The sequence below is a fragment of the Paenibacillus silagei genome (assembly GCF_017874735.1).
GTDB classification, from domain to species: domain Bacteria; phylum Bacillota; class Bacilli; order Paenibacillales; family Paenibacillaceae; genus Paenibacillus_AQ; species Paenibacillus_AQ silagei.
In genome coordinates, this window is record NZ_JAGGLV010000028.1 from 1 (window position 1) to 57,671 (window position 57,671).

Below are 57,671 nucleotides of genomic sequence, written 5' to 3' on the forward strand. Positions count from 1 at the left end.
GCCTCCTTCTGCCCCATTGTGATCGGTTTTCCGATTACATTCGGTCCGCGCGCCTCCTTCTGCCCCATTGTGATCGGTTTTCCGATTACATTCGGTCCGCGCGCCTCCTTCTGCCCCATTGTGATCGGTTTTCCGATTACATTCGGCCTGCCCATGTCCTCTCCATAGCCTGAAACTATCGTCCCCTCTATAGCAAAACAAAGGCAGGCCGCCGGGAGCTTCCCGGCAGCCTGCCTGACTTTTCTTTTATAACCTCGGATCGATCTCCTTCTCCTTCGTCACCTCGAACAACAGGTTCGCGGCAATCTGCTTGTAGCTGCTGTTGTCCGCCGAGATCTCCTCCAGCTTAATCTCCAGCATCTGTTTACCCAGCCGGTGCTCAGCAAGGGAAGTGCGCAGCTTAGGTGCGATATTCTTCTGCTTCATCAGCTTGGCATACTTGTGCGGGAATCGGTAGTCGTAGCCGTAAATGATCGACAGGTAACCCGGATTGCGGACCTTCAGGTAAGGGACCACTCCTGGCTGCTCCTGCTCCGGCTTGATCACGATCCCCTCCATCTGCCGCTCAACGGTAATGGCAGCGAAATATTCCTCTGCCCGGCTGTAAGCCTCCGGCTCCTGCAGGTCCAGCACCAGGATCTCATCGTCATTCAGGAAGCGGTACTGCTCTGAGGTCACCCCTTCAGGCACCCGTTCCTCCCCGCTCTCCAGCACTTCCTTCAGGATGGCAAAAGGCTTAAATGCAAGCTCCGCATCCCCCGCATATAGCTCAAGCTGCCGCTTATATACCCGGTACGCTTCGTCCCGCTGGTCAAGGCCCACGTAAGAGTCCCTGATGCTGCGGACATGCTTATACGTCTGATATACGTGAGCACCGTAGTTGGTGCTAAGCGCTTCTTTGGTCAGGTGATGCTGGTCCTGCTCGAACCCGCTGGCTTCATACGCCTGGATCAGTTCACCAAGCGATTCCTCGAAGCCGTGCTCCCGCAGGAACGCAAGCTCATTCTCCAGCGCCTGCCCAATAGGCTGGAACTGGCGTTCAATCAGCCCTTCCCCCAGCGCCTTCCAGGGCAGAAGCTCCCCGTCCAGCAGCAGCACGCGGATATCTCGCTCCTCCATATACGTTCCGAACCGGTCCAGCAGGCCTTCATATACCAGCGTCAGATCAACGGCTTTGACCTTATAACCGTTGCGGCTAACCGCATAGCAATGCTCTACGTCCCGGTACAGATACACCGTGCAGCGTGATCCCATATACTTAGGCTGAAGGACCACGTCCGACACCCCGCGTCCGGAAAAATAATCCAATCCCTTGCGCAGCGACTCCAGCTCACCCGCTGCTTCATCCTTATCCGCCGGCGACATCGTCCCGGAGATGAAGTTGACCTTATTCTGCGAGGAATAGTGCAGTCTGCGCATGGACTCTGTATCCAGCTCCTGCAGGGAGACCTTGTGCTCCTCGCGGAAGAGGACCGGCAACTCCTCTTGTAATAGAGGCTGCTGGGATTTATGGCTTTTGTAGAACGGCTTGAAGGAGATGCGGACAGAGGTCAACCCGTTCCCCTGCACAGCTCCCGTGTCGAGATGAAGCTTGTTCTTGATGCGGAACGTCTGTTTGGCGGCAATGTGTCCGAACAGATGGAACGGATGGTTCCCCTCCGCCTCCTCCTTCAAGAAGTCCAGCTGCTGCTCGTACGCAGACTCACGGTCCAGCCGGAAGTTGCGCTGATGGCGCAGCGAATTCGTATCCAGCTTCCCGACATACTTATTGCGGCAAGGGGCATGAGTCACATAGAAGGAAGGCCCCCGATTCCCGATATAGCGGTAAAACGGCTTCGCACTCTCCACCAGCACGGAGAATTGACGGAACAGCTCCTCATCTTCCTGTAACACCTGAGTGGAGTCAAAATAGGTTCTCAGCAGCTCCGGCTCAGTCCCCTTGATCTCCCCCCGCAGGTACTTGTAGACGAAATTCTCATGGTTGCCCATTACGAACAGGAAATGCTCCTGATTGTTATACAGGAACTGGGTGATCTCCCGGGTCTGCTTGCCCTTATCGATCCAGTCGCCCGCCAGGATGATCCGCGTATTCTTCAGCTTATCCGTAGCGCTTAGCTTCCCTTCTTCAATCCGGTAGCCGTAGCTGCGCAGCAGGCCTTGCAGCTCTTGAACACATTCATGTACGTCTCCGACTACAATGTATTCCTGCTCCTGCGGAAGCACAGCAGCGGCATACGCCTCCCAGTCCTGAATGTACACCCGGTACTCCGGGTTCGGCCGCTTTTCCCCCGTACCTTCTGTACCTTCAACACCTTCCAGCAGAAAATCCTTCGCCCGCACCTTATGAATGCTATGGTAGCCCTCACGGGACAGCACTGGCAGCACTTCCCGGCGCAGCCGGTTCAGGTGACCCGATATCAGCTTCTTCGAGCGCTCCGAGGCATAATAATCCTCCCGCTTACGGTAATCGAACAGAATGACCTCCAGATTATACTGGTTCTCCTGAGCAATCGCCCGCACCTTGCTGCGGTAATCCTCGGCGAGACCTATCGTATCCATAATGACAAACTCCGCATTAATCGGCCAGGAGGTGACCCGCTTCAGCCGCTCGAACAACAGCGCGAACGTATGCGAGCTGGCCTCCAGCATGACCTGGTCGTATTTATCGTAGTCATAGCCCAAGAGCTCCTGACGGATCAGGTCTGAAGAGAGATACTGCACATTCGTGCGCAGACCTGTAGTGCTGTCTTCAAGCCTGAGCTGCGGGATCAGAACTTCTTTGGCAAAAGTAGACTTCCCGCACTCCGTCGCTCCCACCAGCATGAATATGGTGTGTACCTTCGTCTGAATGTCCATGGTCTAACCCTCCTGTCTGCGCACAATCGCGCTCTGCGTGGTACGAATGTCGCCTACCCGGTCGCCCACGAGTGAGAACTCGGCTTCTACGCCCAGCCCTTGAAGTGTGGCAGTCAGCCACTCTTCGAACGCCGCCTGACCCTTTTCCCACTTGTGATCCTCATGCCGGAAGCCCTCCAGCTGATAGTAAGGATTGAAATCCGCATTCGGCGTGGTCACAATCAGCTGCCCGAAATCCACATGGCGGATAATCTGCCGGATGAGCGCAGCCGCTTCCGTCTCGCTCATATGCTCCACAACCTCGGTCAGTATGATATCCACCTGCTCTCCGTTGTACAGCTCCAGGAAATGCTCCAGCGAGCGGAAGGTGACGATGTTATCGAGCTCCTTGGCCTTTGCCTTCCGGTTCACGACCTCCAGCAGCTCCTCGTTGATGTCCACCGCATAATAAGCGCCTTCAATCTTCCCGGCATACGGAATGGCGTAGAAGCCTTCCCCGCAGCCGATATCCAGAATGGGCTTATCGAACGGAAGCACACCTGAGATGAACGTCCGCCGCTGCATCGCCGTACTGCCATATTCCAGACCGATCGGGTACAGATCTGTTTGCTCGATTGCCGTTTTGTACCGCTTGAACTGCTCGCGGGTCTTCAGGAGATTCCGGGCGAACAGGCTGCGGATATAGAATGGGGCATCCATCACGTTCAGACTGCGGATATATTTGTCCAGAATCCGGTCCGAGATATCGATATATTCATCCCCGAAGATCGATAAGAATAAGGACAGCACACTGACCACATGCAGGAGGTGATAGAGGCTTTTGCGCGTAGTAATGGTCAGGGAATAGCTCTTATGCGCCTGGTGCTCCAGGGTGAACGTATGATCCTTCAGATGCTGCTCGAAGAACCGAATGTAATGCAACCGCTCGACATGAATCATCTGGATGGTAAAAGAGTGCTCAAACCCCTCCGCATCCCGCTCATCCCGCGCCTTGAACGGAGTGGAGAAGAACTCATTCACCGCATTCAGCGGGAATAACGGGGTGTTATAGCGGGAGACATTGAGGTACTCGAAGCTCTCGCCATCGTTCTTTTTATAGGAGACCTCATTGTCAGCGTCCTTAAAATACACATTATAGGTGGCCTCATCCGAATACCAGCCGTATGCGATACCCTGGCGGACCGGGCGAAGCTGCATGCCGCTCTGCGGATTCTTGCGGATGATGAAGCTCAGCTGCGGGTTCGTTGATCTCAGTTGTATAATAGCCATGATTGTGTTCCTCCTAACTTAAAGCTTAACTAATGATTTTATGTTTTGGGATTAACCGTGACTCCAGAGAAGTTTTGGACTTCCGGCCGCTGTTATGGTTGGATTTCCTGACTTAGACCGCCAATGGCGGTAGAAATCCGCAGACAGTTGATGCTTCCGAAGTGAGCTTTCCTGCGGAAAGCTTTCAGGCGGACGCTAACGCTCCTACAGTTCCAAAATTACCCTCCGCCACTTTTCCCTTAACTTAAATTTCCAAGTTCAATCTTAACCCCCACACTTCCTGCAAGGCGTCCCGGAACAGAGCATCAAGCTCCCGGTCCCGATTGTCCGTCTTAGCACTCAGGTATGCCGCCGCTGTCTTCTCCAGCTCTTGCAGCTGCTCCTCCAGATACTCGTTAATCACACTCAGCCGCGGCTCCAGGTCTAGCTCCTCACCCGACTTTTTCCGGGCCAGCAAATGCTGCACGACCTGCCATAGCTCCCTATCCTGCGGGATCAACCGTTCTACCAGCACATCGAATGCCATCGGCGGCATCTCCCCGTACCGGTGAATCCACTCACAGGCCAGCACCGGGCGCAGCACATAGAAGTACTTCTTGATCTTCACCTGCTCACCCTGGAGGTAATCCCGGTAGTTGCCTTTGGCCATATTCAGGTAATGGTACATACAGGATTTCGGCGAAAAGGTATACGGTGAGATCCCCCTAAGCTGCTCCGCCACACTGAACTTCTCAGCATACTGGATCGGGGATTGCAGCCACTCCAGCAGCGGCGGGCCCAATTTGTGGAACAGCTTCAGCGCTTTGCGCAGATCCCAGCCGCTTAGATCCAGCATATTGTTAATAGGACGCTCGATGACATCTCGTGCATCCCATATGGATAAATACCACTCCGGCCGATGCACATAGATGAACCGCACATCGTAATCACTGTCCTGTGAGGGAAATCCCCACGCCCGGCTGCCTGACTCACAGGCATAGAGGATCGTCACTTGCTCCTCTTGTTCAATCTGCTTCAATTGCTCATGGATGAGCGTATTGATAGGATTCATGCCATCCCTCCGTTCCAAGTCGGTTTCGCTGGCCTTATCTTCCCTCATTTTGCCAAGGAGGAACAGGGTGAAAGTATGGCGGCAGACAAAAATCTTCCATTTCATGCAACTCTGGTGCTTAATAGAGGTATTAACTATTACAACTCATGAATGCGCTACAGGCTGGAGGTATACATATGGCCAAGGAAAGCTTCGATAAAGAAATACAGTTTCTCCGTATGCTGTCACTAGCCGGGGGAGCTTACAGCAGGCAGCAATTCGCCGAGCGGCTCGGCATTTCCGTACATACCTATGACAAAACGCTGCGTAATCTCAAGGAAATGGTGACCGTCCTGCAGCAGGATCTGACTACAGAACAAGGCACCGAGCTGTCCGAATGGCTCCGCTACAATTACTATGAATCGGCCGATCCGCTGCTCCTGTTCCTGTTCCGGGCGAAATCGCTGAAGGAGACGGAGAGTATCCGGCTGACGCTGCTGTTAACCGCACTTCAGAGCGAGGAACTGACGGCCAAGGAACTGCATGACGGCTGTTGTGACCAGATGCCCGCCGATTCGCCGCTGCCGGACGAGAAGACCATCCGGGGAGACCTGAAATACCTGGAGGAGGTCGGCGTGATTGTAAGAGTGAATGAGAAGCGTCCCTACCGGTACAAGGCAGCCAACGAACTGCTGGACCAGCTTACGGATGACGAGCTGCTCGACCTGTTCGATTATGTAGATGTCATTGCCAATACGCAGATTCCGTCTGTCCAGGGTTACCTCCTGCGTGACACCTTGAAGAAGGCACTGCGGATAAGGGACATTCTCCCCGAAGCCACGGAGACCCACCGGTACAAATACCATTACCATTCACGGATTCTGGATGAGGCTCATCTCTATACGATCTTCGGGGCGATTAAGCAGCGGCGGACAATCAAATTCCTCTATCTGTCGCCCAAAAAAGGCATGAACTACACCTCCCAGAACACCAATCCCCTCTTCGAGCGGGAATCGGCAGGGATTACGGACAGTCTGCTTCCGCTGCGTGTCGTCTACGATCATCAGTATGGGCGCTGGTATCTGATCGGCTATCACAGCCGGACCGGGATTAAGAAATTACGGATGGACGGCCTGACCCAGGTTGAGGAGGGCGAGCCTGTAGAAGAAGAGGAGTTTGCGCAGAGACTTCAGCAATTGGAGGCTCAGCTGGAGTATAGCTGGGTGACGGATACCAACCGTGCGGTGAAGGTCGCCGTCAGATTCTATAACCCCAGCCGGTCCGGCGCCAACTTCATCCGGGAGCGGGTCGAGGCGCAGGGGCAGTGGGGAACCATTACGGAGGAGTCCGATACGACCTTCCTGTACGAGATTACAGTGAACGAGATCTTTGAGATCAAGCCGTGGCTGCGGAGCTTCGGCTCCAGCTGCGAGATTCTGGAGCCCCGCTGGCTGCGCAAGCAGTTCATGGAGGAATGGAAGGAGATTAAGAGCTACTATGAATCCCTTTGAGAAAATATTCAACTTCCAGATCATCTCCCGCCTGGAAGAGGCCGGCTCCCTGGCGCTAACCTCACAGGAGCGTTCCTGGCTGAAGACGATGCTGGGGCATCCGGCGGCGGCTGAAGCTTTTTCAACAGAAACCTTACGTAAACTGAATTCCCTACTGGAGCCTGAAGCTTCTATTGAAGTAGGAGAGATCATCATCGAGAAGGCCCGCAGCAAGGAGCGCCAGGTCTATCATCCGCTGCTCCGCCCCCTGCGCCGCATCATCATGCAGAATCAGGGAATTCAGCTCACGTATGCGATCAAGCATGGCGGGGAACGGATCGACCCATCCGGCTTCCCTCACAAGCTGGAGTACAATATGTATAAGCGGGAGTGGTACTTACAGTGGTACAGCACCCGGCAGCGCTCACTCATGTCCACGAAGCTGCGGAACATTGTGTCTGCCAATCCCGCTCCCATCCCCGCCCACCGTATAGAAGGCCTCAAGGCCCGGATCTCACGTCTTCTAGACGGTCTGAGAGAATCCGCCTGTATTCAGGTCATCCCTGTCTACAATGCCGAGCTGTCGCGGATCTTGTCCACGTTCTCCTGCTTCGATAAGTCCGTGGCCTTCGATGAAGCTACCGGGATCTACCGCATCACCGTCCACTACATGAGAGACGACAGCGAGTTCCTGCTCTCCCGCATCCGCTTCCTGGGCCTGCGCGTGAAGATCACTGAGGGCGAGCAGCTGAAGCAGCGTATGCTGAAGTCGGCGGAGATGGCGGTTGGGCGGTATGGGGAGGAATAGTCAGGTCTCTTACTCCATTAGCACTTCAATCATCGTCATGGCCCCGGCCTTGAACCCTGACACAAATGCAGCCGTCATATCCATTCCCTGCACTTGTGAATATAGCTCCAATAAAGACTCCAGCTCCTCGAACTCGCTCGCAGACAGCTTCTGCTTCCAAGCTTCGAGAGATTCGGTAATCTGACTGTTAAGCGGACGATAATTGGGGTCCTTGGAGATTATATCTTCATTAGGAAATAGACTTCCATGATATAGCGATTCGAGAATGTTGGGCATGGGACCTCCTTCATAAGCTACATTATAGATTTATGATATAAATCAGCGTAGCATAATTATAAAGGCAACTTGGTACGTATATGCGTATCAATCTTAAAGAATTTTGCTCAGGAGTGAAATTGCAGTGGGTAAAATTATTGTAGTGAAAATATCAAAATTGACCGCTAAGCATAAAATTTCTGTAAGAGAGTTGTCCAGAATCTCCAAGGTCCGCCATGCCGCATTAAGCGAATTAGCCAACCGAAGGAGAGAAAGCATTAGCTTTAGTCATATTGTTAGAATCGCAGAAGCCTTGAATATTGAGGATATACGGGAGATTATTGACTTAATTGACAGTAAAGAAAATAATTGATTTTACATTTAAAGATTAAAAAACAGGGGGAATATTTATGAGTAAAGTCGTACTTTTAATTTCAAGTGTTGTTATAGGCGTACTTGTAATGGTGTCGCCAGGATTTATCACTGGGCATACCTTTAGTTCAACACAATACCAGGGGAGCCTCTATGTTGCTGAGTTTGTTGTACGAAGTTTGGCTTTAATTATTGGATTAGTGGTTATACATGATGGAATTAAATCCTTTTTTAAAAAACAGGTTACTACATAAATACGAAGTTTGTAAGTGTATAGTAAATAATGAGCATTGAAATACTCACTAATAGAGTAAAAGGCGACCTCTGCAGGTCGCCTTAATTCGGTTCAGCGAAAGAAATCCCCCTATTCCACCACCAAATAATACAAATTAGCCGTACTATCCTTAGTAATCGTATGCGCACCCGCCGCAAGAGAGACGGTGGCTATGCCGTTCGTGATCGGGTAGCTGGTCCCATCCACCTTAATCTTGGTCCCTTCAGAGTTGAACACCAGCGTCAAAGTCGAGGCTTGGGCAGCAGTGAACTGGATGCGGGTGGCGCTTTCGATTTTGAGGCATTGGGTTAAGGTCAGACCGTTGTAGATCACTGTTCCCTTGCTGGTGGAGAGATTGCCTTGAATGGTAAAGAAGCTGCTCGAAGTCCCGGACGCTGTAAAATTGTGAACCGCCGCTCCCGGAGCAGGCGTTGACGTTGGCGCTGCTGTCGGCGCGGGAGTTGTTGTCGGCACCGGAGTCGCTGTTGGCACTGGAGTCGCTGTCGGCACTGGAGTCGCTGTCGGCACCGGAGTTACCGTTGGCACAGGCGTTGCTGCCGGAGTCGGCGATGGACCTCCCGGGTTAGCATTGCCTCCCACAGACACCAGGCCTGAGGTGTAGCTGCGGATCGCTGCCATTAACGGAGCATTGATCGCGTAGGAGGTATCGTCCACGGCGTTATTGAAGCTCCAGCTAAAGTCACCGCCGCCCTGGCGTCCCGCTCCAGCTGTAACTTTCTGCTCTACTGCGCTTACGTTATCGACAGCTGCTGCGCTGACACCTGTATCAACCAGCGTATCGAAGTTGTTATATGCTGTTCCGCCGACAAGTGCTTTGTACGAGCCGGGAACGGCTTCGCTTCTGGATGAGGCGAGATATGCATCCGATGAAGTCGCATTCGCCGGTGCCGTTCCTGCACCGGAGTTCGCATAGATCAGACTTGCCGCCCCAACCACACTATTATTGAAGGCTTTGATCATCCCGCCATTTTCCCCGGAGAATGTGCCTTCGCCCTGAGCATCCGTCCCTTGCAGGGAGCTCAGCATCGGATATCTGGCATTACGGAACACATTTCCTTCCACGAAGGCCGAGGCACCGGTAGTCACGCCCACACCATATTTTGACACGCCGTCATAGAAGTTATTATACACATGGACCGAGGCCACTCTGATCCGCGGGTGACGCGAGTCGGAATGATCGAACCAGTTGTGGTGGAAGGTGACGAAGAACTCTGCGGATTCGCTAAGTCCGACCAGAGCTGCTTTGCCGGAATCGAAGTAGTGGTTGTACGAAATGGTGATATAGGTGGAGCCTTTCTTGAGGTCCGTAGAGCCATCGCCCTTGGCCTGATCCGCATCGCTGCCCGCTGATCCGTAGAAAATATCATTATTATGCACCCATACATTCGCGTTGCCTGTATCCATGGAAATGCCGTCATCCGGGAAGAGCATCAGGCCGAGATTCCTAACCTCTACATTCCCTGCATATCTGAGCAGCAGCCCCCAGCCATAGGCATACGTATCTGTGCCGATCCCTTCAATCGTCAGATTCATTGCGGTATAATTGCTTTTCCCCTTCACCTCCAGATAACCGCCGCTATTGAGCTGTCCGCTCAGATCAGCAGCCGTCACTTTGCCGATAAGCCGGATTGCGAGCGGGGTGGTGTCATAGCCTTTTTGCCGGAGCGAGAGAATGCCGCCAAGACCTACCCCCGTCTGCACCGTACCCGAGCTGCTGACCACTACGGGAAGCGTTACAGTCTGTGCATTCTGAGAGGTGACATACAGCACCTGCGCCCCGCTCTTCAGCGTTCCATTGTCAGTATAAGCGCCGGAGCCTGTACCATATGGAGATTGGGCTGCAAAAGCAAACCCGGACCGGTCATACGGCGCGGCGGCCAGCGTACCTGTCACTGCACTTGCCGTTCCCCCGCCTGACAGCACGGCTTCCACCTTCATAACATAGCTTCCGGCCGCCAGCCCTATGGCATCTGCTCTCCAGTAAGAGCCATACTTGCGGATCAGCTCATTATGAAGCTGCTGATACTGGGAATCTGCAGCGCTTGCAGCCTTGACGTATACCTTATAGCCGGATGCATTACTGACAGGTGACCACTCCACAAATGCAGCTTCATTTCCGCCTCCACTGCCTGTTACCGTAAGTCCTGCAGCGTGTACCACCGCCGTTCCCCACCCGCTGAATAACAGAGTGAGTCCAAGAGAAAACAACAATACTATACTGGTTACCTTTGCAACGATTCTATTCATTGATTTGCCTCCCGATTTAAATTTGTTGCAGAATACATTTGTAACCGCTTGCAATAACCTGTGGAATTTCGGTGTCTGCCCTCCTCTTGTACCGGGTGATCCGAACCCTTGAAGTAGACGGAAATGAACCTGTCGGATACCCCGAGCATAGCAGAAGCCGAATTAGTGCTGAAACAATCATTTGCTCATATCACCTGCGATTATGCACTATTATGAGAAAATGATTATTTTGCAGCGAAATGATACCTGCATACAAAAAGACACCCGCCCTGGGTGCCTTGAACTGACGCTTCTTATCGATGATGCAAAGGCTACTGAAACTTCGTATTGACGCGGATCTGGCCGCTTTTACTTTTGACCGCAGCCTTCTCCGGCTCTGGGTTCAAGCTCTGGCCGATGTCGGTAGCATTCTTCTTGAAGGTCTCGGTCACCGTCTGAATAACTTCCCCTACATTGTGCGCAGATTCAAAGATCGGATCGATGGTCTTGATCTTCCCTTTCACATCCCGGGTGACCTGATTCGCCGTGTGAATGAGCTGAGTCGCCTCTCCCGTCAATCCATGTATGGCATTTCTCACCTCGCCCAGCGTCTTGTTAGTCTCCCCGAGCGTGGTCATTCCCTTGCGCAGCGTAAGAATCAAGAACACCGCCAGAGCAATAAAAGCGGCCGCAGCAAAAGCAACACTAAGCTGAATTAACATATGCAACGCCTCCTGTAGTTCCACTCTATGTCCAAGGTACAGACAACATTCCAACAGTTGCGGCTACAGCCCGCTTTTACCACCTTTGAAGGAAGATAATTTGTCAATCAGTTTGTCTTTATAGATTAATCCCAAAACAAAGGCCAGGACGGAGATAGCGGAGATGACGATGGTGGGACCATAATTCTTATCGTAGATATTAGCCCCAATGCTCACGGAGGCCAGCAGCCACGGGAATCTGGCAATGAGCAGGATCGTAAAGAATCTTAGGGGCTTCATCGTCGTCAAACCCGCTGCATAGATGAACATATCCTTGGGAAGTCCGGGAATTATAAAGATAATGAACAGGAAAACCGAGAATTTGTTATTATCCATCATTCCTCTCATCCACTTGAAGTTGTCCCTCTGAAGCAAACTATCAATGAAAGAACCGCCCAGGAATCTGGTAAAGTAGAAGGCAATCATTGCCCCCAGCAGCATCCCCCCAGTCACGAAGACCGCCCCTAGAGTTGTCCCATAGATGTATCCCCCGGCAATTTGAACGACCTCCCCCGGTATCGGGGCGATTACCGTCTGGAGAATCTGGAAGAGCACCAGCATAACCGGGCCTAATTTCCCCGTAGAGAGGATATAATCGCGGAAGCCGTCCAGCGACATCGTCAGCCGCAGAAGCTCCGGCAGGTATCTGATGAATACTATAATTGTCACAAGGCCCACGCAAGCGAGGAGAACCTTGCTGACCCGCTTTTTGTGTAATAACCAATCCATTTACGAATCCCTCTCTTCACTGGCTTATAATATCTCCAGCTTAGGTGAATATTCTTAAGATCCGGGCATGAACTTCCTTAAGAATTCTTAAGTCGCCTGTCATCCGGTGGTTTACGCGCTATAGACAATCTATAATGGAAGCACAATGAGTGCTCAGGAAGGGAGGGGGATGGAAAAATGATGAATCCTGCCAAGACCATACTTATAGCCGACGACAACCACGAGATTCGTGAGATTGTCCGGGTGCTGCTGGAGAGTGAGCAATACCATGTCGTTGAGGCTGTTGACGGGGAAGATGCCGTGAATAAAGTAGACGATACCATTGACCTGATCATTCTGGACATGATGATGCCCCGGAAGTCGGGAATTAAGGCCTGCGTGGAGATACGTGAGATGACCAGCGCGCCTATCCTATTTCTTACAGCTAAGACTCAAGATTCTGATAAAACCTTGGCCTTCTCGGCCGGAAGTGACGACTACCTGTCCAAGCCCTTCTCCTACACCGAATTGGTGTCCCGGGTGAAGGCCTTGCTTAGGCGGTATTATGTATACAAAGGCAAGGAGGATACCTCCGCCCCCTCAGATGTGATTACCTTCAACGGGCTAAGCGTGAATACTACCGTCAACGAGGTAAGAATGAATGAGAAGGAGCTGACCCTGACCGAAATTGAGTACAAGCTGCTGGCGCTGATGGCCGGCAACCGCAATAAGATTTTCTCGGCACAGAATCTGTATGAGAGTGTGTGGGGCGAGCCTTATTTCTACAGCTGTAATAATACGGTGATGGTTCATATCCGCAATCTGCGGATGAAGCTGGAGAAGGACCCGCAGAATCCCAAGTTCATCAAAACCGTCTGGGGAAAGGGGTACCGGATTGAATAACAAGCTGCGGTGGAGCAGGCTGAAACTCAAATTAATCCTGTGCCTAATTGGTTCGTTCCTGGCTTCAGCGGCACTGTTCTTGCTGCTGCAGTCCACAGGCGAAGATCTGCTGGAGCATTACCGGACTAGAAGCTCGTTCATTGACAAGCAAGAACAACAAGCTCTTCCGGCACTTGAGGAATATGTCTCCGGGCAGCATCTGTCGCTTAAGGATGACGCACAAATAGCTGAATGGGTCAGGAAAACCAAGTACGTAAATCTCTATCTCTATAAGGACAACCAATTTCTCTACTCTACGGACGGGTACACGATCAAGACCGAGAATACAAGGTTTCTGCCCGACCCTAACATTTTCAGCAAATCCCAATATTCCACGGTTACCTTTGCGGATACGACTGCTCAGGTCTATATGGAGTATTTTTTTGAATACAAGTATTACAACCTCATTACGATTCTGGGTGTGATTCTGTCGTTCTTATTCTTCATTGTCCTGGTCCTGTTCTTCATCAACAAGAAGACCTCTTATATTGGCGTGCTGGAGAAAGAGATTAAGATTCTGGAGGGCGGGAATCTGGACTATCCGATTACGCTGAAGGGGAAGGATGAGCTATCGTCTCTGGCCCAGAGCATCAATGAGATGAGGAAATCGTTCATCGAGCGCCTGGAGAGCGAGGAGCAGGCCAGAGTCGCCAACAGCGAGCTGGTCACCGCCATGTCCCACGATCTGCGGACACCGCTCACCGCATTGGTCGGCTACCTGGACATCATCGAATACAAGAAATATCAGGATCAGGAGGCGTTAGCGAAATACATTCACAGCAGCAGGGAAAAAGCCTATCAGATCAAGCATCTGTCCGACAAGCTATTCGAGTACTTCACCGTGTATAACACAGAGGAGAATGATCTGGAGTTCGAGTCCTACGATGGGATTCAGCTCATGGATCAGTTAATCGATGAGCAGTCGATGTTGCTGGAGAATCACGGCTTCCGGGTAGCATGGGAGCCGTCCCCTGTCCCTTTCCGCGTGGAGCTTCACCTGATCTCCTTCAGGCGGGTATTCGACAACCTTTTCTCCAACATTACGAAGTATGCCGATACGTCTGCGGCCGTAACGATTGCGTATAGAATCGAAGACCGCTGGCTGTTGATAGATATCACGAATGTTATAAAAAAGGAGGCCCATGAGGTGCATAGCACCGGAATCGGCCTCAAGACCTGCCACAAAATCATCAGCCAGCATAAGGGCGAAATCACATTCACAAGCACTGGCGGCAGGTATTCCGTTCATATCCGCTTGCCGGTAAATAACACGCTCACTTAATTTAGGGAGGATCATCATGCAAAAATTCACTACCGACCGCTTAATCATCAGAAACTTCCGGGAGACGGATGCACCGGGTATGCTGGAGTATCTGGCAAATCCGCGGGTGAACTGTTTCCTGAGCGAACGCCTCTCCACGTTAGAGGAAGCCATCGCCACCGCCAGCGAACGGAGTCAGGACGACTCCCATCTCGCCGTCTGCCTGAAGGATACCGGCTCAATCATTGGCGAATTATTCTGCATGAAAGAAGAGCCCGATACCTACAGCGTAGGCTGGCACTTCAACCCGGCCTACGAGGGCGTCGGCTATGCCAGCGAAAGCGCCCGCGCGCTACTGCGCTATCTTTTCCTGGAGCAGGAAGCCAGGCGCATCTACGCCTACGTCGAGGACGACAACTCCAGATCGCAGAAGCTCTGCGAGAAGCTGGGCATGCGCCGGGAAGGCTGCTTCCTCGAATTCATCTCCTTCACCAAGAACGAAGACGGAACCCCGAAGTACGAGAATACCCAGCAATTTGCGATTTTGAAGCGGGAGTGGCTGGGGCAGGGGAATGTGTAACCACAACAAGCCAAGGCGCAGGGCCATCCTGTTCCTTGGCTGTTTTTAAATGGAGGCGGCTGCCGGCTATCGTGATATTGATTTTTTTATCTTCTCCGGTATGGGGATATGCTTTATGGACTCTAATGGATGATACAACAACATCCAGGGTCCCGAGAAACGCATAACCCCCTTTATTTTTTGGCGGTAGACCGGTTTATAACAATGAATCGGACACTTCGCACAAGCGGGTTTCTCTTCACCGAATTTGCAAGAGGAGAGTCTTTTCATAACATACTCATTTAAGTGCCGGCATTCCTCACAGAACTCTTGTTCATGATGTTTTTTCTTGCAATAGATACGAATCATCTTTGAAGCAATTATTTTTTCTTTGCGGATCTTAGGGCCATCGTGCTCATCATCCATTTGGACACCTTACCTTTATTGTTCCTCAGAATATTTTGTCAAAATATAAGAGATCATTTCTAATGAATGCACGCCTTTGGCAATGTCTACAACAAATTCAACTGCAAACTCCCGTTGCATCTTTAGATGGTACCCGTTCAGAACCAAAAAAGATTTCGTGACCAGATAGGCTGTTCGTTTATTGCCATTATGAAAGCAATGGTTTTTGACGAGCGATTCCAGCAATGCGGCTGCCTTATCAAATATAGAGGGATAAGCATCCTCTCCAAAAATACTTTGTTGCGGTCTATGTACCGCAGATTCCAGCAGGCCGTGATCCTTCACTCCTGCTTGATCTGCGTCATTCATTCTTTTCATCATGAAATGGTGTGCAGTAATAACCTCTTCCTTGGTAAGAAAGGTACCCATATCAACGATCCCTTAGGTCTTCAAGAATGCCCTGATCCTCTTCAAACACATCGAAGAACGCCTCAAGCACCTCAGGCCGAATCTGTTCATTCAACAGAGCCGCCCGGCTTTTCCTGAACACCACTTCTCCACGTTCATTTTCAATAAACTCGATTTCATCTCCCTGAGAGATATTCATTTTATCCGCAAGAGCTTTTGGCAAGCTCACACCCAAGCTATTCCCCATCCGTCCAATCTTTCGGGAATAACGCTTCACCTTCGATTGATCCTTCGTCACTTTGACCACACCATTCATTTTTTCCCCTTCCTATAGTATGCTCTGCTCGCTTCAAGTTATAACTTATAACGGTAATAAAAGTTATAATATATGTACATTTTATCAAAAGGATATTAAAAAGACCAACTCACAGATGGTCCTTCTGATAGCAGATAGATTGATTGAAGCGGCTATCGTGACAAAGGCTTCCTTAACTTCTCCGGTATGGGAATATGCCTTATGGATTCTAACAGATGATACAGCAGCATCCACGGTCCCGAGAAACGCATAACCCCCTTAATTTTATGGCGGTAGACGGGTGTATAACAGTGAATCGGACACTTGGCACACGCTGTCTTCTCATCACCAAATTTGCAGCGGGAGAGTCTTGTCATAACATACTCATTTAAAACCCGGCATTCCTCACAGAGCTCCTGCCCATAATGTTTTTTCTTGCAATAGATACGAATCATCTTTGAAGCAATCATTTTTTCTTTGCGGATCTTAGGGCCATCGTTCAGCTGCTGCTTTGCTGCTCTGCTCATATAATAAGGCCTCCTGGACTTAGTTGAACTTATTCATCTAAATCTTTGAAGTGAAAATACTCATGATGGATCGCATCCATTCCAACCAGCTCTCCGCTCTTCTTATGGTAATACGGAAACATCCGGTTAATCGGCAGCCTTAGAAGCTGATAATTCTTATCCTTAGGCAGCTTGTCTATTTCTTCGACAGCCCTGTCGTGCACTGTAAATACTCCTATAGGATAAAAGTCCGGAAATCCGCTCGTCTGCTCAGCAACAAAAATAACCCAGATATATTCATCAGTCATTTGGACACCTTGCCTTTATCTAGTACCACATCAGATTTAAACAAGTGACTTCATTCCAAAAATGTGGTAAGGGATGAAGCTGCATTCGTAGCGAAAAAAAGGGGTAAGTGTATTCTGTGCAACTAAAAACAGTGAAACGGGTGGAATTCCTCTTCTAATTGTATTCTGTACAACTAAATTTGCCCGGATGGGCGAAAATCCAGATATTGAGGCATTTTAATTGCAGGAAATACAACTAAACATTGATTTAGCGGGACATAGGGCGATTTAGTTGTACAAATTGCAATTAAGCCTCCCCTTGCACTCTAAAAACGGGGCGCGGTAAACCCTCAGCAAGCCATGAGTTAAAGTAATTTTCTCACGTTTAGTTCTGATGAGCTACTAGTCCTATCAACGATCCCTTAAATCTTCAAGAATAGCCAGATCCTCTTCAAACTCATCAAAGAACGCCTCCAAGTCCTATTAGGCGGATCTCGTTCAGCTCTTCTGCTGTCATTAATCCAGCTTGATACAGATTCATGTACTCCTGAGAAATGCTTTGATTAAAGATCAGCAAATCATCGGTGTTAATCGTCACAGGTACTCCACAATCATAAAGCTTCCGAATAGGATGGCTGCCGTAGTTCTCCGCTACACCAAGCATAATATTACTAGTAGGACAGACATTCAGTTGAATATGGTGAGCAGAAAGCCAGTTCATAATTTGAGGCGAACGGACGGCTGCAATTCCATGGTGAACCTCATGAAGCCCGAGCTCCTCAACAGCTTCCATAACATCATCCGCGGTTCCGAACTCCCCCACATGAGCCTTGAGCGCCAGCCCCGCCGTATTCGCAGCTTGGTAAATGGACTTAAAAGATGTGATCGGCTGGGCAAATTCATCGCAACAAATATCGATGGAGCGAAACCAGCGGTAAGCCAATATTTCATCTAACCGGTTATACACTTCATCTACATTGCAGGCACGGTCCAAAGCCAGCTCCGGGAGAAACTGTGTTGCAGGAGCAAACCGGCGATGATATTCATTCATGATCCGCATAAATGGCTCCATTCCTCCCAAGGTATCCACCTCATCCACTCCAAAGCTTAATGCCAATCTCTCAATATGGTCGTCAGCCGCTTGCGCAAAGGAAGCTTCAATCCGTTTCAAATAACCTTGAATACCAGGGCAATGCCGTTTCACAGATTCAACAAACCATTGCTGCATGTCTTGCAACGATCGGAACGGTTCCGCCGCCGGCTCTATGTCAACATGCGCCCACTCGCTAATATATCGAATGTTCCCTCCGCGTCCGGCGTGGTTATGCAAATCGCTTTTCGGGATGGACTGCAGCTCCACAAGTGATTCATTCATAAGCGCTTCTACAAACCTTTGTTTAGTGGACAAGTTCTTAGATCCTGTCGGCAATTGGTGACACCCCTTTCAAGATAATGAAATAGCAGGTTCGATGACACTTTTATCTTAGCATATCTTATAAAAAAGACACCCCTAAGGGGTGTCTTCATTAGCACTGTATCAATCCTCTACCCTTACGTGGTGCCTGCACGCCGGTCCGCAAGCGCCATCGCAGCGACGTATCCGGAGCTCCAGGCCCATTGCAGGTTATAGCCGCCGCAATCGCCGTCCACATCCATCACCTCACCGGCTAAATAGAGCCCGGGCACCAGCTTAGATTCCAGCGTTCCTTCAACTAGCTCCGTTGTATCGATGCCACCGGCTGTGGTTTGGGCATTCGTGAAGCTGTTGGTATCGGTGATTTTAAATTCCCAACGCTTCAATAGTTTATAGAATACTTTCTTGGTTTTCCAGGTTAGATCCTGACACAGCAGATGCAGCTGTTGATCAATTCCAGCCTCCTTCAGCAGCACGGGAATCAGTTTCTTGCTGACGATGCCCACGAAGGAATCGGCAACTGTCCGATGTCCGAAGATCCCCCAGTGGATCTCCAGGAAATCAATTAACTCTTCCTCCGTGCGTTCCGGCATCAAATCCACCGACAGGGTCACGGATTCTCCGATGCCGAGATTATACGCAGCCTTTCTGCTTAGCTGAAGGATGGGCGGGCCCGAGATGCCATAGTCCGTAAAAAGAATCTCGCCAGACTCCGTGCGGATGACTTCATTCTTTACGATAACATGGGCCTCTCCCTCAAATTTGATGCCCGACAGCTCCTTCAAATACGGGTAATCCAGCTTCAATTGTACAATGCCTGGCACCGGGTGGATCATGGTGTGTCCCAGACGCTGGACAAGCGTATAACCGGAGCCGTCTGTTCCGGTTTTGGGAGCGGTAAGGCCTCCGGTACATAGAAAAAGATAGTTGCTGGTATACACAACCTGTTCCTCTGTCTCCGTCTGGCAGGTTATCGCGAACCGCGGATGTCCCGCCGATACGGCCACATCGAGCACTTTATGTTTATAATAGACGGGAACATTCCGGTCCTCCAGCGCCAGCTTAAACACCCCCGGCACCGAAGCCGCCTGCAGCGACATCGGATACATCCGGCCGTTCTCTAAGCTCATAAAAGGAAGCCCGAGCGAGGAGAAAAAATCGATTGTCTGGCGGACACCGAATTGCCGCAGTACATGTATTGGGAAGCCTGCCTGATTGCTGTGATACTTGACGGATAAAGCGGCCGCTTCATCCGTACCGGTGGCGGTGGATTGGTTCGTAATGTTGCAACGCCCGTTACCCGTTGTTATTATTTTCTTCCCGAGCCGGTCGTTGCTTTCAATGATGGCTGTATCAATACCTTGATCCCTCGCTGTAACTGCAGCCATTAGACCTGCAGCACCCCCACCGATAATGAACAGCTCGTGGTGCCTAGAAGTCTGATCCTTATACATGTTAATTGATGCATCCCTTTTCCTAATAAATTTATTGAATGGACTTAGCTATCGCCATAGCGGCCACATATCCGGAACTCCAGGCCCATTGCAGGTTATAGCCGCCGAAATCTCCGTCCACATCCATCACTTCGCCAGCCAAATACAGCCCGGGCACCAGCTTGGATTCCAGCGTTCCCCGGGTGAGTTCCGACGTATCAATCCCGCCGGCTGTCACCTGCGCATTCGTAAAGCCATTGGTATCCGTCACTTTAAATTCCCAACGCTTCAAGAGCCGATAAAAGTTCTCTTTAGTTTTGGGCGGCAGATTCTGGCAAAGAAGCTGTGGCTGTTGATCTAAGCCCGTCTCCTTAAGCAGGACCGTAACAAGCTTCTTGTTGAAGATACCCACGAGGGAATCCGCCACGGTCCGGTGCCCAAAGGTCTCCCAGAGCTTTTCTAAAAAATCAATTAACTCTTCCTCTGTGCGGCCCGGCGTCAGATCCACCGATAATTTCACCTGTTCTCCTCTTGCCAGATGATAGGCAGCCTTCCTGCTTAGCTGGAGAATGGGCGGACCGGTAATACCATAGTCTGTGAAGGCCAGCTCACCCTGTTCACTGCCGATGACTTTACCCTTTACAATGATATGAGCTTGTCCCTGAGATTTGATACTGGACAGTGCCCTCATATTCGGATATTGCAGCTTCAACTGCACGATGGCCGGAAAAGGCTCAATCAGGGTGTGCCCCAGACGTTCGGCAAGGGTATAACCCGGAGGTTCTTTGCCTGCATTCGGACCGGTGTTGCCACCCGTAGACAGAAGCAGATAGTCGCTAGTATACACAACCTCTTCCTCTGTCTCGGTTAGGCATTTTATCGTGAAGCGAGGATGATCTGCCGAAGCAGTAACATCCACCACTTTATTCTTAAGGTATACGGGAACATTCCGATCCTCTAGCGCCAGCTGGAAAATATCAAGTACCGCCGCTGCCTGCAGCGACATCGGATACATCAAGCCCCCCTTGAGTCTTGTAAGCGGGAGCCCAAGAAAGGAGAAAAAATCAATCGTCTGGCCGACGCCATATTGCTGCACTACCGCAAGCGGAAATTCGGGTTGATTACTGTGATACTTGCGCGATAAAGCGGCTGCTTCATCCGTATCTGTCACAGTGGATTCATTCGTAATGTTGCAGCGGCCATCGCCGGTCATTAAGATCTTCTTGCCAATCCGGTCGTTACTCTCCAGAATGGCAGTATCGATCCCCATATCACTCGCAGTAACAGCGGCCATTAGTCCGGCAGCACCTGCGCCGATAATAAAGAGCTTGTGGTGCATAGAAGTCTGATTCTCATACATGGTTGGTCAATGCATCCTTTATCCAATTTTCTCTAAGCACAAAAACACTTTATTAAATTATAGCATAAGTGTACTGGTTGTCATTGATCTCCTTATGATCATAGCCGTTTACATGCCCAAAAATACAAAACAGCGATTCCCTATTAACAGGAGAATCGCTGCTTTGCTGTGTTCTAACGTATAACGATGAAAGGTTGGCTATACTTACTTAGCTTCCAGCATCCGCAGCAGGACCGTAACCGTCTCTGCCCGCGTTGCGGCATCCTTCGGGAAGAAGCTGTTGTTGCCCTTACCTTGCATCAGTCCTGACTTCTTCATCTCGGCTGCCGCTCCAACCGCCCAGGCGGGGATGTCGCGGTCATCTGTGAATCCTGCGGAGCGGGCAACAGGAGCGAGATGCAATGCTCTCGCCAGCATGACAGCCATTTCCGCTCTGGTCATAGGCGCATCCGGGCGGAAGTTGCTCTGGTTATCGCCCTGAATGATTCCCAGGGCTACTGCCTGAGCAACGGCTGTCTTGGCCCACGAACCGATCCGGTCACTGTCCTTGAAGGACAACGCTGCTTCTGTGTTCTGAAGCTTCAGCGCCTTCGCCAGCATCACCGTGAATTCGGCACGGGTCACGTTACGGTTAGGCTGGAACGAGCTGTTCGGATAACCTGTAATGATGCCTTGCTTAACAGCTTCAAGGATACTGGCTTCGGCCCAATGCCCGGCAATATCGGTGAGGGATGGGCCAGGGACCGGAGTAGCCGGTGCAGAAGGGCCCTCGTCCGGCTTATTCGGTGTTCCAACAATAACCGGCGGTACTACTGGTACTGACGGAGTCACTGGCGCTTCTCCTCCGGGATCGCCGCCGTTTCCGCCGCCCGAACGCTCATTGACCGATACGTTAATTCTTCCCGTAATGGACGGATAAGCGCTCAAGAATGCCGTAATCGTCACTTCTCCAGGTGTGGATGGTGCCGTAAAGACCGCGCTGAACCGGCCGTTTGCGTCCGTTACAGCATGAGCAGGCTCCAGGCTGCCCGAGGAAGCAGCGAGTTCAACCTCCAGGCTGGAGGCCGGAAGATTGTCGCTACCTGATACGATTCCCGTGATGGATACATCATCCCCGGTATTCACGGCAGACGCTGCCGTCTGAAGTTCAATAAGAACAGGGACTGGTATCAACTTGCTTACAGAAATGGTTACCGTATTTGTCACGGAAGGATTGTCGGTCAACACAGCCGTAATGACTACATCTCCGGCTGCGGACGGTGCCGTATAGACCGTGCTGAACCGGCCGTTCTCATCCGTTACAGCAAGCGCAGGCTCGAAACTACCCGAGGCTGCCATGAGACTGACCGCAGCGCCCGCTAACGGAAGCTCTTCACCATCATAGACGGTTCCCGTAACGGACACTTTGCCTCCAGCGGATACGGAAGACGGCGAGGCCTCAAGTTCAATCCGGGCTGTTGTAGGCACAGCCTCTTTTTCTACAGACACGGTGATTGCCCCTGTCACGGATGGGCTTGCCGGTAGAACGGCTGAGATGGATACCTCTCCGGGAACGGACGGTGCGGTAAAGACCGTACTGAACCGGCCGTACACATCTGTAGTTACTTTTGCAGGCTCCAGGCTTCCATCGGCAGCTGTAAGTTCAACCTCCACACCGGGAACCGGAAGATTACCACCCTCATAGACGGCCCCCGTGACGGATACTTTGCCTCCAGGCACCACCGAAGATGGCGCTGCCGCAAGCTCAACCCGGGCGGGAACGCGGGCTTCAGTCTCTGGTCCGAACACTTTAAATTCCCAGAGCGAATATCCGTATTTGCTCGCTCTCTGAGTTCCATACATCCGGACGTATCTGGCATTCACCGGATCGATAGAGATCTCGTCGATGTCCCCGTCCCCACTGGACGTACTGTATACCGTCTTCCAGTCCTCCATTGTATCGGAGACTTCAATCCGGTATTCCTTCCCATACGAACTTTCCCAGTGCAGCATGACCTTAGCAATCGGCTGAATGGAGCCAAGATCGACATAAATCCACTGCGGATCGGCATAGTTGGACCCCCAGCGGGTCGTCAATGAGCCGTCTACCGCATTCCCCACTGATACATCAGCCGCTTTGGACGAGCTTGCAATCGCAGTCTGGCCTTCCGCAAGGTTGGGGACAACCGCTTCATACACGTTAAACTCAGCAAGCGAGTAACCGTCTCCGGTCCCCTGCTGAACGCCCAGCATCCGGACGAACCTTGCGCTGGTCTTACCGAAGGCAATGTCATCGATGCCGCCATCCCCCATGGAGGTCGCATAAACGTCCTTCCAGGTGGCCGCATCATCGGATACTTGAATTTTATAGCTTCTGCCGTAAGCCTTCTCCCAATGCAGTCTAACCTTATTGATCTTATATTGATCCTGCAGATCCACATAAATCCATTCATCGTCTGATGCATTCGAACTCCAACTGGAGGTTCTGTACAGATCCGTAGCACCCGACGCAAATTGCTTGCCCACGCTGGACGAAGCAACCGTACCTTTACTGTAAGCCAGATCATACCCTCTATCGTCGATAGAAGCTCCCTCGCTCAGCGTCGTACTCCGGCCGGTAAATGTATCTTTACCGAGTCTGTACGTGGTTGTAGTCTGATCCCCGTTCCGGTTCAGCGTTACATTGACTGTAATCCCCGGTGTTTCAGGATTCGCCACCGAGATGCGGACAGGGTCTGCGGATTCATCGACAATTACCATCGACGGTTTATCTACGGTAACAGTCAGTCCTTCTCTTAGCGTCACCGTACCCGGCTGATAGAACAGCATTTCCGCAATACCAAGGGAACGGTGCCGGACCGCCTGCACGGACGGTGTATTCGCGAGAATACTAATCGGGCTTGCTTCCGCATAGCTGCCAACCTCCGCAGCGGTTTTACCCGGCAATACGATGTATTGGTAGGAGGCATTGACTGGCTTAACTCCGTGATCCAGCCACATTGAGAACACCGGCTTTGTGATTGGCTCCGTTGAGCTGCCGGAAACGACATCGCTCCATTTCCCGGTCTTTGTCTCCAGCTTCACCTGGAAATTCGTCTTATCCGGGAACACATACCCGGTACTATCGTTATAGGCCCAGCGTCCGTTCATCTGCGATGTTCCGTCTGCCACTTTGCCATCTACCAGCACATCGCCAACAGCAAGACTCTGATTCAGCGTGGTATGGACTGGAGCAGCATTCGTTGAAGTGATGCCTGCGCCCAGCGCTACCATTTCATCATCGAAGAAAAAGTAGCCCTTTTTCCCGCTGGTACTCAGCTTGTTGAAATCAAACGCCGTGGCTCCGTACCGCTCATTGGTGACGCCGCCTACGAACGTCTTCGGATTGTTGAAATTCCCGTCCTTGGTGAGCACGTAGGGAGCTGTTGTCCCCGGAACATGAGCCCAATCCATCAACGGGTATACGGTTCTGTACTCATCCCCGGTTCTCTGGATCGCAGTGGCACCTTGCGGAGTCCAATAGAGCAGATTATATCCGCTTGGATTAATGGTTCTCCATTCGCCGCCTTTGACCGTGCTGGAGGACATTTTGACTGTAATTCCGTAATCCTTCCGCATATGAGAGGAGACCAGGGTCTGCCATTGCGTCATATTGTTCGCGTCCAGTCCATTGCCCGAGACTGTGCCAATCTTGCGGATATTATTCAGGAAGAGCGCGAACTCATCCGCCCGCTTCGGGTTAGCCGCCTGCATCCACTCCAGCGGATCTTCATAGAAGGTCAGCGCAGAGCTCTCATAATCCGGCCACTCCGGTCCATTCATCCCCATCCCCAGATCGGCAACATCGCCTCTCACCAGATATCTGGTTCCATCCAGCACATAGGAGGACAAAGAGTCAATGGCCGCCTGGCTGTAGGCGAAGCTTGTGCCCGAGACCACATAGGCCCAGAAGGACATATCTCTCGCGAAGCTTCTGCCATAGCCCGTAGTATAATTCGTCTTCCCATGCATGAAAAAGGACATGTCGGACTGAATTCCCGTCAGCGTCACCGTCACAGCCGAGAGCACGTTAAACGCCTCTACGGCGCTACGGACATTCTGGGCATCCTCCAACAATAAGCCGCGAATCATATAATTCTGGTTGTACCAGGAGGAGTTAGCGCCATCGACCGTATTCGGACTGCTGTCCAACGTGCCGACAATGTTAGCGGCCTGCTCCGCAGTCAGGTAGCCTTCACATAGCAGTGCGATTTTGCTAAGCCGCAGCTGCTTGCCGATGCCGGTCTCCCACCAGTTGGTGGAGGTCGGCTTGACCGTAAACCAGTGATCCAGCGCTTTCTGAATACCAGCTAACATGGCTTCATCATGATAGTATGGCCCCTTCGGGTCTGCGAACGCCTGAGCCATCGATTGCATCCGGTCCAGCGCCAGGTATGGGGACCAGGCTCTGCCGTTCGCACTGGAGGTTGTATTCGCATAATCAACATCCGCCCAGCTTCCATTGGCTTTTTGACTCGATAAGTAGGTCCCGGCCTGTGATTTAAAAGTCCATTCGACCCGGCCGTTGGTTCCGTCGTTAATAATATCTTTGGAGATATAGAAATCAACCGCCCGCTGCTTCATCAGCCTCATTTCCGCCAGCTCCTGCGACGAGCTATCCGCCGCCGACACAGGATATTGGAACCCGAGGGTCGAGATCATCAAACCAACCATCACGAGACAGATCCATCTCTTGATCCTGCTTTGCACGTTACCAGTCATGTACACGCTCCTTTGTCTATCTAGCAGATTTTTGTTAGCGCTTTCTAAACTATATAGAATGTACTTGTAATTTTTTGCTATGGGATAGCCGTGGCTCCAGAGAATGTTTGGCCCTCCGGCCGCTGTTGTCCCCAGATTTCTTGATTTTGAACCGCTTCTAGCGGTAGAAATCCGGGGACTAGCAGATGCTTACGATGCGAGCTTTCCTGCGGAAAGCTTTCAGGCGGACGCTTTCGCTCCTACAGTTCCAAAATTCCCCTCCGCCACTTTTCCCTTTCTGTATGTTTTCAAGTTCAATCTATATAGGAATTAGAGAAGGCAGCTCACACTGCCTCCCTACCCTTACACAAGAGTATCTAATATATCCTGAAGCGGGATGTCCGCTACAGCCATCACTTCGTCCGCCGCGCCGTAATACATACGGACCGTCTGGTCCAGCAGCAGCGCGCCGCAGGAGAACACGACCTTGCCGAAGAATCCGTTCACCTCATAGGAAGCTTCCGGCTCCAGCACGGGGACACGCGATCTCGCAATGACCCGGGACGGGTCCTCCAGATCCAGCAGCACCGCCCCCATACAATAGCGGTGGCTGCTGTCCGCGCCATGATACAGCGCCAGCCAGCCCTGCGGTGTGCGGATCGGAACTGCCCCGCCGCCCATGCGGGCCGAGTCCCAGCCCTGCTCGCCGAGTCCCATCAGGAAGCGGTGGTTCCCCCAGTGGTCGAGATCGGGCGATTCTGCGATCCACATCTCGGGCGCGCCGAATGACTTCGGCACTGGGCGATGCAGAGCGTAGTATTTGCCGCCAATTTTCTCGGGGAAAATCATGACATCCTTATTCTCGGGAGGCAGCATCATCCCCCGCCGTGTGAAGGTCTGAAAGTCGCGGGTCTCCGCCAGCCCGACGCCAACACCGCGCGCAGAGGCAGCGCTATAAGTGATGTAATAGGTGTCCCCAATCTGGGTCACACGCGGATCTTCAATCCCCCATGCTTCCAGAGGATGCTCCGGGAACAGGGCCGGCTGCGGCTCAACCTCGAAATGGACGCCATCTTGGCTTCGCGCTACCCGGAGATGGGATAGGGAGGTGAGCATCACCGTCTGCCCGTCCTTGGCAACGAAGCGCGAGTCGGAGAAATCATAAGCCGGATCGTTCTTGTCGTATCGTTCTACCTGCACCTCCGTCCCTGCTTCATTCAACCGGGGAACAAGCACCTCGTCCGCCCGGTCCGGTATTGGCGCTTCAGCAACGCGCAGCAAGAGGATCGTCTCATCCTGTAGCTGCGCCACGCCTGCATTGAACGCACCCAGTACCTGGAAATCGGGACGGGAGGGGACAACATCCACGGCTTCAATCAGCGGATTGTGCGCGCTGCGTGTTATTTTCATTGGAGTGACCTCTTTCTGTGTTTGAAGTACGGTTATTTCCCGGAAGTAACGGCATCAATCTGGGCCTGGATTTCATCGATTACTTTTTGCCCGCCGAGACTTGCCATCTTATCCTCCATCGTTTTCTTTCCTTCTGCCGCAGGAATCAGGCCTTGGCTTAGCGGCAGGAAGATCGAATCGTGCAGCGGCGTGATTTTGGCATATTCCGTCTTTACCTTCTCGGCGTTGAAGTTGAAGCCTGCGATTGGACTAAGCGTAAAATTGGACGTCTTGGTCGAGAAGTCGAACCACTTCTTGTCATCTTGCATCATGGTGTCAGGTGTACGATTCAGCGTCGGCCGCCAGGTCAGCACATAACCAGGGAAGGTATAGCCGGACAGCGCCTTATAGCTCGAATCGCCGACAGGCTCCCAGTCCTTTCCTTGAATGCCGTATTCCATCAGATCATGGTTTTCCTTAATCGACAGCCAGTTCACTACATCCATAGTGACATCGGAATGCTTGGAGGTCGTCGGGATACACAGGAAGTTCCATTGCTGATAAGCCGTATAAGGCTTAGCCTGCTCCCCGTTCGGTATGAAAATCTCCAGCTTGTCGCTGCCGTCCTTCAGCATTTCCGAATATTTCAGCCCTTCAACCCCATCGGCTGCATAGTAGGTCGCCGCATATTTACCTTGCTTGAACAGCGTCTCGGCATTTTGCTCCTGGGCAATATTTTTGGAGATAATTCCATCCTTATAGTATTTGGTAACGCGATCATAAGCATCGGCAATTGTCGGGCTCTCCCATTGGCCAATGACCTTCTTATCCTTGATCGAATACGAGAACATGTTGACCCCAATCTCCAGTACTTCATCCTGCGCCAGATTCGCGGAGTTACTCAGGATGAATGGCAGCTTATCGGCCTTAATTCCGTTAATGACAAAAGGCTTAATGTCTTTCTCATTTTCCTTGACTGCATACAGGAATTTCTCCAGATCATCGAGGGTCTTCAGCTCGGGAAGCCCGTATTTCTCGCGTAAATCCTTACGGATCAGTACGCCATACAGCTGGCCTTGGGTGGTGCCGAGCGGAATCCCCATAATTTTGCCGCCGAATTTGTTATACTCCCACATTTCCTCCGGAATGGACGACTTCAGCTCGGGCCGTGCAGCCACTGCCGCATCCAGCTCCGTCAACGATTTACTCTCGATCATCTGGTTCATGGATAGCCAAGGGGCATCCAGATACATATCGAACTCTTCCCCGGCAGACATCTTCACGGATACCGCATTCCCGTAGTCGGTCCAAGGCATGAAGTTGATATTCAGCGCGGCTCCGATATTATCCTTTTTCAGCTTGTCGTTGACCGCCTGCAGCACAGCATCGAACCCCGCAGGTTTATCTCCCGGGAAATAAGCCTTCAGCGTCACTACTTCTTTGGCAGCAGGCGCTGCACCCTCTGAACTGGACGGGGAATTCGTAGAATTCGCCGTATTGCCTTCATTCTTCGCATTTCCCCCGCAGCCTGCCAGCACCAGTGACGACACCAATACCGCTGTTGTTGCCGTGCCGAACCATTTTTTTAACCTCATCTCGTTACCCTCCTGTATCTATGGACAATCTGAATGGCTTACCCTTTTACAGCACCAACCGTTAGACCTTTGACAAAATATTTCTGAAGCATCGGATACAGCAGCACAATCGGGCCGATGGTCAGTACCGTCGTCGCCATCCGCACCCCGTACGTCGGTGGAGTGACCGAAATCGCAGCACCGGAAGGGATCAGGTTCCTGGCCGCTTCCATATTGGAGACCATCCGGCGCAGGATTAACTGTAGCGGGAATAACTTCTCGTTATCGATGAACATCAGTCCCATGAACCAGTCATTCCAGAAGCTCAGCGCATAGAAGAGGCCGACAGAAGCCAGAATCGGCTTGGAGATCGGAATCATAATCTGGAAGAACACTCTCATCTCATTCGCTCCGTCGATTCGGGCGGCTTCCTCCAGCTCCTCAGGAATGGTGCGGAAGAAGCTGACCAGCAGGAAGACGAGGAATGGCTGGCATAACATCGTCAGTATGAGCACCCAGATCGTATTCTGCAAATGCAGCCACTGGCTGACTACAATATAGAACGGAATGATCCCTCCCGAGAAGAGCATCGGCAAGTAGCAAAAAAACAGAAAGGGCGTTTGCAGAACATTCCGTTTATTCGCCAGTGAATAGCCGAGCATGGCGGAAATGCACAGGGCGCTTAAGGCCCCGACAACCGTGATGAACAGGGTAACGCCATAGCCGTTGAAAAGAACATCTGATTGCAGAACCGCCTTATAGGCGGCCAGCGATAATTTTTGCGGGAATAAGGTATAGCCGTGTGCTATCAGCTCCTCCTCATCCGTAAAGGAACCGGCAATCATCAGCAGAAAAGGAAACAGACAAAATAAAGTGAACAGCAAAATGAACGTATGGGCGAATGCCGTAAAGGTGCGGTCCGCTGCGCTATGTTTCTGTATCATAGTACCTCTCCTAGAATAAAGCAGATTCTTTGGATACCCTGCGGGTGACCCAGTTGGCAGCAATGACGAAAATCAGACCCATAATGGACTGGAACAGGCCCACTGCCGAAGACATGCCAAAATCGTGCAGCTGCCGCATGGAGCGGAAGACAAAGGTATCAATGACGTCGGTAGTCGGATACAGCATCGAGTTGTCTCCAATGATGGCATAGATCATCGCAAAGTCCCCGTTGAAAATTTTGCCCACGGCCAGCAGCGTCATGATCATGATCGTCGGAACCAGCAGCGGCAGCGTAATGCGCGTCACAATCTGCAGTTTAGAAGCCCCGTCGATGCGGGCTGCCTCATATAGATCCTCCGATATGCCCGTAATGGCGGCCAGAAAAATAATCGAGAGATAACCGGCCCCTTGCCACACCCGGATCACCGTCAGAATATAAGGCCAGAGACTTGACTCAAACATCCAGTTGACCGGCTCCATGCCGATATTTTGCAGCCAGACATTAATCATAGGCTCTTCCCCGCCGAATAAGGATTGGACAATCATCCCGATCACAATCCAGGACATGAAATAAGGCAGGAAAATAAGCGATTGCGATATCCGTTTGAAATACTTATTGCGGATCTCATTGAACATGAGCGCAATCAGAACGGCCGCCGCTGTCGTGAACACAATAAACAGCACGTTGAGTAGCAGTGTGTTCCGCAGAATTGTCCAGAAGTCATCTGATGTAAAAAAGTAATCGAAATTTTTAAACCCTACCCAGTCACTCCCCGTGATCCCCTTGGCAAAATCATAATCTTTGAAGGCAATCATAATCCCGTATATAGGAAAATAACTGAACACGAGGAAAAACAACAGCCCCGGTACAGCCATCACATACAGAAAAGGATTCTGCGTGATATGCCTACATTTTGAACGTTTACCTGCGCTAAGCGGGTAGTTCATTTGTACATCCCCCCTTCCTCAAGACCGGTCATCGCCCCAAGAGCGTCCGTTATCTATGCGCTCACCTTATCAAGCCCTTGCGTCCTGAGCAATTCCGAGAAACGCCAATCCTTCCCGCAAGTGCAGATTTACCGCCTTCCCAAAAACAACACTCTTCCGAAAACAAACGATTCGGCAGACGAAAATACCCGGTGTGCTATAATAAATCTACTTATAATGAGCCGGACAGTTATGATTACGGAGGTTCCAGAGCCATGAAATTCAGACAACCGTTCTTCGCCTCGCTGAAGCGGCACCCTACCTACATGAAGCTTATTTTTTACTTTGTCAGTGCGAACGTTCTGGTCTTAGGCGTATCCTTCGTACTACTCTATGGGCAATCTTCCAAGACACTGCTGGAGGAAATCGGCGATCATTCGGAATCCCTCCTCGTGAACGGGGCCCGGAATACGTCACGGCTGATGGAATGGGCGCTTGATTTCAGCTTCTCCTCCAGTAATGACAGCACGCTTAAGGTGTATGCCCTTTCGGACCATTACAGCGATTTCGAGACCTATGAGGTATGGAGCCAATTGACGGACATTAAGAACGCCAACCCCTCCATTGATTCGGTCTACCTTATTAACGATTATACGAATACGGTCATTGACTCCAGACTTGGGTTAAATGATACCGCCGCTTTTTACGATCAGGATATTATTAAGCGCTTACGTGACCCGGAAACAGCGAACCACAGCGTGCTCATTCCGCGAACCTTGTCTCTCCCTCTTACCGGGAACACCCCCAAAGAAGTGATGACCATTGTCAGATTTTATGAAAAAGGCAGCTCTATCTCCGCGTTCGTCATGAATGTGGATACCCATAATCTCATGACCCTGCTGCAGAATAATTCAAACTTCGCCAGCCGGTCGATCACCGTGCTGAATGACCGGGACGAGACGATTTTTAGCAGCACGCCAATGAATCCGCAGCAGATTGCCGAGCTCAGAAGCCACGGAATGAAGGGAGCCAGCGGCTGGAAGCTATTTCAGCCACGGGATCAGGGGGAGAAGCTAGTGGTCTATGCCGACTCCTCCGTTAAGGGTATCCAGGATTGGACCTTCATTGAGATGATCCCGAAGTCCGCCATTCTGAATAAAATCACGGTCCTGCGCGACACCAGTCTGATCCTGTTCCTCGTCTTGTTCGCGGCCTCCCTGGCGGTGATTATACTAATCTCCAAACGGGTGTACTCGCCCATTCAGGAGCTGATCAGCCGGGTCATGCGGCAGCATCAGGCGGAGAAGCCCGGCCTTGAGGCGAACGCCAATGAACTCGAATACTTATCGAGCGTTTTTACCTCGCAGCATAATCAGATTCACGAGCTTACCGAGCAATGGCGGCATAATAAATTTCTGGGCAGAGAGCGGTTCTTAAGGGATTTCCTCGGGGAGACGTACCATTCGGCAACGGAGATCCGCGCTCAATTCGTAGAATGGGGGATTGATCTGCCAAGCGATGAGTTGTCCGTAGCCATCTTCCGGATCGACCACTTCGCGGAATTCTCGGGAGTGTACCCGGAGAAGGACCGGCGCCTGCTCCGGTTCGCTATGTCCAATATCATTCAGGAGTCGCTGCAATCGTCCAGGCACAAGCTGCAGACCGTAGATATGGGAGACGACCACGTGGCTGTAGTCTTATCGGCTCCCTTGTCAGAGGAATTCGCGAAGGAGCTGCAAGTGGCAGGGCAGTTAATTCAGCAGTATTTGTCCGTAGGAACTACCATTGCCTGGGGCCGGACGTTGCCTGGCTTAACCGACATGCATGAGGTGTATCTGGAGACGTATGATCTGACGCAGGAGCGGTTCCGGTTCGGACACCGGTCGCTCATTGTGAAGGAATGGCTGCCCGCTGCACCCGGGGAATTATATCATTTGCCTGTGAGCCAGGAGCGGCAGATCGCCCAGGCCATACTCAAGGGGGACGCCGCCGTCATTCTGGAGGTCTTACGATCAGCGGTTGTGAAGCTGCGGGAACTGCCTTATTTTGAATGTAAAATGTCTCTGATCACCTTGTTCATGGACATCCGCCGGCTCATCCAGGAGCATTCCTCCCAGCCGCTGCCCAGCTCGTGGGGACTGACGTCCATTGAGAAACAGATCATTCGGCAGGAAACAATGGATAACGTCATGCCGTGGATGGAGGCCTTGATTACCCGAACACTCGAAGACATTGCGGCCGCCCGCAGCCAATCCAAGAATATCGCCCTGATCGGACAGGTGGACCAGTTCATCGAGAGTCATCTCACCGACCCGAATCTGTCTGCCACCATGCTGGCGGATCACCTGGGCTTGTCGGTCAATTATTTCCGCAGTCTGTACAAAGCAGAGACCACCCAGTCCATCACCGACAAAATATCCGAGAAGCGACTGACGTTCATCTGCCAGGAGCTCATTGCCTCCGACTCGCCGATCGAGCCCATCGTGCAGCATTTCGGCTTCTCGTCCCTGAACACCTTCTATTCCAGCTTCAAAAAGGTGTACGGCATGACCCCGGCCCAGTACCGCAAGAAGTACCGGGCGGGGGATGGCGGGGGGAAGGTGTGAGGCAAGTGAAACCTATACATTCTTATATTTGCGCGCAAAGAAGCGATAAGGATTAGGTCCTTATCGCTTCTTTTGGTATTCCAGCAAGTTGCCGCTTTTATTCTCCCTTATAGGCCTTACGCAGCTCCGCAAGCTCGAACTTCTTCATCTGCAGAAAAGCCTTCGTCACACGCGCCAGCTGCTCCGGCGTACCCTTCTTCATCATCTCGTTCATCTCGGCCGGAATAATCTGCCAGGAGATACCGAAGGCATCCTTCAGCCAGCCGCATTGCTCGGCTTCAGGAACTGCAGACAGCTTGTCCCAGTAGTAGTCAATCTCTTCCTGAGAATCGCAGGATACCATGAAGGAGACCGCTTCATTGAAGCTGAACTGATGATTATGCGCACTGTCCATGACCGTGAACCACAGATTCTCCAGCATGAAGTCCGCGAACATAATCGTTCCTTCCTGATCGGGCGCAGAGCCTGCCGGGTAGCGGGTAAGAAGCCCTTGGCGCGAGTCCTTAAATACCGACAGATAGAAGGACATCGCCTCCTCCGCCTTCCCGCATTTATCCCCCACGAACAACAAGGAAGGAATAATCGCAGGCCGCTCCTCCCCTGCCGGATTCGTTAGAATCAGCTGCCAGGACACCCCATACTTGTCCTGAATCCAGCCGTACCGCTCACTGAACGGATACTTGCCGAGCGGCATCAAGGCGGTGCCGTCTTCCGCTAACTTATCCCACACCTCATCTAATCTCTCTGCTGCATCCTGGTCGCGGGAGGGATCGAAATTAACAAAGAAGGAGACGGCCGGATTCAGCTTGAAATACGGCCCTCCGCTGATCGCCATGAATGGCTGCCCCCAGACCTCAAAAGAGACCTGACCCGCATCGCCGGAGGGCGTATCATGAATGGTGTTCACACTCGTAACCTTGGACTCCGGAAACACAGTAGCGTAAAAGCGGGCGGCTTCTGCCGCCTCCTTGTCATACCATAGATGCGGAACAATTCTCTGTCTGATGCTGGCCACAACGATTCCTCCTCAGCTTCTGTCCGTTCCGATCCAGGGACAGGGGCTTTAATTTGCTTTATTATACACTACAGGGAGGCTTCTTCATTCTTTATATTGGAAAACAATGCAGGGCCTCCGCCCTAGCTCGCATAGTCTAATCCTCTGTCTCTTCTTCTTCCTCCATGTGCCCTAAATAGTCATAATAGAATTCGACCATGGCATCTCCAAAGCCCCCGCCAATGCCCTGACTACGTTCCGCCAACCTTCTGCTACGGTCGACGAATTTTTCCTCCAAATCATTCTTCATAATGTATTCCAACGCTTGTCTATAAATACTGGATACCGTCAGATAGAACCGCTCATCGATGTCTCCGTAAGCCCGGGTGAAGTCCACCCCATGGGCAAAAAACAGCGCGAGGCGCTCCGCACTCAAATCGCCACAATTCCCGACGATCAGGAGCGGGTCGTTATCGCTACCGGCAAGCTGATTGGTGAGGGCTTCGATGACACCAGACTGGACACACTGTTCCTGGTTCATCCCATTTCCTGGTCAGGCACCTTACAGCAATATGCCGGCCGCTTGCACCGGAGTCATGTCAACAAAGAAGAAGTAAGAATTTATGATTATATCGATCTCCAGGTCCCTATGCTTATGGGGATGTTTAAGAAAAGGGTGAAGGGTTACCGGAAGATGGGGTATCGGGGGGCGGAGTTGTAGAATAGGAGAGAAAAAGCCAGCCCACACAATCAGGCTGGCTTTACTCTTATCTGAAAACTGTACTATTGCAGTGGGCTTAATGCCTTTACTTCCTGTACTGAGAGACCCGCTGCTTTTGCAATAGTTTCAACCTCTAACCCCATCGCCAGTAATTTCCCGGCAATTTCCTCGGCTTTCTTACGCTCCCCCTCCGCTCTAGCCCCCTCAATACGCGTCTTCTCATCGCTCAGGGCTTTCATACGAGCTTGATACTCCATTCTGGCTACGGTATCTTGACTCAAGAATTCCAACGTATCCATTGCTTTCTTTAACATTGGTTCATTCATCGCCAACACCTCCCAGTTTGATTTGTCCACACCTTTTAGGAACAGCAGCCAATTGACCAGTCCGCCTTCCTCAAGCGACACCGAATGTTCATCTAGTTTCGTCAACTCAATGACATGTATCTCAATATCGTCCAACAAAGAAATTCCGGTATGATCTTCCCGTAGGTGAAAGACGCTGTGGTAGCGGTCATTTTTGAGACAAGAGTAGTTCAAAATATTGATGGTTACACATTTCTTCAGTGTATTATAGTTGCTGCCCTTAGGAATCTGATGGTAATACATCTCACTCCAATAGAACAACGTCCGCTTCTCCATATGGTAAGGGTTAAACAATTGCATTTCAATATTAATGAGTTGGCCGTCTGCGGTCTTCGCTTTAATATCCATAATGGACTGCTTATCATCAGGACTGTCAGCCTCCGTGTAAGGATTCAACAGCACAATCTCAGTCAGTGCCGGCTCTCCGGCTTCCCGGAATGTACTATTTAGAAATGCCAACAATACATCCTTGTTATGTTCACTTCCAAAGATACGTTTGAAGATTAAATCCACGCGAGGGTCAAGTAAATCCTGCATCAGCATCAACTCCATTCCCCCATATTATATCATGCCAAATAATGCGAAGTAATTACCCTTTCTTTTAAATTAACAATATCCTGGCCCGTCGGGTTCTGGAAAACGCGAAGTCCAAACAGAGGGATAATCGCAAAAATGTGATCAAAGATATCCGACTGGACGGACTCATACACCCCCCAGGTGGTCTCATTGCTGAACGCATAAATTTCTAAAGGCAGTCCGCTGTCTCCTGGTGCTAACTGCCTGACAATGAGCGTCATCTCCTTATGAATTTTGGGATGATTGCGCAGATATTCTTGGACATATTCCCGGAATACCCCGATATTTGTTAGCTGTCTTCCATTCACTTTGCTCTCCATATTGATATGATGCTCCGTATTATAGGCGTTAATTTCATCTAATCTTGTCAGGACATAATCGCTAAGATAGTGAACCTTTTGGAACTCCTCAATCATTTCTTTGGTACAAAAACATATGCTGCTTGTATCAATACAGACACTTCGTTTAATTCTTCTGCCCCCGGAGGCTTCCATCCCCCGCCAATTTTTAAAAGAGTCTGAGATCAGGGCATAGCTCGGAAGCATGGTAATGGTTTTATCGAAATTCATCACCTTTACCGTATTCAGCGTAATATCAATTACATTGCCGTCGGCATTATATTTAGGCATTTCAATCCAGTCGCCTACACGAACCATATCGTTAGAAGATAATTGAATACCTGCCACGAGGCCCAATATCGAATCTTTGAACACTAGCATCAGAACAGCGGATAAAGCGCCCAGTCCACTAAGCAGAATCAGCGGATTCTGACCCATGAGGTTAGAAATCACCACAATCGCACCAATAATATACAGTATAATCTTCGCAACCTGAATGTAGCCTCTGATCGGCCTCATCTTGGACACTTCATACGTACGATAAATAGCATCGATGGCATCAAGCAGGGCATTAAACACCGTGATCGTTACAATAATCATATAAGCTAAGGCGAACTTTACAATGAAAGACTGATACAGCGGAAAAATAGGCGCGGCGTAATAAATGATAAAGGCCGGAGCGAGATGCGACAGCTTGTGAAATACTTTTTTCTCCAAAAAGATATTATCCCACGTATACCGGTTGTTATGAATGATATGGATGATGATCTTCAGTACGATTTTTTTGGCAACAAGATTAGCCACTATAGAGAGTAAAGCAATACATAAAACCATAATGATGTTCGAGAGATACACGACCATCTGCTCGCTCATTCCATATCCTGCTAGGTGCTCTTGTATAAAATTCATCATTTCCTCCTGACTGGGTGCATAGTAGCCTACAATTATAGAGGATAAATAGGTGTTATGCAAAAATATAAAGACCACCCTAAGAAGGTGATCGCACTTAGAATACGGTTGGAGCCAAACTCCAAAAATGCACCCAGGGAATAAATAACTATCAGTCTTTCTTGCCCTTGCATAATAATATTCCAAAATATAGAATTATAAGCAGTAAAAAACACACAATTGGAATGGGGTGTTAACTTGAATACAAGGTTTATCAACTTTGAAGGAATTCATGGTAGTGGAAAATCAGCATGTGCATGGAATTTATACAACAACTTGAATACGAATAATATAAAAGCAGTGGTTTTTTTCGAATATCATATGAACTCCACTATTGAGAATCCGTGTGACGTAAGAATGACCGCAGTAATGACAGAGAAAGAATTCGAAGCTGTTATACAGAGTCATTCTGTTTATGAAGAATTACTTAGAGATAAACTAAAAATCTATAATGGATGGTATTGTGTTTTCGTTCCTGATTTCAAAGAGTATCCAATAATTTATGATTTATTGAGACCGTATATAGCCGATAATGGAAATTTAAAGACTGAACGTTTTATGCAGGCATTAAAAGGCAGAATAACCGCATTTGTTGAACAGGCTCTTAGTTCTGATCTGGTATATGTGTTTGAGAACGTTATTTTTCAGCAAATCTTAAATGAACTTATGCGAACAATGGATTGCGACGAACAACAAATGACGGATTATATATTAGAGGTTGAGCAGATATTGAAGCCCCTTAATCCATTAATTTTTTACCTATATCCAGATGATCTATTTAAGCAAATCAACAAAGTGGCATTAGAGCGAGTGTCCGACAATTATGAATTATATCCCGACTGGATTGACTGGATGGTGGAGTATTTAGAAAATTCGGAATATGGAAGGATACATAAGGTATCTGGTCGGGAAGATCTTATGATCTATTTTGAAAAAAGAAGATCAATAGAAGAGAAATGTTTCGGAAAGCTACGGTCAAATAAAGAAAAAATTTATGTGGACCGTATAGATTATGATGAAGAGAATGCATACATATACAGCAAGTACAGCAAGCTATGATCGGCCTGCCGGTAAAGATATATTTATCCTCCTACTTGCAACGCTCAATTTAGTACTGTATAGTTCTACTCATGACAAAGGCAAAAATCATGAACCAAAAACGTGTGCTTGAAGTCGCGGCAGCCTTATTTTTAGAAAAGGGATTTGCTTATACCAGCATGGATGAATTAGTACGTGTAAGCAAAGTGTCCAAATCTAATGTGTATTATCACTTCGCGGATAAGGAAGAATTGTTAGCAGGGGTCGTTGATTATTGGATTGAAACGTATGAGCGGGCAATGGATCAAATCCTTTCTCAGAACCAGTTATCCGTTGAAGATCGTGTCCAGATGTTTTTAAAGCATTTAACGGAGGGAGTTCAGTCAAGAGACTATAAGGGGAGCTGTCCGTTTATTACTCTTTATATTCAAAGTCCTGCACAAGCAACGCACATAAAAGAAAAAATAGGTCTCTTTTTCACAGGATTACAAATGAAAATCTCTCTACTGCTACAACAAGGAGCAGAAAAAGGCGAGTTTAGAGAAACGATTCATATTTACGAGGTAGCAGCACTTTTTATAACGAATCTTGAAGGAGCGCTGTTTCTTGCAGAGACATTGAAGGATGCAACGGTGATCACGAGAACTGCCAGCCACTTTTTCAACTTGCTTCGATAAGCGAAGCACTTTTTTTGCACAAAATTAGTACCAAACAGTACTAAAAAGGAGAACAGATGATATGAGAACAATATTTTTAACAGGTGGAACAGGTTTTATTGGGAGGCAACTCGTGGAGGAGCTTCTTAAAGAGGAGGTTATGATTTTTCTTTTAGTGAGGTCGAAAAGTAAAGCAACACGCGTTTTTCAGAAAAAAGGGTTTTTAAACGAGGCAGCCATGCACTTTATTGAAGGCGATTTGACGAAACCAGATTTAGGTCTAAGCGATGAAGATAAGGAGAGGGTACTGAGTACGGATGTTATTATTCACGCAGGCGGACAAATGGATATTCAAGCGACAACGCAAGAAGCAACCTCTGTATTTTTAAACGGTGCCAAGCATATCAGTGAATTCGCTAAACGTATCCATCAATTGAAGGGTTTGCAGCAATTTATTCATGTCGTTGGATATATGAGCCCTTTTGATGACCATAACAGCAAGGTTGCGATCGATGTGTTTAAAGAAGGACACGACTATCTGAAAATAAAAAATCCTTATGAAAGAACCAAATTTTTAGCGGATCTGTATATTCGCCAGCAGGCATCCGCAGTAGGCTATCCGCTGTCTGTGATTAATCCGCCAACTGTAGTCGGCAGCAGTACAACAGGAAGTACGGAGCAGGTAGCAGGCTTAGGCTTGCTTGTGGAGAGTATGCGCAGAGGGCTGATGCCAGTTATACCTGGAGGCAAGGGGTATAAATTACCACTGATTGCAAACGATGCGCTAGCGAAGTTTATTGTTCAGGTTGTTAAGCTGGAGCCGTCGTCTATTCGAACCTATACCCTTGTTCCAGACAAACCGCTTGATCCGGATATAGATGAGTTATTAGGCGTGATGTCAGAAAGTATGAATATGGCCGCACCTAAGATTTCTGTCCCCCTTCGCTTCATGAAGGCACTTATGAACAGCGGGCTCAGTAAAATCACACGAATTCCATCGGATGGACTGAACTTTATTACAAATCGAACGTTTTCAAATGATCTGCCGAAAAAAGTCATGGGAGCCGATTGGTTTACTAAGACGAGTGTCATGAATTTTTTCCCGGCCGTAGTCGCAGATTTGGATTATCGCCTGATGTACCCAAATAACCAGCATAATCATGTATTTGAACGAACCTTAATCGGAAACACTGTGATTCATCAGATTCAAGGAGAGGGTAGGCCATTTATTTTATTCCACGGTTTGTTGAGTGATGGGGAGGATTTATTTCCTTTAGGTCTAGAGCTTCATGAACAAACGGGTCAACCTGTATGGATTCCGGATCTTCCAGGTTTAGGACGTTCCCCTTTTAAACATGAGAAGAATCTTATAGATCTCTATTTGAATGTAGTGAAGGAGTTATCAGGAAAAGCTGCTCAGGGCGCACATTGGATTGGCCATTCCTTCGGAGCGGTTATTCTGCTGGAAGCGTTAGCGCGAGAGTGCTTAGATACGAAGAATACTATTACTTTACTTCAGCCACCTGTTACGAAGAAAAATCACAAATCGTTTAATGCTCCTCCATTGTTGAACAAATGGGCATTGAAATTAGCAACGGCTAATTCATTAGAACGTTATTTAATTGGCAATGGTCTGTTTGAAAATATAGAGAGCATTCCGAAACATTATATTGCCAAAGTACGCAGCAGCTTTACTTCGCCTAGAATTTTAAATACAACTCTTCAGCTCAACAGTTTCCTGTCGAAAAACTATCAGGGGGTTTTCACCAAAGTACCGGGGTCTAATCTTCATATTATTTGGGGCGATCAAGATCGGCGCTATTCTGCTCCAGTACAGCTTGGAAAGATTGACGTTGTTCCCTATGGTCATCATTTTCCTATTAGTCATCCGACGGAGACGGCTTCTTATGTACTAGGAAATTAATACATCCACAGTAATGAAAAAAGACACCTGACGAGGTGTCTTCTGCTTTACTCCGTTAGCGGAACAGTTTATAAATCGAGAACCGGAACCGGTCCGTCCATCCAGTTCAGCTGGCTATCCATCATGAACTGAACCGTCCAATGATGCTCTGCCTGATACCAGTTATTAAATTCCACAATACTCTCGTACAGATTCTCGACAGCTTCCGGCGTTCGTTCTTCCAGTACCCGATGGATGTCCGCCAACAAATTCTCCGGCTTCTTTTCTACCCCTTCCAGAACCTTTAAGAACCACTTATAAGAAGGGAACAGCGTTTCGTTGTGTACCAAAATCAGCCTACCTGCGAAAAAGGCATAGTGGGTCAAACAGTAGTCGATTAATAAACGATTGTTGCGTTTCAGTCCTTCGTAATAATACCATTTCCAGGTTTCGAATTGTGCATAGAACTTCTGCATGTTCTCTGCCTTTTTCTCCACCGGATATCGGGGAGCGTCTTGGACCAACTGTTCCAACCCCTCAATATTGGAATAGGTGACGAACGCATCCTGGAATGCGAACTTAGCAGGATCGCTGCCGGATTCGGCCACTTGCTTGATGTAGGAAGCGGATACAACCTTCCCGTCCACGTAACCGCCTTCATAAGAACAGGATTCCGTTTCGAAATACCCAAGATTATGGATGGAACAAGCTTTCTGGTAATCCTCTTCAGAAAGGACGATCATAATGTCGATATCAGAGGTTTCGCCAGCAAAACCATGCGCTACGGAACCCCCGATGATGATCCCTTGTACGTCGGGTCTGGCTTTAAGCTTGTTGGTGATGGCATCAATGGCAGCTTGATGATGGGGATACATAATACATCCACTCCAATTAAATTAATATAAACATTAATTAGTAAGCCAATACATTAATCATAAGGTAATAATATTCCACTTTTGAAATTCCCGCAATCCCCCGAATAAATCAATCGTCTTATAGATAACTACCAGTTAGTTTAATTCCATCTAAAAATCAAGTTTTGATGTCACACTAGAAGCCCCCCGTAAAGGGATATTTGGTATAGTTGGGTTAATAACTTGTTAGTGAGGGGAGAACCTATGGGTGAAGTCGTTCGGGTCATATATTCGCCAAGCGAAATATACAAGGTAGAAATCATTAAGCGTAAACGAGACGGACTATTTACCTTCCTAATTCATAAATGGATTGAGCATGATCCTGACATAAAAGAAATCATAAATGAAGAGGGATTTTGGGGCCCTCTTTTCAATCAGAAATCCTTAACAGATACTGCTGAACGGGCTATCCAAACAGCTCCAGAAACGAGAAATTCCCATCATTCAGTGTCTTTTCCACGTTTGATAGAATAAAACAAAAAGACACCCCTAAAGGTGACTTTTATTGATACTCCATATGAAGCTGAGGCATGGACTTGCAGAGCCACAATTCGGCGGGGGTTCCTGCTGGAACTGTATGAGATAGCCGTTTAGCAAACGTTGGTTTTCAGTTGCATTTCTCCAGTATCAATCACAGCCCATGCTTGTTTCAAGAAGTTAAAGCCGAGGATTCCGTCAATCTCCATGCCATAATCCATGTTCCCGATTTCAACTTGAAAATCCTTAAGTATTGCTTCATCGACTATAATCGAGTCCAGGTATTTGGTGTACACATACTCCACGCCACCTACGCCCCGTATAATATCAACGATATCATTTCCTTCAGGAACCATGCCAATCTCCTGCACGATGTCCGCGTTCAAAAGCGTACTGGCAGAGCCTGTGTCAAGCAATACCTTCTCCAGCTTTAACTCTCTCCCCCTAAACACCACTGTCATGCTTACGAAGGGAAGTCCATAAATTTCTGTTATATTCATCTGGGCCCTCTAATCCCGACATATCGTTCTCGTGCTACAACCTCAGGACGGGAGGTGTGAAAAAAACAATACTCTCTGTGAGGGTCTTCCTGGTGTAATTCACTATACCGCTTCAATGCTTTGGTAGAGTCCTCGTAGGAATCGATCACGGACATCTCTTCAATAAAACGCTGGCCCTCCTTAGAATAGGCCTTAGTCGCCTCAAGAACGACCCATTCATTCGGAAACCGTTCCTGAACTTCATCCCATCGCATCTTGGACACCTCCGGTTAAATAATTACTATTATTATAGCATATCGGTTGGTATCGTCTAAACCAGAGTTAGACCTCCACCCGATCTCTGGAGTATATAATGCCACATCTTTTTAAGTAAAAGTAATAGTGGATACCTGTGTAACCCTACAATTGGGCTGACTGAAAACGATAAATATAAACAGCCACAGAAATGAAAAAAGACACCCCTCAAGGTGTCTTTCACTGATACTCCATATGGAGCCGAGGGGAGTCGAACCCCTGTCCGAAGATAACGGCACATAAGCTTCTACGAGTGTAGTTACAGTTTTGATGTCACCCTAGAAGCCCCCCGTAACCGGGTCCCCTTCGGGTCAGCCTGATTATCTTCTTCAGCTCACCCCAGGCGGAGATGAGACAGCGTATTCCACTATTTGTTAGCCCCTAGCCCTGTCACATGGACGATGCAGAGTAGAAGCACGCACACAGTTTCTTAGGCTGCGAAAGCGTAGTTGTTTTGTTGTTTGCCGTTTAATAGGCTTTAGCGTTGATGAAGCGGACGCGTCCCCACTACTCGCTACTCATGCTCGAACTATCCCCGTCGAATCCAAGAACGGCCCCTCATTAGAAAGGGCGCTTCGGATGAACGGATCAATCACAAGCACAAATGCTGATCCGGTACACAGCGATCTGATTTACGATGGCTGTTCAGAAGCAAAAAATCTACTTACCCAGTATAGCACATTTATCAACACTTTAACACGTGGGTTAAAGGAATTGAAGGTTGAATCTGGAACCACTTCGACGCAGGTGCAGTAGTCCGTCTATCTGGCGACCTTCTGCTTGTCACGCAGTACACGCTGGATATCACGCTGTGCGTCACGCTTCGCGGCGGAATCCCGTTTGTCGTATTCCTTCTTACCTTTACCCAGACCAATCAGCAGCTTGGCATAGCCATTACGCACATAAATCTTAAGCGGCACAATGGTGAAGCCATCCCGTTTGGACGAGCCCAGCAGCTTGTGTATCTGCTCCTTATGCATAAGCAGCTTACGTGTGCGCGTAGGATCGGTAGGATTGGCGCGGTTTCCCTGTTCAAAAGGACTAATATGCATGTTGTGGATATGAATCTCGCCATTGCGGATCGTAGCGAACGCATCCCCTATGTTGGCGCGGCCATTACGCAGCGATTTGATCTCTGTTCCTGTAAGAACCAAACCAGCTTCGTAGGTGTCCTCAATAAAATAGTCATGGGAAGCTTTTTTGTTCTGGGCGAGCACTTTCCCGTCTGCTTTTTTACCCATGAGCGTCACTCCTTGAATCGAATTCCCGGCAATCCTTCACGGACACCAGGTCTATATTGTATCAAAAGCGGAGCTGCCAACGCAAGGAAGGATCGCTCTATGCCGCGGTCGTGTGAAGCTTGATTTTTATTAAAAAAGCACTGTCCCCCTAAAGGAACAGCGCTCATCTCGTTCAGCCTACGCCTTAGGTTTCTTCTTGCGCTTACGGCGCCCGCTCTTCTCGCCAGTGTCAGCACCGGCCTGGCCTGCGGACTCCCCGCTGCCTGGCGTCACGGAGGGGCTAATGAACACGCCGCCCTTCTTCTTGCGGCGGCCCTTGCCCTCCGGCGCTACGGCGCGCCCGTCGGCCCCGAGGTCCTCGCGGCTGCGGAACCGTGTGCTCGCGTCTACGCCGCGCAGCTCACCGCCCGCCTGCTCAGACCCGCCACCGCCCGGCGCGCCGTAGCCGCCCTTGCCCGAGCCAAAGCCGAAGGCGATGCCGCGTCCCCCGGCACCGCCACCGGCCTCCGCGCCGCGGCCTCTGCCGCCCTCGCGCGGAGCGCCCGAACCGCCGGCTTCGCCCCGGCGGTCCGCCTTGCCGCCGCCCGCTGCGCCTGCGGCGGCAAGACCACGCCGCGCTGCCGCTTCCGGCCCGCGGCCGCGCTTGCGGCCGCTGCCGGCTGCGCCGGCGATGTCCCACGCCGCCGCTCCATCTGCGCGCGGCCCGTTCCCGGCGCCTGCCGCAGCGGCGCCGAAGCCACCAGCCGCTTCACCGCCGCCAGCGGGAGAAGCGTTCTTGCTCTTACCAGCGGCACCTGTGCCGCCGCTCTTACCCTTACCGCCAGCACCGAAGATGGCGCCGTTCTTGCCCTTGGCAACACCACTCTTGCCTCCGGCAGCAGCGCTGCCGGGCTTTCCTTTACCGCCACGGCCCTTGCCGCCTCCAGCCTTACCGGCGGGCTTGCTGAAGCCACCAGCGCCCGGACGGCCGCCTTTGCCGCCATAGCTCCGGTGATCTCCAGCCGCGCGCGGCTTCATATCGACCAGCTCGAAGTCGATGGTATGGTCATCCATGTTAACCTTGGCAACCCGGATTTTCACTTCATCACCGATGCGGAAGACCTTGGAGGTACGCTCACCGATCAGCGCCATATGAGCTTCATCGAAGTGGTAGTAATCATCCGTCAGCGCACTAAGGCGAATAAGACCCTCGACCGTGTTGTCCAGCTCGATGAACATCCCGAAGCTGGTCACGCTGCTGATCATGGCGTCGAATTCCTCGCCAACCTTGTCCTGCATGAACTCTGCTTTCTTCAGCTGCTCGGTATCGCGCTCGGCTTCAACAGCCACTCGCTCACGTTCCGAGGACTGCTGGGCAATATCCGGCATCCGGGAGGCCAGATATTCGTGGCGCTTCTCGCTCAGCGCTCCGCCATTCTCAAGCACCTCACGCATCACACGGTGGATGACCAGATCGGGATAACGGCGGATCGGTGAGGTGAAGTGGGAATAGAACTCCGCTGCCAGCCCGAAGTGCCCGGTGCTCTCGGCATCATACTTCGCCTGCTTCATGGAGCGCAGCATCATCGTGCTGATGACCGTCTGCTCCTTCGTTCCCTGAATCTGCTCCAGCAGATCCTGGAGTGCGCGCGGATGAACCGAATTCCCCCGGCCCTTCACGTGGTAGCCGAAGTTAGCCGCAAAAGCCATGAAGTTCTGCAGCTTCTCCGGGTCCGGGTCCTCATGAATCCGGTACAGGAACGGAACCTTCAGCCAGTGGAAATGTTCTGCCACCGTCTCATTAGCGACCAGCATGAACTCTTCAATAATCTGCTCTGCTACAGAGCGCTCACGTTTTACAATATCGATAGCCTTACCGGCCTCATCTACAATAATCTTGCTCTCCTCAAAATCGAAATCCACCGCCCCGCGCCGCATCCGGGCACCCCGCAGCTTCATCGCCAGCTCCTTCATCAGGCGGAAATCCCCGATCAGCGGAGCATAACGCTCCAGCAGCTCAGGATCTTCATCCTCGACAATCTTCCGTACATCAGAGTAGGTCATTCTCTCCTTCGTACGGATGACACTGGTGAAGACATCGTGGTTCACGACCTTCATCTGCTCGTCGAATTCCATTTCACAGGACATCGTCAGACGGTCAACCTGCGGATTCAAGCTGCAGATACCGTTCGACAGCCGGTGCGGAAGCATCGGAATGACACGGTCCACCAGGTACACACTGCATCCGCGGTCATAGGCTTCCTTGTCCAGCTCAGAGCCTTCACGCACATAATAGCCTACATCAGCAATATGAACACCCAGCTTATAATGGCCATTCTCCAGACGCTCAACGTTGACCGCATCATCCAGATCCTTGGCATCTGCGCCGTCAATCGTTACGATATTGAGCCCGCGCAGATCACGCCGCCCCTGCTCGATAATCTCTTCATCTGTGATCGAATCCGGCGCCTGCTCCGCTTCCGTCATCACCTCAGCCGGAAAAGCCTCCGGAAGCTGATGCTTACGGATTACCGACAGAATATCCACGCCCGGATCATCCTTATGGCCAAGGATCTCAATGATCTCACCCTCAGCCGCAGCACGGCCCTCCGGATAGCTCACAATGCGGACAACCACCTTTTCCCCGTCAACCGCACCCTTGAAAGACTCCCTTGGGATGAAAATATCCCGGTTAATCCGCTTATCATCAGGCAGCACGAAGCCATAGGTCTCCAGGCTCTGGAAAACACCCACCGTCTGCGACACACCTCTGATCAGAATCCGTTCCACTTCGCCTTCCATTCGCCCGCCGGACGGGCTCTTAGAGGTAATACGGATCAAGACGATATCGCCGTTCATAGCACCCTTCAGATCGTTCGCGTGGATATACACATCCGGGTGCTCCCGGTTATCGGGAATCAGAAAAGCAAAACCCTTAGCATGAACCTGCAGCCGTCCGCGCAGCAAATCCATCCGCTCAGGCACACCATAACGGCTGCCCCGGGTCAATATAATCCGGCCGTCCTTTTCCAGGTCAATCAATAGAGCCTCAAAGGCTTTGAAATCGGCACTATCCTGAGTGGCGAAATGGCTTACCAGTTCTTCATAGGTTAGTGGTTTATAAGCGGTCTCCCGCATGAAATCAAGTAAGATTTCCTGTGTTATCATGTTCGTTACCTCAGCCTCCTGCTGCATTCCTATGCATTGGCATACTGTATGCCTTGTCCTATTGTACAGCTAATCATTTCAAGTAAAATTTACCTTTATATACTTCATACCCTAGTATACACGAAATTAATCCCGGGCATCCCTGTTATGATGTTCACAATATTAAATCTGCATACAAAAAAGCCCCCGTCTATTCCATTCAGAACAGAGCGAAGGCTTACTGTAGACGAGTTATTCAACAACAATGGCAACAACTATTGACATGATGAAGAATCCTGCCGCCAGACCAACTGTTACACGCTGCAGCACAAGCTCCATACCGCGCGCCTTTGTTTTACCGAAGAGATGCTCAGCACCGCCGGAGATGGCACCGGAAAGACCTGCACTTTTCCCTTTTTGCAGAAGAACGACCGCAATCAGACCTACGGCAAAAATCAGAAGCACCACTTTCAAAAAGATATCCATTCACTTCCACCTCCTACGTCCAAGCATCACTATCTATGCTAAATTAGAATATCCGTTTCATAAACAGCATTTTTATTTTATCATAGCCACAGAATGAATACAACCATCCAGACGGCATTCCCGCCCTATCTCACTATGAAAATCTCATGTTGTCCCTCTATCGCGGATATCAGAATCAAAAAAGCCTGCCGGAACCCGGCAGGCTCATTGTATCTATAGATTCAAAAGAAATTATCTTTTGAGGTTGTAGAAGGATTTCAGGCCGTTGTATTGAGCCAATTCGCCCAGCTCGTCTTCGATGCGAAGCAGTTGGTTGTATTTAGCCACACGGTCTGTACGGGAAGGAGCACCAGTCTTGATCTGGCCTGCGTTGGTAGCTACAGCGATGTCAGCGATAGTGCTGTCTTCGGACTCACCGGAACGGTGGGAGATTACAGCTGTGTAGCCGGCACGTTTTGCCATTTCAATCGCATCGAAGGTTTCAGTCAGTGTACCAATCTGGTTAACCTTAACCAGGATGGAGTTACCGATACCCTTTTCGATACCTGTTGCCAGACGCTCAGTGTTCGTAACGAACAGGTCGTCACCTACCAATTGGACTTTATCGCCCAATTTTTCAGTCAGCAATTTCCAGCCATCCCAGTCATCTTCGGACATACCATCTTCGATAGTGATGATTGGGTACTTCTCAACCCATGAAGCCAGCAGGTCAACATACTCAGCGGAAGTGTAAGATTTACCTTCGCCTGCAAGTGTGTATTTACCGTCTTTGTAGAACTCAGTGGAAGCAACGTCCATACCAAGGAATACGTCAACGCCTGGTTTGTAACCGGCTTTTTCGATCGCTTCGATGATTGTAGTGATCGCTTCTTCATTGGAACCCAGGTTCGGTGCGAAGCCGCCTTCGTCGCCAACAGCTGTGTTCAGGCCTTTGGATTGCAGTACGGATTTCAGGTTGTGGAAGATTTCCGCACCAGTACGCAGTGCTTCCTTGAAGCTTGGAGCGCCTACTGGAAGAACCATGAACTCTTGAACGTCGATGTTGTTGTCGGCATGCTCACCACCGTTGATGATGTTCATCATTGGTACTGGAAGAGTCTTGGCGTTGAATCCGCCCAGGTATACATACAAAGGAATGTCCAGAGCTGTTGCAGCAGCGCGAGCTACGGCCATGGATACAGCCAGGATTGCATTAGCGCCCAGCTTGCCTTTGTTAGGAGTTCCGTCCAGAGTGATCATCAGCTTGTCGATGCCCACTTGGTCAAGAGCGTCCATACCGATTACTTCTGGAGCGATAATTTCGTTTACGTTCTCAACAGCTTTCAGAACGCCTTTGCCCATGTAACGGGATTTGTCGCCGTCACGAAGCTCTACAGCTTCATGAGCGCCAGTGGAAGCGCCGGAAGGAACGATAGCGCGGCCTTTTGCGCCGGACTCCAGATATACGTCAACCTCTACAGTAGGGTTACCACGGGAGTCAAGGACTTCGCGTGCATACACATCAGAAATAATAGTCATGTAAGTTTAATCTCCTTTTATACAATGGTTTTGGGTTTACACAAACAGGGTGTCTTGCTTATTTGCGGCTGGCAATCATGGATTGTCCGGTCATTTCCGCAGGCTGCGGAAGTCCCATCAGATCTAAGATTGTCGGTGCCACATCTGCGAGAATACCAGCTTCGCGCAGAACTACATCTTCAGTGGTAACGATGAACGGTACCGGGTTGGTGGTATGGGCTGTGAACGGACGTCCGTTCTCATCGAATACCATATCAGCATTTCCGTGGTCGGCAATGATAATAGCAACGCCGCCCTTGGCAACTACAGCATCCACAACCTTGCCTACGCATTCGTCCGTTACTTCGACTGCCTTGATTGTAGGCTCCAGCATGCCGGAGTGTCCTACCATATCAGGGTTAGCAAAGTTCAGGATAATGGCATCCTGTCTGTCCGCCTCGATCTCCGCTACGCAGGCCGCCGCCACTTCGTAAGCGCTCATCTCTGGCTTCATATCATAGGTTGCCACCTTCGGCGAGTTGATCAGGATACGGGTCTCGCCCGGAAGCTCCTCATCGCGTCCGCCGCTGAAGAAGAAGGTCACATGCGGATACTTCTCGGTCTCTGCAATACGCAGCTGCTTCTTGTTCTGCTGAACCAGCACTTCACCGAGCGTGTTGTCCAGGTTCTTCGGGGAGTAAGCCACGAAGCCTTGAACTGTCTCACTGAAGGTAGTCAGGCATACGAAGTGCAGGCCTTGCGGGAACTTAGGACCACGGTCGAAGCCGCGGAAATCCGAGTTTGTGAACACTTGTGACAGCTGAATGGCACGGTCAGGACGGAAGTTAAGGAAAATGACTGAATCGCCGCTCTCCACGGTCGCTACCGGGTTGTTTTGGCTGTCCACAATTACACTTGGCTCCACGAATTCATCGAACACAGAATTCTGGTAGGATGCAGTGATGGCCTGAAGGGCATCGGTATATTTAGGGCCTTCCCCATATACCATTGCACGGTAAGCCTTCTCTACACGTTCCCAGCGCTTGTCACGGTCCATCGCGAAGTAGCGTCCGGATACCGTAGCAATCGTACCTACGCCAACCTCTTCAATCTTGGCGACCAGATCCTGAATGAACTTCTGTCCACTGTCGGGTGGTACGTCACGGCCATCCATAAAGGCATGAATATAGACTTCATGCAGATCTTCTTTTTTGGCCAGATCGAGCATGGCGAACAGGTGATTGATGTGGCTGTGTACGCCGCCATCGGATACCAGTGCATAGAGGTGAAGCTTTTTGCCGGTTGACTTAGCGCTTCTTACGGCAGCCACCAGCGTCTCGTTATCGAAGAATTCTCCATCACGGATCGACTTGTCGATACGGGTCAGATCTTGATATACAATCCGGCCGGCACCAATGTTAAGGTGCCCTACTTCGGAGTTACCCATTTGGCCTTCCGGCAGACCTACAGCTTCACCGCAAGCGGTAAGCGTAGTATTCGGATATTGCTTCAGGTAACGGTCGTAGTTCGGCTTGTTGGCTTGGGCAACAGCGTTGCCTTCATCCGTGTTCCGCAGTCCGAAGCCGTCCATGATAATCAGTGCTACAGGTCTTGGAGCTGACATTCTTACTTCGCCCCCTCAACGAGTGAAACGAAGGAAGCAGGCTGCAGGCTGGCACCGCCGACGAGAGCGCCGTCGATGTCGCTTTGACTCATGTACTCCGTTACATTCTCAGGCTTCACACTGCCGCCGTATTGGATACGGACTGCATTAGCCGTTGCTTCATCGTACAGGCCTTTAACAAGGGTACGGATATAAGCAATAACTTCGTTAGCATCCTGGGAAGTGGAGGATTTACCTGTACCAATCGCCCAGATCGGCTCATAAGCGATAACTACGCTTGCTGCCTGCTCTGCGCTAAGACCGGCAAATGCCGCTTCAGTCTGCACCTTGCATACGTCCTTAGTCTGGTCAGCTTCGCGCTCTTCCAGCTTTTCGCCTACGCAGACAATTGGAGTAATGCCGTGACGGAAGGCCGCATGCATCTTCTTGTTGACGATTTCGTCCGTTTCACCGAAATAAGCACGGCGTTCGGAGTGGCCGATAATAACGTACTCTACACCAAGATCCTTCAGCATTACGCCGCTGATCTCACCTGTATAAGCGCCGTTATCTTCGAAGTGCAGGTTCTGTGCACCAATTTTGATGGTAGTGCCTTGTACCGCTGCAACCAGTGCAGGCAGGTTCGTGAATGGCGCGCAGATTACAGTTTCTACGCCTGCCACTTCCGCCTGGCCTTTGATTTCAGCGATGAAGCCTTCTGCTTCCGGAACGGTTTTGAACATTTTCCAGTTGCCTGCAATAATAGGTGTTCTACTCATAGTGATGTATTGCCTCCCTCTTCGGTATTACTTGTCGTTCAGTGCTTCTACACCTGGAAGAGCCTTACCTTCCATGAACTCGAGCGATGCGCCGCCGCCAGTGGAGATGTGATCCATCTGGTCTGCGAGGTGGAATTTCTCAGCAGCCGCAGCGGAATCGCCGCCGCCAATAACAGTGTAGCCTTCGGTAGTAGCACAAGCCTGAGCCACAGCCTTGGTGCCTTCAGCGAAGATGTCGATTTCAAATACGCCCATCGGTCCATTCCATACAACCAGCTTGGAGTTTTTGATAATATCGGCATAGATTTCACGGGTCTTAGGACCGATGTCCAGACCTTCCCAATCTGCAGGGATCTCGGTTGCATCTACAATCTTGGTGTTGGCATCTGCACCGAACTTGTCAGCCACTACAACGTCAACCGGAAGCACGAAGTTCTTGCCCAGCTTCTTGGCCTTCTCGATGAATCCAAGCGCTGCATCAATCTTGTCGTTGTCTACCAGGGATTTACCGATTTCGTAACCTTGAGCCTTGGTGAACGTGTAGGAGAGGCCGCCGCCAATCAGTACATTGTCAGCCAGATTCAGCAGGTTGTCGATAACGTCAATCTTGTCTTTCACCTTGGAACCGCCGATGATGGCAGTGAAAGGACGTTCCGGGTTAGAAAGCGCCTTGCCGAGAACGGACAATTCCTTCTCCATCAGAAGACCGGATACTGCCGGCAGGAAGTGAGCGATTCCTTCTGTCGAAGCATGGGCACGGTGAGCTGCGCCGAATGCGTCATTGACGAACAGGTCAGCCAGTTCAGCGAACTGCTTAGCCAGTTCAGGATCATTCTTCTCTTCGCCTTTGTAGAAACGGACATTCTCAAGCACAAGCACATCGCCATCGTTCAGTTCAGCGATTTTTGCTTTTACCGCTTCGCCAATGGCCTCATCAGCCTTGGCTACCGGTTTGCCGAGCAATTCAGACAAACGGACTGCAGCGGAAGTCAACCGCATGGAATCGACGAATTCGCCTTTAGGACGGCCCATATGGCTGGCCAGAATGACCTTTGCACCGTTCTCAATCAGGTATTTAATTGTTGGAAGGGTTTCGCGGATACGGGTATCATCAGTGATCTTGCCGTCTTCCACTGGCACATTGAAATCTACACGCACGAATACGCGTTTGCCTTTTACTTCTACATCACGGACACTTTTTTTGTTCATGATTAACATTTCCTCCACACCCAAAATTGGTTCCTTCACAAAGCCATTTCACGCGAATCCAGTTCATTTAGAAAGAGCGGAAACAGACTTTCCTTGTTTCCGCTCTATTGTACTTCTTATATGAAATCGGTCTTATTTAGCAAGCTTAGCGAATTTCTCCAAAGTACGAACCAGCTGTGCAGTGTAGGACATTTCATTGTCATACCAAGCAACAGTTTTAACCAGCTGTTTGTCGCCAACAGTCAGTACTTTTGTCTGAGTTGCATCGAACAGGGAACCGAAAGTCATACCCTTGATGTCGGAAGATACGATTTCGTCTTCAGTGTAGCCGTAAGTTTCTGGGTCAGAAGCTTCCTTCATGGCTGCATTGATTTCTTCAACAGTTACGCTCTTATCCAGAACAGTAACCAGCTCAGTCAGGGAACCTGTAGCTACAGGCACACGTTGTGCTGCACCGTCAAGTTTGCCCTTCAGTTCTGGAATAACCAGGCCGATGGCTTTAGCAGCACCGGTAGTGTTAGGGATGATGTTCTCAGCAGCAGCGCGGGCGCGTCTGAAGTCGCCTTTTGCGTGTGGAGCATCAAGAGTGTTCTGGTCACCTGTGTAAGCGTGGATCGTAGTCATCAGGCCTTCGATGATACCGAACTTGTCGTTCAGGACTTTGGCCATTGGAGCCAGGCAGTTCGTTGTGCAAGATGCGCCGGAGATTACTGTTTCGGAACCGTCAAGGATGTCATCGTTAACGTTGTACACAACAGTTTTCATGTCGCCTGTAGCTGGAGCGGAAATAACTACTTTCTTAGCTCCGCCTTTAAGGTGCTTCTCAGCGGCTTCTTTAGTTGTGAAGAAACCAGTACATTCCAGAACGATATCAACGCCAAGCTCTCCCCAAGGAAGTTCTTCAGGGTTGCGGTTCGCCAGAACCTTAACATCTTTACCGTTTACTTTGAAGAATCCGTCATGAACTTCAACGTCTCCCTGGAATTTACCTTGAGTTGTATCATATTTAAGCAAATGAGCAAGCATCTTAGCGTCAGTCAAGTCATTGATTGCTACCACTTCGATACCTTCTACATTTTGAATACGGCGGAATGCAAGGCGTCCAATACGTCCAAAACCGTTAATACCAACTTTTACACTCATTGAATAGTTCCTCCTAGAGTTCGTTTTATTTATTCAAGACAGGCCGTGAGGCTCGTCAAGACAACAATGTTAAGTATAATGCATAAACCCTTTGCGCGCGCCCCATTTAATGGAATCTATAGGGCCTTTTGTAGCTGTGTGTCGATTTCCTTGCCGATTTCAACAGCCGCCGCCTCGTCGATGACGAGAATATCCTCTTGCCCGAACCGCAGCATCGCATGAATGGCCTTCGCCTTGCGTTTGCCGCCGGCAATACCGATAACGACTTCCGTACGGATAATGTCTTCCAGGCGCAGCCCCATGGTCCGCATCGTATGAACCACTTCGCCATTCTCATTGAAATAGTATCCGAAGGACTCGGCTACGGCTCCCTCGCTCTGAATCTCTGAGATCGTCCCGGAGTCCAGCTTGCGGCGGTGGGTCATTTCAATGGCGTCGCCTATTCCATGTACAATAATACGCGATCTGCGGATAATTTGTACAATCTCTCCAATATTGGAGTCCTGCGCAAGCGACTCATATGCGTCTCCGCTAAGCAGATCGGGCACATGCAGCAGACGGTAATTGGCGCCAATCCGTTTGGCCATGGTTGAAGCAATGGTGTTGGCCTGTATCTCCATGCTCTCTCCCAGTCCTCCACGCGCCGGAACAACCCAGGCGTTCTTATAGGAAAGGGATAGCGGCGGGGTCAGCTGATCGGCCATCTCGGCCAGTGTTGATCCGCCTGTGACGGCAATCGTATCGTCACTGCGCAGTACGCTGAGCAGTGCCTTGGAGCCTGCGCGCCCCAGCTCACGCTTGGTGAACGGCGATGTCTCACAATCGCCAGGTACCACAATTACTTTGGTGAGACCGTACGTTGTACGAATTTTCTCTTCCAGATCATCCAGGCCGAATAGGCTCTTGGCGACCGGCTCCAGCAGGTCAAGCAGTCTGCGACCGGCATCGCTAATGCGCATACCGACGCTCTCGATCTCAATGAGCCCCTGCGATTTCAGAAGATCCGTCTCGGCGCGCAGCACCCGCTCGGTCATATCAAGCGATGCGGCTAACGTCCTGCGCCCAATAATATCGGACAGCATGATCTGATGTAGAATCGTATACCGTCTCTTAAGGGTTTCCATGAGATCAGGCAGAAGCTGCTTTTGGATTTCCAATAGATTACGCATGCTTTCACTCCTGCAACTTCGTCTTTCTCTTATCCCTTGTTCGTGGTCTCAAAATGTCCCGGGTTAACTTTTTAAGTCCCACCCATATTCTACCCAAAACTGACGCCAAGTGCAAGTGTTCCGAGACTATAATTCTCAGCCCGCTTTCATCTTATACATGGGCTTGTCCGGAAGGCCGCTGGCAGGAGGTGCATCTCCGGCTCTATTAATGGAGGCAGAGAAAACTATTTTTGCGCAAGATGCCTAATACGCATTGCTTTTATCCGAGAAGTATATTATAATAATTTCTGTTGCGCCCGTGGTCCAATGGATATGACGTAGGCCTCCGAAGCCTGAGATCCAAGTTCGATTCTTGGCGGGCGCGCCATTTTTTTCAAGATTGTACATAATTTAGTTCCGATTATATTATATTTAACCAATGAGCCGCTTGAGGGCTCTTTTTTTTGAAAGTAAGTTTGACTTTCTTTGACTTTTTGTTTGAATTTGTTTATCATGTGGTTAATACGGTAACAGTAAAAAATGAACACATTCGAAGCACCAATTTCAAGGAGGTTTTCCACGTGAGTTATATTCCTATGGTAGTAGAACAGAGCAACCGCGGTGAGCGCGCTTATGACATCTATTCCCGCCTGCTGAAGGACCGCATCATTTTCCTTGGAACGGAGGTTAATGACGTGGTTGCCAATTCCATCATCGCACAAATGCTCTTCCTGGCTGCCGAGGACCCGGATAAGGATATTCACCTGTATGTGAACAGCCCAGGCGGTTCCATCACAGCGGGTATGGCCATCTTCGATACAATGCAATACATTAAGCCGGATGTATCCACCATCTGTGTAGGTATGGCCGCTTCCATGGGAGCGTTCCTGCTGAATGCCGGCGCCAAGGGCAAGCGCTTCGCCCTGCCGAACAGCGAGATCATGATTCACCAGCCGCTAGGCGGTGCGCAGGGGCAGGCTTCGGATATTGAGATCCGCGCCCGCCGCATCATCAAGCTGCGTGAGAAGCTGAACCGCATCTTGTCCGAGCGTACAGGCCAGCCGCTGGAGAAGATCGAGAAGGATACTGACCGCGACTACTTCATGAGCGCTGCAGACGCTGCTGAATACGGTATCGTGGACAAGGTAATTGAGAAGACTCTGCCAACAGGCGTATAAGTACATGCTCCAATGAATACACAAAGAGGCTGTAACAGACCGGTCCGGTCCCGTTACAGCCTCTTTCTTATGCCCAGCCATTGCTGCCTACCTTAAGCTCCCGTACCCAAGGGCATCCAGCTTGCCTGCAATTACGCGGTAGCCTCTGCCGTTCGGGTGAATATGGTCCAGGAACAGCAGCCCCCGCTCGTTACCGGCAAATTCATGGTATACCGAAGCAAACCCTACGTTATTGCTGCTGTAGCCTGCTGCATAGCGGTTGAACTCCCGCACCCACTCTGTTGCTTCATTCACCTGTGGGTAGGGATTATACAGGCCTACCATCCGGATGATGTAGGGGCTGCGGGAACCTGCTTTGAGCTGTGTCAGGCTACCCATGATGTCGCTGTAGTTACGCTTGCAGTCCCTAAGCGCCTGCTGCAGTAAGCCCTGGAATTCACCGGGCCGGGGCCCGGCTGCCCGGGCTGCCTTAATCAAGTCGTTGCCGCCAATGGACAGCGTAATGATCTGCGCATCCTTCACCGCTGCCCGGTAGACATTCGAGCTCCTCAGCCGTTGCTTCAGCCCCCCGGTGGTCAGACCGTTGACGCCAAGATTCGCCGGCACCACTGGTGTACCCAGCCTCCCTTCCGCCATCCGGCGGTAGACGGGGACGAAGCCGTTCCCGGGCAGCGCCCCGAAGCCGGTTGTAAGTGAATCCCCGATCGCTGTATAAGCATAGACCATAACCTTCCCCTCCCCGTTATAAGCTGCTTGCCTTCTATAGCTTATGACTATCCGGGTGAAGTGGTAACGGCAGGGCAGGCTGATTAGGCCGTGCACATGAAGAATGCCCCTGCATCTCCCGGAGGAGATGCAGGGGCATCTGGATAATTATTTTATTATTTCAGCGCCGCGAACGGACTGCTTCCATCCGGCAGGAGTTCCTTGAAGCTGAAGTTGAATTCCGGGAAGCCCTCGGCATATGCCGTGTATTCGTATAACTGGAAGAAGAGCACCGCTTTGCCATCTTTCAGATAGAAGTACTTCTCGGTATTCAGTCCATTGAACCCGCCCAGATATCCTCCGTTAGCTTTGATCTCGGTGGCCAGCTTGGCATTGAGCTGTTTCTTGTAATTAGGGTTGGCACCGAACAGATCGCCCAGCAACAGACGTTTCCCGTCTTTGAGCGAGAAGGTGAACGCATTGCGGTAAGTCATCCCATGGGCACCGCCGGTATACCCGTATTGATTGGTGATTAGGCTGAGCACGCCATCTTGGTTATACGTGACCACATAACCGCCTTCGAATTCATACGGCCGGTCATCCTCCGACCGCTTGGAGATTTGATCTTCAGCATCCTTCGCATAGTTCAGAACGGTCTGCTTAATCGTATCATTGATTGCCTTCTCTGCCTCTGCACTTGCCAGGCCGCTGACCTGCGGATAATCCAGCCGG

General features: G+C 50.3%; 52 protein-coding genes, 1 tRNA gene and 1 other RNA gene (1 of these 54 running past the window's edge). 15 read left to right on the forward strand and 39 right to left on the reverse strand.

The features are described 5' to 3' along the window. Positions 1-246 precede the first annotated feature (246 nt). The 3 genes from J2Z70_RS28015 to J2Z70_RS28025 all read right to left on the reverse strand — a co-directional run bounded on the left by J2Z70_RS28015 (position 247) and on the right by J2Z70_RS28025 (position 5,176). A complete protein-coding gene (locus J2Z70_RS28015; RefSeq protein ID WP_209878584.1) occupies positions 247-2,856 on the reverse strand; it encodes a metallophosphoesterase in 2,610 nt (869 codons plus the stop codon). A 3-nt stretch (positions 2,857-2,859) separates the two neighbouring features. Then, complete coding sequence (locus J2Z70_RS28020) at positions 2,860-4,125, reverse strand: class I SAM-dependent methyltransferase (RefSeq protein ID WP_209878586.1); 1,266 nt, start codon at positions 4,123-4,125, stop codon at positions 2,860-2,862. A gap of 244 nt (positions 4,126-4,369) precedes the next feature. Continuing rightward, positions 4,370-5,176: a nucleotidyltransferase domain-containing protein gene (locus tag J2Z70_RS28025; RefSeq protein ID WP_209878588.1), complete on the reverse strand. Its 807-nt coding sequence runs from the start codon at positions 5,174-5,176 to the stop codon at positions 4,370-4,372. A gap of 176 nt (positions 5,177-5,352) precedes the next feature. On the opposite strand from J2Z70_RS28025, the gene J2Z70_RS28030 reads away from it, so the two are divergent. Together J2Z70_RS28030 and J2Z70_RS28035 are read left to right on the forward strand one after the other, a co-directional pair. After that, positions 5,353-6,666, forward strand: coding sequence for a helix-turn-helix transcriptional regulator (locus J2Z70_RS28030; RefSeq protein WP_209878590.1), 1,314 nt, complete (start codon positions 5,353-5,355; stop codon positions 6,664-6,666). Next, a complete protein-coding gene (locus J2Z70_RS28035) occupies positions 6,653-7,453 on the forward strand; it encodes a WYL domain-containing protein (protein ID WP_209878592.1) in 801 nt (266 codons plus the stop codon). Before J2Z70_RS28030 ends, J2Z70_RS28035 begins: the two co-directional genes overlap by 14 nt. Positions 7,454-7,462: 9 nt before the next feature. Here the strand turns inward: J2Z70_RS28035 and J2Z70_RS28040 are convergent, their stop codons facing one another. Beyond that, complete coding sequence (locus tag J2Z70_RS28040) at positions 7,463-7,729, reverse strand: DUF6809 family protein (RefSeq protein ID WP_209878594.1); 267 nt, start codon at positions 7,727-7,729, stop codon at positions 7,463-7,465. 124 nt (positions 7,730-7,853) lie between these two features. Between J2Z70_RS28040 and J2Z70_RS28045 the strand changes: the two genes are divergently transcribed. After that, positions 7,854-8,081 (forward strand): helix-turn-helix domain-containing protein, encoded by a 228-nt coding sequence (locus J2Z70_RS28045; RefSeq protein WP_209878596.1) that lies wholly within the window; start codon positions 7,854-7,856, stop codon positions 8,079-8,081. Positions 8,082-8,118: 37 nt separating this feature from the next. Continuing rightward, a complete protein-coding gene (locus J2Z70_RS28050) occupies positions 8,119-8,334 on the forward strand; it encodes a hypothetical protein (protein WP_209878694.1) in 216 nt (71 codons plus the stop codon). Positions 8,335-8,444: 110 nt separating this feature from the next. Here J2Z70_RS28050 and J2Z70_RS28055 read toward each other — a convergent pair whose 3' ends face one another. The 3 genes from J2Z70_RS28055 to J2Z70_RS28065 form a co-directional block, all read right to left on the reverse strand. Beyond that, positions 8,445-10,622 (reverse strand): pectate lyase family protein, encoded by a 2,178-nt coding sequence (locus tag J2Z70_RS28055; protein ID WP_209878598.1) that lies wholly within the window; start codon positions 10,620-10,622, stop codon positions 8,445-8,447. 311 nt (positions 10,623-10,933) lie between these two features. Further along, positions 10,934-11,323: a DUF948 domain-containing protein gene (locus tag J2Z70_RS28060; protein ID WP_051478088.1), complete on the reverse strand. Its 390-nt coding sequence runs from the start codon at positions 11,321-11,323 to the stop codon at positions 10,934-10,936. Between the two features lie 63 nt (positions 11,324-11,386). Next, on the reverse strand, positions 11,387-12,031 hold the full coding sequence (locus J2Z70_RS28065) for a TVP38/TMEM64 family protein (RefSeq protein WP_209878600.1): 645 nt from the start codon (positions 12,029-12,031) through the stop codon (positions 11,387-11,389). A 237-nt stretch (positions 12,032-12,268) separates the two neighbouring features. Here J2Z70_RS28065 and J2Z70_RS28070 point away from each other — a divergent pair, with 237 nt between their 5' ends. Genes J2Z70_RS28070 through J2Z70_RS28080 form a run of 3 tightly spaced genes read left to right on the forward strand, consistent with a single transcriptional unit; the run spans position 12,269 to position 14,853 of the window. Then, positions 12,269-12,973: a response regulator transcription factor gene (locus J2Z70_RS28070; protein WP_281068278.1), complete on the forward strand. Its 705-nt coding sequence runs from the start codon at positions 12,269-12,271 to the stop codon at positions 12,971-12,973. Further along, positions 12,966-14,294, forward strand: coding sequence for a HAMP domain-containing sensor histidine kinase (locus J2Z70_RS28075; protein WP_209878602.1), 1,329 nt, complete (start codon positions 12,966-12,968; stop codon positions 14,292-14,294). Before J2Z70_RS28070 ends, J2Z70_RS28075 begins: the two co-directional genes overlap by 8 nt. A 16-nt stretch (positions 14,295-14,310) precedes the next feature. Further along, positions 14,311-14,853 carry a GNAT family N-acetyltransferase gene (locus J2Z70_RS28080; RefSeq protein ID WP_209878604.1) on the forward strand — a complete coding sequence of 181 codons (543 nt, stop codon included), beginning with the start codon at positions 14,311-14,313 and terminating at the stop codon, positions 14,851-14,853. A gap of 66 nt (positions 14,854-14,919) precedes the next feature. On the opposite strand, the gene J2Z70_RS28085 is transcribed toward J2Z70_RS28080, so the two are convergent. The 13 genes from J2Z70_RS28085 to J2Z70_RS28145 form a co-directional block, all read right to left on the reverse strand. Continuing rightward, positions 14,920-15,258 (reverse strand): nitrous oxide-stimulated promoter family protein, encoded by a 339-nt coding sequence (locus J2Z70_RS28085; RefSeq protein ID WP_209878607.1) that lies wholly within the window; start codon positions 15,256-15,258, stop codon positions 14,920-14,922. A gap of 15 nt (positions 15,259-15,273) precedes the next feature. Next, positions 15,274-15,666 carry a type II toxin-antitoxin system death-on-curing family toxin gene (locus J2Z70_RS28090; protein ID WP_209878609.1) on the reverse strand — a complete coding sequence of 131 codons (393 nt, stop codon included), beginning with the start codon at positions 15,664-15,666 and terminating at the stop codon, positions 15,274-15,276. Position 15,667: 1 nt separating this feature from the next. Further along, on the reverse strand, positions 15,668-15,961 hold the full coding sequence (locus J2Z70_RS28095) for an AbrB/MazE/SpoVT family DNA-binding domain-containing protein (protein WP_209878611.1): 294 nt from the start codon (positions 15,959-15,961) through the stop codon (positions 15,668-15,670). Between the two features lie 152 nt (positions 15,962-16,113). Next, on the reverse strand, positions 16,114-16,467 hold the full coding sequence (locus J2Z70_RS28100; protein ID WP_209878613.1) for a nitrous oxide-stimulated promoter family protein: 354 nt from the start codon (positions 16,465-16,467) through the stop codon (positions 16,114-16,116). A gap of 29 nt (positions 16,468-16,496) precedes the next feature. Continuing rightward, complete coding sequence (locus J2Z70_RS28105) at positions 16,497-16,670, reverse strand: hypothetical protein (protein WP_209878615.1); 174 nt, start codon at positions 16,668-16,670, stop codon at positions 16,497-16,499. 523 nt (positions 16,671-17,193) lie between these two features. Further along, on the reverse strand, positions 17,194-18,141 hold the full coding sequence (locus tag J2Z70_RS28110; RefSeq protein ID WP_155991481.1) for an amidohydrolase family protein: 948 nt from the start codon (positions 18,139-18,141) through the stop codon (positions 17,194-17,196). Positions 18,142-18,284: 143 nt separating this feature from the next. Beyond that, positions 18,285-19,601: a BaiN/RdsA family NAD(P)/FAD-dependent oxidoreductase gene (locus J2Z70_RS28115; RefSeq protein ID WP_209878617.1), complete on the reverse strand. Its 1,317-nt coding sequence runs from the start codon at positions 19,599-19,601 to the stop codon at positions 18,285-18,287. Between the two features lie 31 nt (positions 19,602-19,632). After that, on the reverse strand, positions 19,633-20,940 hold the full coding sequence (locus tag J2Z70_RS28120; RefSeq protein ID WP_209878619.1) for an aminoacetone oxidase family FAD-binding enzyme: 1,308 nt from the start codon (positions 20,938-20,940) through the stop codon (positions 19,633-19,635). A 204-nt stretch (positions 20,941-21,144) separates the two neighbouring features. After that, positions 21,145-25,680 (reverse strand): polysaccharide lyase family 8 super-sandwich domain-containing protein, encoded by a 4,536-nt coding sequence (locus tag J2Z70_RS28125; RefSeq protein WP_209878621.1) that lies wholly within the window; start codon positions 25,678-25,680, stop codon positions 21,145-21,147. 342 nt (positions 25,681-26,022) lie between these two features. After that, a complete protein-coding gene (locus tag J2Z70_RS28130; protein WP_209878623.1) occupies positions 26,023-27,069 on the reverse strand; it encodes a glycoside hydrolase family 130 protein in 1,047 nt (348 codons plus the stop codon). 32 nt (positions 27,070-27,101) lie between these two features. Next, on the reverse strand, positions 27,102-28,643 hold the full coding sequence (locus tag J2Z70_RS28135) for a DUF3502 domain-containing protein (RefSeq protein ID WP_209878625.1): 1,542 nt from the start codon (positions 28,641-28,643) through the stop codon (positions 27,102-27,104). A gap of 38 nt (positions 28,644-28,681) precedes the next feature. Then, entirely contained in the window at positions 28,682-29,566 is an 885-nt protein-coding gene (locus tag J2Z70_RS28140; RefSeq protein ID WP_209878628.1) for a carbohydrate ABC transporter permease, read from the reverse strand. A gap of 10 nt (positions 29,567-29,576) precedes the next feature. Further along, positions 29,577-30,515: an ABC transporter permease gene (locus J2Z70_RS28145; RefSeq protein WP_209878630.1), complete on the reverse strand. Its 939-nt coding sequence runs from the start codon at positions 30,513-30,515 to the stop codon at positions 29,577-29,579. Between the two features lie 254 nt (positions 30,516-30,769). Between J2Z70_RS28145 and J2Z70_RS28150 the strand changes: the two genes are divergently transcribed. Next, positions 30,770-33,100 (forward strand): helix-turn-helix domain-containing protein, encoded by a 2,331-nt coding sequence (locus J2Z70_RS28150; RefSeq protein WP_209878632.1) that lies wholly within the window; start codon positions 30,770-30,772, stop codon positions 33,098-33,100. A 97-nt stretch (positions 33,101-33,197) separates the two neighbouring features. Here J2Z70_RS28150 and J2Z70_RS28155 read toward each other — a convergent pair whose 3' ends face one another. Together J2Z70_RS28155 and J2Z70_RS28160 are read right to left on the reverse strand one after the other, a co-directional pair. After that, positions 33,198-34,115: a VOC family protein gene (locus tag J2Z70_RS28155; protein WP_209878634.1), complete on the reverse strand. Its 918-nt coding sequence runs from the start codon at positions 34,113-34,115 to the stop codon at positions 33,198-33,200. Between the two features lie 136 nt (positions 34,116-34,251). After that, positions 34,252-34,491, reverse strand: coding sequence for a hypothetical protein (locus J2Z70_RS28160; protein WP_209878636.1), 240 nt, complete (start codon positions 34,489-34,491; stop codon positions 34,252-34,254). Positions 34,492-34,494: 3 nt separating this feature from the next. On the opposite strand from J2Z70_RS28160, the gene J2Z70_RS28165 reads away from it, so the two are divergent. Continuing rightward, complete coding sequence (locus J2Z70_RS28165) at positions 34,495-34,815, forward strand: helicase (RefSeq protein WP_245368579.1); 321 nt, start codon at positions 34,495-34,497, stop codon at positions 34,813-34,815. A 62-nt stretch (positions 34,816-34,877) separates the two neighbouring features. On the opposite strand, the gene J2Z70_RS28170 is transcribed toward J2Z70_RS28165, so the two are convergent. Together J2Z70_RS28170 and J2Z70_RS28175 are read right to left on the reverse strand one after the other, a co-directional pair. Then, positions 34,878-35,717 carry an Rpn family recombination-promoting nuclease/putative transposase gene (locus J2Z70_RS28170; RefSeq protein ID WP_209878692.1) on the reverse strand — a complete coding sequence of 280 codons (840 nt, stop codon included), beginning with the start codon at positions 35,715-35,717 and terminating at the stop codon, positions 34,878-34,880. A 29-nt stretch (positions 35,718-35,746) separates the two neighbouring features. Then, positions 35,747-37,003 carry a mechanosensitive ion channel family protein gene (locus tag J2Z70_RS28175; RefSeq protein ID WP_209878639.1) on the reverse strand — a complete coding sequence of 419 codons (1,257 nt, stop codon included), beginning with the start codon at positions 37,001-37,003 and terminating at the stop codon, positions 35,747-35,749. A gap of 237 nt (positions 37,004-37,240) precedes the next feature. Between J2Z70_RS28175 and J2Z70_RS28180 the strand changes: the two genes are divergently transcribed. The 3 genes from J2Z70_RS28180 (at position 37,241) to J2Z70_RS28190 (ending at position 40,660) form a co-directional block, all read left to right on the forward strand. Then, the gene (locus tag J2Z70_RS28180) at positions 37,241-38,101 is read left to right on the forward strand and encodes a P-loop NTPase family protein (protein WP_209878641.1); all 861 of its coding nucleotides are present in this window, start codon (positions 37,241-37,243) and stop codon (positions 38,099-38,101) included. Between the two features lie 89 nt (positions 38,102-38,190). Then, positions 38,191-38,757 carry a TetR/AcrR family transcriptional regulator gene (locus tag J2Z70_RS28185; protein WP_209878643.1) on the forward strand — a complete coding sequence of 189 codons (567 nt, stop codon included), beginning with the start codon at positions 38,191-38,193 and terminating at the stop codon, positions 38,755-38,757. A 61-nt stretch (positions 38,758-38,818) separates the two neighbouring features. Then, entirely contained in the window at positions 38,819-40,660 is a 1,842-nt protein-coding gene (locus tag J2Z70_RS28190) for an alpha/beta fold hydrolase (RefSeq protein ID WP_209878646.1), read from the forward strand. A 68-nt stretch (positions 40,661-40,728) separates the two neighbouring features. On the opposite strand, the gene J2Z70_RS28195 is transcribed toward J2Z70_RS28190, so the two are convergent. Next, the gene (locus tag J2Z70_RS28195; RefSeq protein ID WP_209878648.1) at positions 40,729-41,514 is read right to left on the reverse strand and encodes a nucleotidyltransferase domain-containing protein; all 786 of its coding nucleotides are present in this window, start codon (positions 41,512-41,514) and stop codon (positions 40,729-40,731) included. Between the two features lie 243 nt (positions 41,515-41,757). Between J2Z70_RS28195 and J2Z70_RS28200 the strand changes: the two genes are divergently transcribed. Continuing rightward, a complete protein-coding gene (locus J2Z70_RS28200; protein ID WP_209878650.1) occupies positions 41,758-42,027 on the forward strand; it encodes a hypothetical protein in 270 nt (89 codons plus the stop codon). Positions 42,028-42,143: 116 nt separating this feature from the next. Here the strand turns inward: J2Z70_RS28200 and J2Z70_RS28205 are convergent, their stop codons facing one another. The 12 genes from J2Z70_RS28205 to J2Z70_RS28260 form a co-directional block, all read right to left on the reverse strand. Next, positions 42,144-42,530, reverse strand: coding sequence for a retropepsin-like aspartic protease (locus J2Z70_RS28205; protein ID WP_209878652.1), 387 nt, complete (start codon positions 42,528-42,530; stop codon positions 42,144-42,146). After that, a complete protein-coding gene (locus tag J2Z70_RS28210) occupies positions 42,527-42,784 on the reverse strand; it encodes a hypothetical protein (protein ID WP_074110628.1) in 258 nt (85 codons plus the stop codon). Before J2Z70_RS28210 ends, J2Z70_RS28205 begins: the two co-directional genes overlap by 4 nt. 233 nt (positions 42,785-43,017) lie before the next feature. After that, positions 43,018-43,382, reverse strand: a transfer-messenger RNA (tmRNA) gene (gene ssrA, locus J2Z70_RS28215). 203 nt (positions 43,383-43,585) lie between these two features. Further along, positions 43,586-44,065: an SsrA-binding protein SmpB gene (smpB, locus tag J2Z70_RS28220; protein WP_036690100.1), complete on the reverse strand. Its 480-nt coding sequence runs from the start codon at positions 44,063-44,065 to the stop codon at positions 43,586-43,588. Positions 44,066-44,242: 177 nt separating this feature from the next. Continuing rightward, entirely contained in the window at positions 44,243-47,212 is a 2,970-nt protein-coding gene (gene rnr / locus J2Z70_RS28225) for a ribonuclease R (protein WP_209878654.1), read from the reverse strand. Positions 47,213-47,443: 231 nt separating this feature from the next. Next, positions 47,444-47,677, reverse strand: coding sequence for a preprotein translocase subunit SecG (secG, locus tag J2Z70_RS28230; protein WP_036690096.1), 234 nt, complete (start codon positions 47,675-47,677; stop codon positions 47,444-47,446). Between the two features lie 231 nt (positions 47,678-47,908). Next, positions 47,909-49,195 carry a phosphopyruvate hydratase gene (gene eno, locus J2Z70_RS28235; protein WP_036726271.1) on the reverse strand — a complete coding sequence of 429 codons (1,287 nt, stop codon included), beginning with the start codon at positions 49,193-49,195 and terminating at the stop codon, positions 47,909-47,911. A gap of 58 nt (positions 49,196-49,253) precedes the next feature. Beyond that, entirely contained in the window at positions 49,254-50,798 is a 1,545-nt protein-coding gene (gene gpmI / locus J2Z70_RS28240) for a 2,3-bisphosphoglycerate-independent phosphoglycerate mutase (protein ID WP_036726269.1), read from the reverse strand. Positions 50,799-50,800: 2 nt separating this feature from the next. After that, positions 50,801-51,556, reverse strand: coding sequence for a triose-phosphate isomerase (tpiA, locus tag J2Z70_RS28245; RefSeq protein WP_036726267.1), 756 nt, complete (start codon positions 51,554-51,556; stop codon positions 50,801-50,803). Positions 51,557-51,583: 27 nt separating this feature from the next. Then, positions 51,584-52,765 (reverse strand): phosphoglycerate kinase, encoded by a 1,182-nt coding sequence (locus J2Z70_RS28250; RefSeq protein WP_036726266.1) that lies wholly within the window; start codon positions 52,763-52,765, stop codon positions 51,584-51,586. A gap of 132 nt (positions 52,766-52,897) precedes the next feature. Further along, positions 52,898-53,908, reverse strand: coding sequence for a type I glyceraldehyde-3-phosphate dehydrogenase (gene gap / locus J2Z70_RS28255; RefSeq protein WP_036690087.1), 1,011 nt, complete (start codon positions 53,906-53,908; stop codon positions 52,898-52,900). A gap of 116 nt (positions 53,909-54,024) precedes the next feature. Next, complete coding sequence (locus tag J2Z70_RS28260; protein ID WP_036726264.1) at positions 54,025-55,077, reverse strand: sugar-binding transcriptional regulator; 1,053 nt, start codon at positions 55,075-55,077, stop codon at positions 54,025-54,027. A gap of 292 nt (positions 55,078-55,369) precedes the next feature. On the opposite strand from J2Z70_RS28260, the gene J2Z70_RS28265 reads away from it, so the two are divergent. Then, positions 55,370-55,444 (forward strand) — tRNA-Arg (locus J2Z70_RS28265). Between the two features lie 193 nt (positions 55,445-55,637). Continuing rightward, positions 55,638-56,234: an ATP-dependent Clp endopeptidase proteolytic subunit ClpP gene (gene clpP / locus J2Z70_RS28270; protein ID WP_036690083.1), complete on the forward strand. Its 597-nt coding sequence runs from the start codon at positions 55,638-55,640 to the stop codon at positions 56,232-56,234. Between the two features lie 87 nt (positions 56,235-56,321). Here clpP and J2Z70_RS28275 read toward each other — a convergent pair whose 3' ends face one another. Together J2Z70_RS28275 and J2Z70_RS28280 are read right to left on the reverse strand one after the other, a co-directional pair. Then, positions 56,322-56,960 carry a GDSL-type esterase/lipase family protein gene (locus tag J2Z70_RS28275; protein WP_036726263.1) on the reverse strand — a complete coding sequence of 213 codons (639 nt, stop codon included), beginning with the start codon at positions 56,958-56,960 and terminating at the stop codon, positions 56,322-56,324. A 155-nt stretch (positions 56,961-57,115) separates the two neighbouring features. Next, positions 57,116-57,671, reverse strand: the 3' portion of a protein-coding gene (locus tag J2Z70_RS28280) for a PdaC/SigV domain-containing protein (RefSeq protein WP_209878656.1). Its footprint extends 542 nt past the window's final position; only the last 556 of its 1,098 coding nucleotides appear in the window; the start codon falls outside the window, past its right edge; it ends in the stop codon at positions 57,116-57,118.

What these genes read in the sequence shown, in the direction of transcription:
- J2Z70_RS28015 (WP_209878584.1), bottom strand. Translation starts at nt 2,856, where the DNA reads ATGGACATTCAGACGAAGGTACACACCATATTCATGCTGGTGGGAGCG.
- J2Z70_RS28020 (WP_209878586.1), bottom strand. Translation starts at nt 4,125, where the DNA reads ATGGCTATTATACAACTGAGATCAACGAACCCGCAGCTGAGCTTCATC.
- J2Z70_RS28025 (WP_209878588.1), bottom strand. Translation starts at nt 5,176, where the DNA reads ATGAATCCTATCAATACGCTCATCCATGAGCAATTGAAGCAGATTGAA.
- J2Z70_RS28030 (WP_209878590.1), top strand. Translation starts at nt 5,353, where the DNA reads ATGGCCAAGGAAAGCTTCGATAAAGAAATACAGTTTCTCCGTATGCTG.
- J2Z70_RS28035 (WP_209878592.1), top strand. Translation starts at nt 6,653, where the DNA reads ATGAATCCCTTTGAGAAAATATTCAACTTCCAGATCATCTCCCGCCTG.
- J2Z70_RS28040 (WP_209878594.1), bottom strand. Translation starts at nt 7,729, where the DNA reads ATGCCCAACATTCTCGAATCGCTATATCATGGAAGTCTATTTCCTAAT.
- J2Z70_RS28050 (WP_209878694.1), top strand. Translation starts at nt 8,119, where the DNA reads ATGAGTAAAGTCGTACTTTTAATTTCAAGTGTTGTTATAGGCGTACTT.
- J2Z70_RS28055 (WP_209878598.1), bottom strand. Translation starts at nt 10,622, where the DNA reads ATGAATAGAATCGTTGCAAAGGTAACCAGTATAGTATTGTTGTTTTCT.
- J2Z70_RS28060 (WP_051478088.1), bottom strand. Translation starts at nt 11,323, where the DNA reads ATGTTAATTCAGCTTAGTGTTGCTTTTGCTGCGGCCGCTTTTATTGCT.
- J2Z70_RS28070 (WP_281068278.1), top strand. Translation starts at nt 12,269, where the DNA reads ATGATGAATCCTGCCAAGACCATACTTATAGCCGACGACAACCACGAG.
- J2Z70_RS28080 (WP_209878604.1), top strand. Translation starts at nt 14,311, where the DNA reads ATGCAAAAATTCACTACCGACCGCTTAATCATCAGAAACTTCCGGGAG.
- J2Z70_RS28085 (WP_209878607.1), bottom strand. Translation starts at nt 15,258, where the DNA reads ATGGATGATGAGCACGATGGCCCTAAGATCCGCAAAGAAAAAATAATT.
- J2Z70_RS28090 (WP_209878609.1), bottom strand. Translation starts at nt 15,666, where the DNA reads ATGGGTACCTTTCTTACCAAGGAAGAGGTTATTACTGCACACCATTTC.
- J2Z70_RS28095 (WP_209878611.1), bottom strand. Translation starts at nt 15,961, where the DNA reads ATGAATGGTGTGGTCAAAGTGACGAAGGATCAATCGAAGGTGAAGCGT.
- J2Z70_RS28100 (WP_209878613.1), bottom strand. Translation starts at nt 16,467, where the DNA reads ATGAGCAGAGCAGCAAAGCAGCAGCTGAACGATGGCCCTAAGATCCGC.
- J2Z70_RS28115 (WP_209878617.1), bottom strand. Translation starts at nt 19,601, where the DNA reads ATGTATAAGGATCAGACTTCTAGGCACCACGAGCTGTTCATTATCGGT.
- J2Z70_RS28120 (WP_209878619.1), bottom strand. Translation starts at nt 20,940, where the DNA reads ATGTATGAGAATCAGACTTCTATGCACCACAAGCTCTTTATTATCGGC.
- J2Z70_RS28125 (WP_209878621.1), bottom strand. Translation starts at nt 25,680, where the DNA reads ATGACTGGTAACGTGCAAAGCAGGATCAAGAGATGGATCTGTCTCGTG.
- J2Z70_RS28130 (WP_209878623.1), bottom strand. Translation starts at nt 27,069, where the DNA reads ATGAAAATAACACGCAGCGCGCACAATCCGCTGATTGAAGCCGTGGAT.
- J2Z70_RS28135 (WP_209878625.1), bottom strand. Translation starts at nt 28,643, where the DNA reads ATGAGGTTAAAAAAATGGTTCGGCACGGCAACAACAGCGGTATTGGTG.
- J2Z70_RS28140 (WP_209878628.1), bottom strand. Translation starts at nt 29,566, where the DNA reads ATGATACAGAAACATAGCGCAGCGGACCGCACCTTTACGGCATTCGCC.
- J2Z70_RS28145 (WP_209878630.1), bottom strand. Translation starts at nt 30,515, where the DNA reads ATGAACTACCCGCTTAGCGCAGGTAAACGTTCAAAATGTAGGCATATC.
- J2Z70_RS28150 (WP_209878632.1), top strand. Translation starts at nt 30,770, where the DNA reads ATGAAATTCAGACAACCGTTCTTCGCCTCGCTGAAGCGGCACCCTACC.
- J2Z70_RS28165 (WP_245368579.1), top strand. Translation starts at nt 34,495, where the DNA reads ATGGGCAAAAAACAGCGCGAGGCGCTCCGCACTCAAATCGCCACAATT.
- J2Z70_RS28170 (WP_209878692.1), bottom strand. Translation starts at nt 35,717, where the DNA reads ATGCAGGATTTACTTGACCCTCGCGTGGATTTAATCTTCAAACGTATC.
- J2Z70_RS28175 (WP_209878639.1), bottom strand. Translation starts at nt 37,003, where the DNA reads ATGAATTTTATACAAGAGCACCTAGCAGGATATGGAATGAGCGAGCAG.
- J2Z70_RS28185 (WP_209878643.1), top strand. Translation starts at nt 38,191, where the DNA reads ATGAACCAAAAACGTGTGCTTGAAGTCGCGGCAGCCTTATTTTTAGAA.
- J2Z70_RS28190 (WP_209878646.1), top strand. Translation starts at nt 38,819, where the DNA reads ATGAGAACAATATTTTTAACAGGTGGAACAGGTTTTATTGGGAGGCAA.
- J2Z70_RS28195 (WP_209878648.1), bottom strand. Translation starts at nt 41,514, where the DNA reads ATGTATCCCCATCATCAAGCTGCCATTGATGCCATCACCAACAAGCTT.
- J2Z70_RS28200 (WP_209878650.1), top strand. Translation starts at nt 41,758, where the DNA reads ATGGGTGAAGTCGTTCGGGTCATATATTCGCCAAGCGAAATATACAAG.
- J2Z70_RS28205 (WP_209878652.1), bottom strand. Translation starts at nt 42,530, where the DNA reads ATGAATATAACAGAAATTTATGGACTTCCCTTCGTAAGCATGACAGTG.
- J2Z70_RS28210 (WP_074110628.1), bottom strand. Translation starts at nt 42,784, where the DNA reads ATGCGATGGGATGAAGTTCAGGAACGGTTTCCGAATGAATGGGTCGTT.
- smpB (WP_036690100.1), bottom strand. Translation starts at nt 44,065, where the DNA reads ATGGGTAAAAAAGCAGACGGGAAAGTGCTCGCCCAGAACAAAAAAGCT.
- rnr (WP_209878654.1), bottom strand. Translation starts at nt 47,212, where the DNA reads ATGATAACACAGGAAATCTTACTTGATTTCATGCGGGAGACCGCTTAT.
- secG (WP_036690096.1), bottom strand. Translation starts at nt 47,677, where the DNA reads ATGGATATCTTTTTGAAAGTGGTGCTTCTGATTTTTGCCGTAGGTCTG.
- eno (WP_036726271.1), bottom strand. Translation starts at nt 49,195, where the DNA reads ATGACTATTATTTCTGATGTGTATGCACGCGAAGTCCTTGACTCCCGT.
- gpmI (WP_036726269.1), bottom strand. Translation starts at nt 50,798, where the DNA reads ATGTCAGCTCCAAGACCTGTAGCACTGATTATCATGGACGGCTTCGGA.
- tpiA (WP_036726267.1), bottom strand. Translation starts at nt 51,556, where the DNA reads ATGAGTAGAACACCTATTATTGCAGGCAACTGGAAAATGTTCAAAACC.
- J2Z70_RS28250 (WP_036726266.1), bottom strand. Translation starts at nt 52,765, where the DNA reads ATGAACAAAAAAAGTGTCCGTGATGTAGAAGTAAAAGGCAAACGCGTA.
- gap (WP_036690087.1), bottom strand. Translation starts at nt 53,908, where the DNA reads ATGAGTGTAAAAGTTGGTATTAACGGTTTTGGACGTATTGGACGCCTT.
- J2Z70_RS28260 (WP_036726264.1), bottom strand. Translation starts at nt 55,077, where the DNA reads ATGCGTAATCTATTGGAAATCCAAAAGCAGCTTCTGCCTGATCTCATG.
- J2Z70_RS28275 (WP_036726263.1), bottom strand. Translation starts at nt 56,960, where the DNA reads ATGGTCTATGCTTATACAGCGATCGGGGATTCACTTACAACCGGCTTC.